The sequence below is a fragment of the Streptomyces sp. NPDC007971 genome (assembly GCF_042958635.1).
In the GTDB taxonomy this organism is placed as follows: domain Bacteria; phylum Actinomycetota; class Actinomycetes; order Streptomycetales; family Streptomycetaceae; genus Streptomyces.
In genome coordinates this window covers 1-56,582 of the sequence record NZ_JBIBJK010000031.1, presented here as the reverse complement: position 1 = coordinate 56,582, position 56,582 = coordinate 1, and the positions used below count along the sequence as shown (strand labels likewise).

General features: G+C 69.3%; 52 protein-coding genes and 3 pseudogenes (1 of these 55 running past the window's edge). 18 read left to right on the top strand and 37 right to left on the bottom strand.

Annotated elements, in window-relative coordinates:
• Positions 1-363, top strand: the 3' portion of a protein-coding gene (locus tag ACFZCP_RS41690) for a cytochrome P450 (protein ID WP_391441537.1). 825 nt of this gene lie to the left of the window's left edge; 363 of the gene's 1,188 nt are visible here — the last part of the coding sequence; the start codon falls outside the window, past its left edge; the stop codon is at positions 361-363.
• Between the two features lie 71 nt (positions 364-434).
• Entirely contained in the window at positions 435-941 is a 507-nt protein-coding gene (locus ACFZCP_RS41685; RefSeq protein WP_391441531.1) for a pyridoxamine 5'-phosphate oxidase family protein, read from the top strand.
• Positions 942-1,056: 115 nt separating this feature from the next.
• On the opposite strand, the gene ACFZCP_RS41680 is transcribed toward ACFZCP_RS41685, so the two are convergent.
• Complete coding sequence (locus ACFZCP_RS41680) at positions 1,057-2,082, bottom strand: LLM class flavin-dependent oxidoreductase (RefSeq protein WP_391441528.1); 1,026 nt, start codon at positions 2,080-2,082, stop codon at positions 1,057-1,059.
• A 204-nt stretch (positions 2,083-2,286) separates the two neighbouring features.
• Between ACFZCP_RS41680 and ACFZCP_RS41675 the strand changes: the two genes are divergently transcribed.
• The 6 genes from ACFZCP_RS41675 (at position 2,287) to ACFZCP_RS41650 (ending at position 8,416) form a co-directional block, all read left to right on the top strand.
• Positions 2,287-3,504, top strand: a complete 1,218-nt coding sequence (locus ACFZCP_RS41675; protein WP_391441525.1) for a nucleotide disphospho-sugar-binding domain-containing protein — start codon at positions 2,287-2,289, stop codon at positions 3,502-3,504.
• Positions 3,505-3,516: 12 nt separating this feature from the next.
• Positions 3,517-4,725, top strand: a complete 1,209-nt coding sequence (locus ACFZCP_RS41670; protein ID WP_391441522.1) for a nucleotide disphospho-sugar-binding domain-containing protein — start codon at positions 3,517-3,519, stop codon at positions 4,723-4,725.
• 55 nt (positions 4,726-4,780) lie between these two features.
• Positions 4,781-5,845, top strand: coding sequence for a 3-oxoacyl-[acyl-carrier-protein] synthase III C-terminal domain-containing protein (locus ACFZCP_RS41665; protein ID WP_391441518.1), 1,065 nt, complete (start codon positions 4,781-4,783; stop codon positions 5,843-5,845).
• On the top strand, positions 5,845-6,297 hold the full coding sequence (locus tag ACFZCP_RS41660) for an anthrone oxygenase family protein (protein ID WP_391441516.1): 453 nt from the start codon (positions 5,845-5,847) through the stop codon (positions 6,295-6,297). Before ACFZCP_RS41665 ends, ACFZCP_RS41660 begins: the two co-directional genes overlap by 1 nt.
• A gap of 62 nt (positions 6,298-6,359) precedes the next feature.
• Complete coding sequence (locus ACFZCP_RS41655) at positions 6,360-7,394, top strand: methyltransferase (RefSeq protein ID WP_391441510.1); 1,035 nt, start codon at positions 6,360-6,362, stop codon at positions 7,392-7,394.
• Between the two features lie 32 nt (positions 7,395-7,426).
• Positions 7,427-8,416, top strand: coding sequence for a zinc-binding dehydrogenase (locus tag ACFZCP_RS41650; RefSeq protein WP_391441506.1), 990 nt, complete (start codon positions 7,427-7,429; stop codon positions 8,414-8,416).
• A gap of 36 nt (positions 8,417-8,452) precedes the next feature.
• Here ACFZCP_RS41650 and ACFZCP_RS41645 read toward each other — a convergent pair whose 3' ends face one another.
• The 7 genes from ACFZCP_RS41645 to ACFZCP_RS41615 form a co-directional block, all read right to left on the bottom strand.
• Positions 8,453-9,661, bottom strand: a complete 1,209-nt coding sequence (locus ACFZCP_RS41645) for an FAD-dependent monooxygenase (RefSeq protein WP_391441503.1) — start codon at positions 9,659-9,661, stop codon at positions 8,453-8,455.
• A 101-nt stretch (positions 9,662-9,762) separates the two neighbouring features.
• Positions 9,763-12,228, bottom strand: a complete 2,466-nt coding sequence (locus ACFZCP_RS41640) for a PEP/pyruvate-binding domain-containing protein (RefSeq protein WP_391441500.1) — start codon at positions 12,226-12,228, stop codon at positions 9,763-9,765.
• A gap of 22 nt (positions 12,229-12,250) precedes the next feature.
• Positions 12,251-12,436: a hypothetical protein gene (locus ACFZCP_RS41635; protein WP_391441497.1), complete on the bottom strand. Its 186-nt coding sequence runs from the start codon at positions 12,434-12,436 to the stop codon at positions 12,251-12,253.
• 333 nt (positions 12,437-12,769) lie between these two features.
• Positions 12,770-14,563 (bottom strand): BTAD domain-containing putative transcriptional regulator, encoded by a 1,794-nt coding sequence (locus tag ACFZCP_RS41630; protein WP_391441493.1) that lies wholly within the window; start codon positions 14,561-14,563, stop codon positions 12,770-12,772.
• Positions 14,564-15,397: 834 nt separating this feature from the next.
• Positions 15,398-16,708, bottom strand: a complete 1,311-nt coding sequence (locus ACFZCP_RS41625; RefSeq protein WP_391441490.1) for a condensation domain-containing protein — start codon at positions 16,706-16,708, stop codon at positions 15,398-15,400.
• Positions 16,705-17,832 (bottom strand): serine hydrolase, encoded by a 1,128-nt coding sequence (locus ACFZCP_RS41620; protein WP_391441488.1) that lies wholly within the window; start codon positions 17,830-17,832, stop codon positions 16,705-16,707. The genes ACFZCP_RS41625 and ACFZCP_RS41620 overlap by 4 nt, the downstream gene beginning before the upstream one ends.
• A gap of 35 nt (positions 17,833-17,867) precedes the next feature.
• Positions 17,868-18,860: an aldo/keto reductase gene (locus ACFZCP_RS41615; RefSeq protein WP_391441485.1), complete on the bottom strand. Its 993-nt coding sequence runs from the start codon at positions 18,858-18,860 to the stop codon at positions 17,868-17,870.
• Between the two features lie 149 nt (positions 18,861-19,009).
• Between ACFZCP_RS41615 and ACFZCP_RS41610 the strand changes: the two genes are divergently transcribed.
• Together ACFZCP_RS41610 and ACFZCP_RS41605 are read left to right on the top strand one after the other, a co-directional pair.
• On the top strand, positions 19,010-20,260 hold the full coding sequence (locus ACFZCP_RS41610) for a cytochrome P450 (protein WP_391441482.1): 1,251 nt from the start codon (positions 19,010-19,012) through the stop codon (positions 20,258-20,260).
• The gene (locus tag ACFZCP_RS41605) at positions 20,254-23,724 is read left to right on the top strand and encodes an SDR family NAD(P)-dependent oxidoreductase (RefSeq protein WP_391441476.1); all 3,471 of its coding nucleotides are present in this window, start codon (positions 20,254-20,256) and stop codon (positions 23,722-23,724) included. The genes ACFZCP_RS41610 and ACFZCP_RS41605 overlap by 7 nt, the downstream gene beginning before the upstream one ends.
• Positions 23,725-23,794: 70 nt before the next feature.
• Here ACFZCP_RS41605 and ACFZCP_RS41600 read toward each other — a convergent pair whose 3' ends face one another.
• From ACFZCP_RS41600 to ACFZCP_RS41560, 9 genes are all read right to left on the bottom strand, one after another.
• Positions 23,795-24,730, bottom strand: coding sequence for an NAD-dependent epimerase/dehydratase family protein (locus ACFZCP_RS41600; protein ID WP_391441473.1), 936 nt, complete (start codon positions 24,728-24,730; stop codon positions 23,795-23,797).
• Between the two features lie 193 nt (positions 24,731-24,923).
• On the bottom strand, positions 24,924-26,111 hold the full coding sequence (locus tag ACFZCP_RS41595) for a DegT/DnrJ/EryC1/StrS family aminotransferase (protein ID WP_391441471.1): 1,188 nt from the start codon (positions 26,109-26,111) through the stop codon (positions 24,924-24,926).
• A gap of 173 nt (positions 26,112-26,284) precedes the next feature.
• Positions 26,285-26,881 carry a response regulator gene (locus ACFZCP_RS41590; RefSeq protein WP_391441633.1) on the bottom strand — a complete coding sequence of 199 codons (597 nt, stop codon included), beginning with the start codon at positions 26,879-26,881 and terminating at the stop codon, positions 26,285-26,287.
• A gap of 50 nt (positions 26,882-26,931) precedes the next feature.
• Positions 26,932-27,297 (bottom strand): DUF6059 family protein, encoded by a 366-nt coding sequence (locus ACFZCP_RS41585; protein ID WP_391441468.1) that lies wholly within the window; start codon positions 27,295-27,297, stop codon positions 26,932-26,934.
• Between the two features lie 64 nt (positions 27,298-27,361).
• Positions 27,362-28,429 (bottom strand): glucose-1-phosphate thymidylyltransferase, encoded by a 1,068-nt coding sequence (locus ACFZCP_RS41580; protein ID WP_391441631.1) that lies wholly within the window; start codon positions 28,427-28,429, stop codon positions 27,362-27,364.
• A 174-nt stretch (positions 28,430-28,603) separates the two neighbouring features.
• Positions 28,604-29,602, bottom strand: a complete 999-nt coding sequence (locus tag ACFZCP_RS41575; RefSeq protein WP_391441466.1) for an NAD-dependent epimerase/dehydratase family protein — start codon at positions 29,600-29,602, stop codon at positions 28,604-28,606.
• Positions 29,599-30,204 carry a dTDP-4-dehydrorhamnose 3,5-epimerase family protein gene (locus ACFZCP_RS41570; protein WP_391441461.1) on the bottom strand — a complete coding sequence of 202 codons (606 nt, stop codon included), beginning with the start codon at positions 30,202-30,204 and terminating at the stop codon, positions 29,599-29,601. The genes ACFZCP_RS41575 and ACFZCP_RS41570 overlap by 4 nt, the downstream gene beginning before the upstream one ends.
• 24 nt (positions 30,205-30,228) lie before the next feature.
• Complete coding sequence (locus ACFZCP_RS41565; protein WP_391441458.1) at positions 30,229-31,434, bottom strand: nucleotide disphospho-sugar-binding domain-containing protein; 1,206 nt, start codon at positions 31,432-31,434, stop codon at positions 30,229-30,231.
• Positions 31,434-32,708 carry a nucleotide disphospho-sugar-binding domain-containing protein gene (locus ACFZCP_RS41560; RefSeq protein ID WP_391441456.1) on the bottom strand — a complete coding sequence of 425 codons (1,275 nt, stop codon included), beginning with the start codon at positions 32,706-32,708 and terminating at the stop codon, positions 31,434-31,436. The genes ACFZCP_RS41565 and ACFZCP_RS41560 overlap by 1 nt, the downstream gene beginning before the upstream one ends.
• 140 nt (positions 32,709-32,848) lie before the next feature.
• On the opposite strand from ACFZCP_RS41560, the gene ACFZCP_RS41555 reads away from it, so the two are divergent.
• A complete protein-coding gene (locus tag ACFZCP_RS41555; protein WP_391441454.1) occupies positions 32,849-33,655 on the top strand; it encodes a methyltransferase domain-containing protein in 807 nt (268 codons plus the stop codon).
• Between the two features lie 110 nt (positions 33,656-33,765).
• Here the strand turns inward: ACFZCP_RS41555 and ACFZCP_RS41550 are convergent, their stop codons facing one another.
• The 7 genes from ACFZCP_RS41550 to ACFZCP_RS41520 form a co-directional block, all read right to left on the bottom strand.
• Positions 33,766-34,902 carry a nucleotide disphospho-sugar-binding domain-containing protein gene (locus ACFZCP_RS41550; protein ID WP_391441450.1) on the bottom strand — a complete coding sequence of 379 codons (1,137 nt, stop codon included), beginning with the start codon at positions 34,900-34,902 and terminating at the stop codon, positions 33,766-33,768.
• 143 nt (positions 34,903-35,045) lie between these two features.
• The gene (locus tag ACFZCP_RS41545) at positions 35,046-35,738 is read right to left on the bottom strand and encodes a VC0807 family protein (RefSeq protein WP_391441445.1); all 693 of its coding nucleotides are present in this window, start codon (positions 35,736-35,738) and stop codon (positions 35,046-35,048) included.
• A gap of 150 nt (positions 35,739-35,888) precedes the next feature.
• Positions 35,889-36,971, bottom strand: coding sequence for a histidine kinase (locus tag ACFZCP_RS41540; protein ID WP_391441443.1), 1,083 nt, complete (start codon positions 36,969-36,971; stop codon positions 35,889-35,891).
• A gap of 66 nt (positions 36,972-37,037) precedes the next feature.
• Positions 37,038-37,421 (bottom strand): hypothetical protein, encoded by a 384-nt coding sequence (locus tag ACFZCP_RS41535; protein ID WP_391441436.1) that lies wholly within the window; start codon positions 37,419-37,421, stop codon positions 37,038-37,040.
• Positions 37,414-37,623 carry a helix-turn-helix domain-containing protein gene (locus ACFZCP_RS41530; RefSeq protein WP_391441433.1) on the bottom strand — a complete coding sequence of 70 codons (210 nt, stop codon included), beginning with the start codon at positions 37,621-37,623 and terminating at the stop codon, positions 37,414-37,416. The genes ACFZCP_RS41535 and ACFZCP_RS41530 overlap by 8 nt, the downstream gene beginning before the upstream one ends.
• A 31-nt stretch (positions 37,624-37,654) precedes the next feature.
• Complete coding sequence (locus ACFZCP_RS41525; RefSeq protein WP_391441431.1) at positions 37,655-38,863, bottom strand: cytochrome P450; 1,209 nt, start codon at positions 38,861-38,863, stop codon at positions 37,655-37,657.
• Positions 38,802-40,082, bottom strand: coding sequence for a nucleotide disphospho-sugar-binding domain-containing protein (locus ACFZCP_RS41520; protein WP_391441424.1), 1,281 nt, complete (start codon positions 40,080-40,082; stop codon positions 38,802-38,804). The genes ACFZCP_RS41525 and ACFZCP_RS41520 overlap by 62 nt, the downstream gene beginning before the upstream one ends.
• 162 nt (positions 40,083-40,244) lie before the next feature.
• Between ACFZCP_RS41520 and ACFZCP_RS41515 the strand changes: the two genes are divergently transcribed.
• Positions 40,245-40,679, top strand: a complete 435-nt coding sequence (locus ACFZCP_RS41515; protein WP_391441420.1) for a cupin domain-containing protein — start codon at positions 40,245-40,247, stop codon at positions 40,677-40,679.
• A 63-nt stretch (positions 40,680-40,742) separates the two neighbouring features.
• Here the strand turns inward: ACFZCP_RS41515 and ACFZCP_RS41510 are convergent, their stop codons facing one another.
• The 10 genes from ACFZCP_RS41510 to ACFZCP_RS41465 all read right to left on the bottom strand — a co-directional run bounded on the left by ACFZCP_RS41510 (position 40,743) and on the right by ACFZCP_RS41465 (position 49,105).
• Positions 40,743-41,762: a Gfo/Idh/MocA family oxidoreductase gene (locus ACFZCP_RS41510; protein ID WP_391441416.1), complete on the bottom strand. Its 1,020-nt coding sequence runs from the start codon at positions 41,760-41,762 to the stop codon at positions 40,743-40,745.
• Positions 41,759-43,060, bottom strand: coding sequence for an NDP-hexose 2,3-dehydratase family protein (locus ACFZCP_RS41505; RefSeq protein WP_391441412.1), 1,302 nt, complete (start codon positions 43,058-43,060; stop codon positions 41,759-41,761). Before ACFZCP_RS41505 ends, ACFZCP_RS41510 begins: the two co-directional genes overlap by 4 nt.
• A 259-nt stretch (positions 43,061-43,319) precedes the next feature.
• Positions 43,320-43,649, bottom strand: a complete 330-nt coding sequence (locus tag ACFZCP_RS41500) for a helix-turn-helix domain-containing protein (RefSeq protein WP_391441410.1) — start codon at positions 43,647-43,649, stop codon at positions 43,320-43,322.
• Positions 43,646-43,990, bottom strand: coding sequence for a tyrosine-type recombinase/integrase (locus ACFZCP_RS41495; RefSeq protein ID WP_391441408.1), 345 nt, complete (start codon positions 43,988-43,990; stop codon positions 43,646-43,648). Before ACFZCP_RS41495 ends, ACFZCP_RS41500 begins: the two co-directional genes overlap by 4 nt.
• A 119-nt stretch (positions 43,991-44,109) precedes the next feature.
• Positions 44,110-45,033 (bottom strand): GNAT family N-acetyltransferase, encoded by a 924-nt coding sequence (locus ACFZCP_RS41490; protein ID WP_391441629.1) that lies wholly within the window; start codon positions 45,031-45,033, stop codon positions 44,110-44,112.
• A gap of 257 nt (positions 45,034-45,290) precedes the next feature.
• Positions 45,291-45,752, bottom strand: coding sequence for a hypothetical protein (locus ACFZCP_RS41485; RefSeq protein ID WP_391441405.1), 462 nt, complete (start codon positions 45,750-45,752; stop codon positions 45,291-45,293).
• Positions 45,749-47,446 carry a site-specific integrase gene (locus ACFZCP_RS41480; RefSeq protein WP_391441403.1) on the bottom strand — a complete coding sequence of 566 codons (1,698 nt, stop codon included), beginning with the start codon at positions 47,444-47,446 and terminating at the stop codon, positions 45,749-45,751. The genes ACFZCP_RS41485 and ACFZCP_RS41480 overlap by 4 nt, the downstream gene beginning before the upstream one ends.
• Before the next feature lie 502 nt (positions 47,447-47,948).
• On the bottom strand, positions 47,949-48,107 hold the full coding sequence (locus ACFZCP_RS41475; protein ID WP_391441400.1) for a hypothetical protein: 159 nt from the start codon (positions 48,105-48,107) through the stop codon (positions 47,949-47,951).
• A gap of 6 nt (positions 48,108-48,113) precedes the next feature.
• On the bottom strand, positions 48,114-48,974 hold the full coding sequence (locus tag ACFZCP_RS41470; RefSeq protein WP_391441397.1) for a hypothetical protein: 861 nt from the start codon (positions 48,972-48,974) through the stop codon (positions 48,114-48,116).
• 2 nt (positions 48,975-48,976) lie between these two features.
• Complete coding sequence (locus tag ACFZCP_RS41465; RefSeq protein ID WP_391441643.1) at positions 48,977-49,105, bottom strand: hypothetical protein; 129 nt, start codon at positions 49,103-49,105, stop codon at positions 48,977-48,979.
• Between the two features lie 66 nt (positions 49,106-49,171).
• Between ACFZCP_RS41465 and ACFZCP_RS41460 the strand changes: the two genes are divergently transcribed.
• From ACFZCP_RS41460 to ACFZCP_RS41445, 4 genes are all read left to right on the top strand, one after another.
• Positions 49,172-49,417 (top strand): hypothetical protein, encoded by a 246-nt coding sequence (locus ACFZCP_RS41460; protein WP_391441395.1) that lies wholly within the window; start codon positions 49,172-49,174, stop codon positions 49,415-49,417.
• Between the two features lie 460 nt (positions 49,418-49,877).
• Positions 49,878-50,303, top strand: a complete 426-nt coding sequence (locus tag ACFZCP_RS41455; RefSeq protein WP_391441393.1) for a hypothetical protein — start codon at positions 49,878-49,880, stop codon at positions 50,301-50,303.
• A gap of 755 nt (positions 50,304-51,058) precedes the next feature.
• The gene (locus tag ACFZCP_RS41450; RefSeq protein WP_391441390.1) at positions 51,059-51,508 is read left to right on the top strand and encodes a hypothetical protein; all 450 of its coding nucleotides are present in this window, start codon (positions 51,059-51,061) and stop codon (positions 51,506-51,508) included.
• Between the two features lie 1,589 nt (positions 51,509-53,097).
• A complete protein-coding gene (locus tag ACFZCP_RS41445; protein WP_391441388.1) occupies positions 53,098-53,493 on the top strand; it encodes a trypco2 family protein in 396 nt (131 codons plus the stop codon).
• A gap of 499 nt (positions 53,494-53,992) precedes the next feature.
• On the opposite strand, the gene ACFZCP_RS41440 is transcribed toward ACFZCP_RS41445, so the two are convergent.
• On the bottom strand, positions 53,993-54,472 hold the full coding sequence (locus ACFZCP_RS41440; protein WP_386341258.1) for a hypothetical protein: 480 nt from the start codon (positions 54,470-54,472) through the stop codon (positions 53,993-53,995).
• A gap of 107 nt (positions 54,473-54,579) precedes the next feature.
• Here ACFZCP_RS41440 and ACFZCP_RS41435 point away from each other — a divergent pair.
• Both ACFZCP_RS41435 and ACFZCP_RS41430 read left to right on the top strand, forming a co-directional pair.
• Positions 54,580-54,852 (top strand): annotated as a pseudogene (locus ACFZCP_RS41435) (transposase); the annotation flags it as partial.
• 226 nt (positions 54,853-55,078) lie between these two features.
• Complete coding sequence (locus ACFZCP_RS41430) at positions 55,079-55,879, top strand: DUF5707 domain-containing protein (protein ID WP_391441382.1); 801 nt, start codon at positions 55,079-55,081, stop codon at positions 55,877-55,879.
• 265 nt (positions 55,880-56,144) lie between these two features.
• On the opposite strand, the pseudogene ACFZCP_RS41425 reads toward ACFZCP_RS41430, so the two are convergent.
• Both ACFZCP_RS41425 and ACFZCP_RS41420 read right to left on the bottom strand, forming a co-directional pair.
• A pseudogene (locus ACFZCP_RS41425) lies at positions 56,145-56,426 on the bottom strand (IS5/IS1182 family transposase); the annotation flags it as partial.
• A 13-nt stretch (positions 56,427-56,439) separates the two neighbouring features.
• Positions 56,440-56,582: pseudogene (locus ACFZCP_RS41420) on the bottom strand (IS5/IS1182 family transposase); the annotation flags it as partial.

The following is a 56,582-nucleotide window of genomic DNA, read 5'->3' as shown; positions in this document are numbered from 1 at the left end:
AAGCTCGTCGGCTCCTCCGTGTCGATGCTGCGGTACGCGACCGACGACATCGAGCTCGAAGACTGCGTGATCGAGAAGGGCACGAGCATCATCCCTGCAGCTGACTGCGCCAACCAGGACCCTGACCGCTTCTTCGATCCCCGGACCTTCGACATCACCCGCTCCGACAACCCTCACCTCACCTTCAGCCTCGGCCCCCACTTCTGCATCGGCGCCTCTCTCGCCCGAGCGGAGCTCCGCATCGCCACACAGGCTCTGCTGACCCGTTTCCCGAACCTGCGGCTGGCGGTACCGGCCGAGGAGTTGAAGAGGCAGGAGGGAGCGTTGCTGGAGGGATTCACCGAGATTCCCGTGACCTGGTAGCGCCCCGGCCGTCACCCCATCCCGGCCGGGACGGTGCCCCCGGCTCGGCCGGCCAACACAGCGGAGGTCCTATGTCCCCGTCCGAAGCAACCTCCCCGGCAGCGCGGCACGCTCCGGCCGGTCCCCCCGGCGCCACCGGTCTTCCCGCACCGAGGTCGATCGCGCAACGCCGCGCCGACACCGAGCGGCTGCTGGCGGAGGAACGGCACCTCTGGCTTGCCAGCGAGGGGCCCCGCCCGCACGTGGTCCCGCTCTCCTACGTCTTCGACGGCGGTGTGATCACCATGCTCACCCGGCGGTCGGGCCGCACCGGCCGCAACCTGGCGGCCAACGCCAGGGTCCGGGCAGCGTTCGGTTCGGCGACCGACGTGGTGCTGATCGACGGCACCGTGGAACTGACCGATCCGGCTGACGCCCCAGCCCCGGTCCGGGCTCGCCACGCCCGTCTCCCGCTTGATCCCGGCCGCGTGCCAGACACCGTGAGCGTGTGCCTGACGCCGCGCCGCGTCCAGGCCTGGCGGAACTTCGGGGAGATGCGGGACCGCGTCATCATGAACGACTGCGTCTGGCTCGCCTGACCGCGCGGACGTCCCGTGCCGCGGGTGCGCAGGAGCGCCCTGCGACTCCCCCGCACGCACCCGCCGCTGCCTCGTCGCCCCGGGCCGTCACCAGGCCCGTCCCCGCGCCCGCAGTTCAGCCCAGGCCGCTGCCCACGGCCTCCACGCCCGCCATCGCCTCCGCCGCCCCCCGCACCACCGCAAGCTGCCCCGCCAGTGTGCGGCTGAGCACGGTCAGCCCCAGCGTCGTGACGCCTGCCGCAGCGTACTCGGCGATCCGTGGCGCGATGCGGGCCACCGGGCCGATCAGGGCGGTGCGGTCCATGAAGGCGAAGGGAACGGCCTTGGCCGCGCCCGCCCGGTCGCCCGCCGCGCAGCGGGCGTGGATCTCCTCGGCGGCTTCACCGAAGCCCATCTCGGTGGCGAGAGCGAAGTAGACACCGCGTTCCTTGCTGGCGAGGCCGATGAAGTTCGCGTAGTAGCCGCGCAGGGTGTCGGCGGCCTGTTCCGGGTCGTCGGCGATGGCGACCGGGACCGAGGGCACGACCTCGAAACCGTCCAGAGTGCCCCGCACCTTGCGCACAAGCTCCAGGGATTCTGCGATGCGCCTGGGCGAACTGAAGACGCCGACCCAGCCGTCCGCGAGCTCGGCGGCGAGTCGCAGACTGCCGGGGCGGACGCCGGCCAGATAGAGGGGAAGGTCGGCCCGGACGGGCGCGGCGACAAGGTGGGCCGCCTCGTCGGTCCCGTCGGGCGGCAGCTGATAGTGGCGGCCTCGATGGCGGACCGGCTCGCCGCGCAGCGCCATCCGTACCACCGTCACGTACTCGCGCAGGCGACTCAGCGGCTCGGGGAACGGGACGCCGTACCAGCCCAGGGACACATCGGGGTTGGACACCCCGAGACCGAGCCGGAACCGCCCGCCGGACACGCTGTCGAGCGTGGCCGCGGTGAGCGCGGTCAGCACGGGGGTGCGGGCAGGCACCTGCATCACTCCTGACGCCAGTGCGATCCGCCGCGTGCGCGCCGCCACGGCACCCAGCACCGTGGGAGCATCCGAGCGGAACCCCTCCGGTACGAGGGCCATGCCGTATCCCAGCCGCTCGGCCTCCTCCGCTACGTCGCAGGCGGTCTCGTGGGACAGGAAGACTCCCAGCTCCATGGCTGAACTCCTTGATCGGGTGCCGGCATCCTCACCGCGCGCGCTGGAGGACGGGCGGAGCCGTGGTCGATGCGGCAGGGCGGCGCCGCGTCCGTTCCAGGCGCGCTTCACCGCGGCGCGAACGATCCCCGAGCAGCGGGCCGCAGGATCAGGCCTCGGGTCGACACGGCCCAGGGAAGGGCCCGATCAGAGGAAGGTGCTGCCGTGCGCGTGCTGTTCGCCAGTTGGGCCTGGGCCTCGCACTACATGCCGCTCGCACCGCTGGTCTGGGCGCTCCAGGCGGCGGGCCACGAGGTCCGCGTCGCGAGCCAGCCGGCGCTGACCGGAGTGATCAACGACTCGGGCGCGACCGCCGTGCCCGTCGGCCCGGATCTGGACCACGGCGAGGTGCGGCGCCGGCAGATGGCGGGGATGACGTTCTCCGATGTTCCCCGGGTGCCGACCGCCGGGTCCTCCATGGCGAACTGGCCGCCCGAGCGGCTGCGCCGGGTGCAGCAGGTGTTCGGGACCTTCGCGGCGTACTCCGATGCGATGCTGGACGACCTCGCCGTGTTCGCCCGTGCCTGGCGGCCCGACCTGGTGGTGTACGACCCGACCACGTACGCGGGCCCGCTCGTCGCGGCGGGGCTCGGGGTGCCCGCGGTCCGGCACGTGCACGGCATCGACGTCACCTACCAGGCCCGGAACATCGTCCCGGATCTGATCAGGGCGATGGCCGGGCGGCTGGGGGTGGGCGAGGTGGACATCCTCGGGCACGCGACCGTCGACCCGTGCCCGCCGAGCCTGCAGATCCCCGCAGACGTGCGCCGTATCGCCATGCGCTATGTCCCCTACAACGGCCCTGCGGCGCTTCCGCGTTGGTTGCGAACACCGCCCGCGCGGCCCCGGGTCTGCGTGACGTGGGGGACCTCGACCAGCCGTATCACGGGACCGGACACGTTCATGCCGGCGCGGCTCGTCAAGGCGCTGGCGGGGATGGACGTCGATGTCGTGATGGCCCTGGTCGGCAAGGACGCGGACCGTCTCGGGGACGTCCCGGAACAGGTGCGGGTGGTGGACTCGCTCGCACTGCACCTGGTGCTGCCCGAATGCGCCGCGATCATCCACCAGGGCGGCAACGGCACCGCCCTGACGGCCGCGGTGCACGGAGTGCCGCAACTGGTCCTCCCGCAGATTCCGGACCAGATATTCCAGGCGGAGCGGGTGCTGGCGGCGGGAGCCGGGGACGTGCTGCGGCCCGAAGAGTTCGGCGAGGCCGAGACGGCCAAGCGGCTCGACGCGGTCCTCACGGGTGCCGCGTACCGCAGCCGTGCGCAGGCGCTGCGCGAGGAGATGCGGGGCCAACCCGCACCGGCCGAGGCGGTCGCCCGGCTTGAAGAGCTGGCTGCCGGGCGGTGCTCGCCGGCTGCCCTGGGGGCTTGAGGAGGCAGACTGATGCGTGCGTTGTTCATCACCTGGGCCTGGAGGTCGCACTACTACCCCATGGTGCCGTTCGCCTGGGCGCTGCGCGCCGCGGGCCACGAGGTCATGGTCGCCAGCCAACCTTCGTTCGCCGAGGTCATCACCGAGGCCGGGCTGCCCGCGCTGCCGGTCGGCGAGGACATCGACCTGAAGAACCGCGTCATCGTGCCCGGAAGGCAGCGCCCGGCGAGCCTGGACGACAGCGACGAGGGCGAGGCGGGGTATGCCTCGGCAGCCGAGCGCGGACTGCGGGACATCGCCTGGACGGCGGCGCCCGCCGAGAGCGCGGCGGCGATGGCGGTCGACACCTACCGGTTCGCCGAGCACTGGAAGCCCGATGTCGTCGTGTACGAGCCGATGGCCTACCTCGGCCCCGGCCTCGCTCGCGATCTGGGCGTGCCCGCGGTACGCCTGTTGTGGGCCACCGACTTCGCCGCCTCCATCGTGCAGCGCAACCCAGACATGTTCGACCAGCTCGGCGGGCAGCTCGGCCAGGACGTGGCAAAGTCGTTCGGCGATGTGACGCTGGATCCGTCCCCGCCGTCGCTGCAGATCTCCCACGACGACGTGGTGCGCCGACCGATGCGGTACGTGCCCTACAACGGCCCTGCCGTGCTGCCCACCCACCTGCGCACGCCACCCGCCCGGCCACGGATCGCCGTCACCTGGGGCGGCTCGCTCTTCGACCTGGGCTGGCACGACGGCATCCTCGGCCCCCACGTCGTCCGCGCCCTCGCCGGACACGACGTCGAGATCGTGATCGCCACCAGCGACGCCCAGCGGCACCTCTACACCGACTTGCCCGGCAACGTCACCCACATCGGCCCCGTCGCCCTGCACCTTCTCCTGCCCTCCTGCGACGCCATCATCCACCAAGGCGGAGCGGGCACCACCATGACCGCCATGACCACCGCCACCCCCCAACTCATCATGCCGTGGGCTCCCGACGCCGCCGTCAACGCCCGGCAGATCGAGAAGACCGGCGCCGGACGGCACCATTCCACCCAGGGCCTCGACGCCGCCGCACTGCGCGTCACCGTGGACGCCTTCCTCACCGATCTGCCCGACCACCGCAAAGCCGCCGATCTCCTGTACGCCGAACACCTCGACATGCCCGCCCCCGGCGATGTCGCCCGCCACATCGAGCAGCTCGTCCCGGTGGACGGCCCTGCCCGCCCCTGACGGGCGTACCGCCGAACCATCCGCAGTGAGTCCTCGGTACGAAAGGCAGCGAGCCATGTGGTGGAAGGACATCTACGTCAGTGCCAGCGCGGCGTGGCTCGGGCGCCGGGAAGACGTCTGGGACGCGGTCGCCGAAGGCCGCTACGACGCGGCGGAGGCGGCCCGGGACGAGTACCACGCCGTCCGGGTCGCGGACGACGTCCACCCGCCGGACATGGCGGTGGCGGCGGCCCGGCTGGCCGTGGAACGGTCTGCCGTCCCTACGGGCGACTTTGCCCTCGTCGCGCACGCGAGCGTCGGTTTCCAGGGGCGGGACCACTGGGTCCCCGCGTCGTACATCCAGGCGCGTACGGTCGCCGGAAGCGCGACGGCCCTGGACATCCGGCAGGCCTCCAACGGCGGCCTGGCCGCCCTCGACCTGGCCGCGTCCTGGCTGGCGGCACGCTCTGAGTCCAGGGCGGCGCTGGTCACCACGGCGGACCGGTACGGCCTCCCGGAGTTCGACCGCTACCGGTCCGACAACGGCCTGCCGCGGGGCGACGGCGCCGCAGCGATGGTCCTGTCCCGGGGCGAGGGTGCGGGCACGACGGCGGTCGCCCGGCTGCTGTCCACCGTGTTGTCCGGTGACTCCACGCACGAGGGCGCGTACCGGGGCACCAGTCCTTGGGGCGAGCCCCGCGCAGGCCGCACCGTACCGGTCGACCTGCGTGCGCGGACCCGGGAGTACCTGGCGACGGGGGCCACCGGCGATGCTGTCGTGGCGGCGCTCACCGCGGGGCAACAGCGCGCCTTGAAGCAGGCGCTGGCCGAGGCGGAGGTCAAGGCCGACGAGGTGGCCCGGTACGTGTTCCCCAACGGCCGGTGGTGGAACAGCGACCTCGACCTGGACCGCACCACCTGGGAATGGGGCCGCCAGGTCGGCCACATGGGCGCGGGCGATCAGGCGGCTGCCTTCACCCACCTCGTGGAGACGCGAGCGGTGCGGGCCGGCGACCGCGTGGTCCTGTCCGGCGCGGGGGTCGGCATGAACTTCGGCTGTGCCGTCCTGGAGATGCTGCGGATCCCGGACTGGGAGACGCCCGAGAACGCTCCGGGCACGTGGGTGGAGGAGAGTCTGTGATGGCCGTCCTGAGCGCGTTCGTGCTGGCCGCCAGCGGAGTGCTGGCCGGCGTGCTGGTCGCGGTGGCCCTGGGGGTCGTGCCCGCGTTCCGGGGGCTGCCTGCGGACCAGTACATCCGCGTGCACCGGCTCGTCGGACAGTACTACGACCATGTCATGCCGCCGCTGGTGATCTGCTCCACCGGGGTCGACATCGCCCTGGCAGTCCTGGCCGACGACGGTGGCCGCGTCGTCCTGTTCACGGCCGGCGCCGTCGCCCAGGCGGGGGTGAGTGTGGTGTCCCAGCTGGCCAACGTGCCCATCAACCGGACGGTCAAGAGCACCGATCCGCTGTGCGTCGGCCCTGACTGGGACGATCCGCGGGCCCGCTGGGCGCACTGGCATCTGGTGCGCACCGTGCTGGCGCTGTGCGCCGTGCTGGCCAACGCCGCCGCCCTGGCGATCCACCGATGACGGGTTGACGAGATGACGACCCGTGTACGTGTACGTGTCCCACCGACTGTGAGGTTTCGACGATGACCGAGCTCGCCGAGTCCATGCCCGATGCTGCCTCCGCTGCGGTCAAACGCCTGGCGAACGGGTTCTGCCACGCGAAACTGCTGCTGGCCGCCGAGGAACTCGGCGTCTTCGCCCACCTGCACCGTTACGGTCCATCGGCAGGAGAGGACCTGGTGGAAGGGCTGCCGCTGCATCCTCGCGGCGCCCGTGACCTCCTGCACGGGCTGGTCCTGTTGGGGCTCCTGGAGCAGCGGGACGGCCGCTACGCCAACAGCGCCGCGGCCACGGCGGCCTTGGTGCCGGGCGGGGCGGACTACGTCGGCGGGTTCCTGCGGCGCGCCGACCGGATGCTGTACCCGGCGTGGCAGCACCTCGCCGAGGCCTTGGTCTCCGGCAAGCCGCAGACGCCCGGCGCCGGACCCGAGGCGTTCCGGGCCATGCTGGGCGATCCGCGTCAGCGTGAGCAGTACCTGAGGATGATGGACTCGGCCAACGGGCGCGTGGCGGGCCACCTCGCAGGCGCCTTCGACTGGGCCGCCCACGGGCACGTCGCCGACATAGGCGGTTGCCGCGGCAACCTCGTGGGTCAGTTGCTGAGGCTTCATTCCACCTTGCGCGCCACGGTGTTCGACCTGCCGGAGCTTGCGGAGTCGTTCGCGGAGCACGCCACCGCGCTCGGCGTCGCCGACCGCGCCGACTTCCGGGCCGGGGACTTCTTCACCGATCCGTTGCCCGAAGCCGATGTGCTGATCCTCGGCCACGTCCTGCACAACTGGTCGGTGGAACAACGAAAGTTCCTCGTCGCCAAGGCGTACGGGGCGGTCAGACCGGGTGGCGCGTTGCTGATCTATGACGCGATGCTCGACGAGGAACCCACCGACCTGGCTCGCGTCCTGGTGAGTCTCAACATGCTGCTGGTCACCGAGGAGGGCTCCGAGTACACGGCCGGCGAGGCCACCGCGTGGCTGGGGGCCGCGGGCTGCGGCGACGTGCGGGTCGCTCCGCTCGGTCCGGCCGACACCCTGGTCGTCGGCCGCAAGCCCGCCGCTTGAGGGCACGGCACGGAAGGGGGGTTGGAAGCGTCATGCTCGCGGTCTACTGTTCCCGGCCCGACTCCGCCGACCCGCTGCGAGCCGCGGTGGTCGGTGACTATCACCGGCAACCGGTGCCCGAGGGGTGGAGGGTCGTCCGGATGCTCACCACGTCGCTGAACATGCGGGAGATCAACGTACTCGGCGGCCGTGCGGGCGCCGGGCAGCGCTATCCGGTCATCCTCGGCAGCGACGGCTGCGGTGTGCTCGACGACGGCACCGAGGTGGTCGTGCACGCGTCCGTGGGTTCCCCCGGCTGGACGGGGCCGGAGAGTCTGGACCCGGGGCGCACCGTACTCTCCGAGCGGCACGAGGGGACCTTTGCGGAGTTCGCGGTGGTGCCGTGCCGCAACGCGCTGCCGAAACCGCCCGAACTGTCGGCCGTCGACGCGGCGTGCCTGCCCACCGCGTGGCTGACCGCGTACCGCATGCTGTTCGTCACCGCGGGCGCCGCGCCCGGTCAGACGGTGCTGGTCCGGGGCCGTCGGCGGCTGGGCACCATCGCCTCGGCGGCGATCGTGCTCGCGAGCGCGGCGGGCGTGCACGTGTGGGTCGCCGGGGAACCGGACGACCGGGAGCTGGCGTCGGGGCTCGGTGCGGAGGTCTTCGTCACCGACTCCCGCCTGCTCCCCGCGCCCGTGGACGCCGTACTGGACGCCTCCGTCAGCGGAATGGGCTGGCTGGACGACGTGGCCGCCGTACATCCGCACGGGGCGATAGTCTGCGCGGGCTACCGGGCCGGTGGCGGAACGCTCCCGCAGGGCGCGGCGGATGCCATGCGCAACCTGGTGTTCCGGGAGATCCGGGTACTGGGCTCGGGCATGGGAACGGCCGAGGACCTCCGTGATCTGATGGAATTCCTCGTCGCCACTGGCGTGCGGCCCACGGTGGCCGACGTACTCGACATCCGTGAGGTGGGCCGCGGTATGCGCGCCATGCTCACCGGGGCGACGACCGGCAAGCTCGTCTTCCGGCTCCCTTGAGCCTGCCGGTCTGCGCCGGGGGATGGTGCGGGGTGGTCAGCCGGGTTGTCCGGTGTCGAGGAGGCGCTTGCTGCGCAGGATGCGTTCGGCGCCGGCCAGGGAGTCGCTGACGGCTTGGTAGCCGTATTCCCGCATGGCGGTTTCGTACTGGGCGATGGCCGGTTGGACGAGGTCAGGGAAGTCCGCGACCTCGGCGAGGTTGCGCGCCAGGGCGGCGGCGTCGCGCAGGGCGACGTTGGCGCCGACCCCGCCCACGGGGGTGGTGGCGTGGATGGCGTCGCCGAGCAGCGTGACCCGGCCGGCCGGCCAGGTCGCCCCGGGGCGGCAGGCCTGTATCGCCAGGGGGAAGGTCACCGCCGCGAGTGACTCGGCCAGCATCCGCTGCACGATCGGGCTCCATTGAGCGGTCATGTCGCGGGCCTTCGCGTGCAGCCATTCCGGGGAGCTGCCGAAGAACTCCGCCGCGTCGACCCCGAACTGCTCGGCGGGGGCGATGAGGTTCCACTTGAGGTAGTCGTCGACGGGGGTGACCTCGGCCGGCGGGGCGAACTGGGCGATCGCCTCGTCGATGGGCATCTGGGGCTGGAAGGACCCGAGTGCCAGGGTGCGGCCCTGCGGGCCGAGGACCGGCCGGGAGCCGCCGAAGACGTTGTCCGGCAGCCACTTGCGGTTCTGTTCGTCGAGCATCAACTGGCCGTAGATCGACCACAGCCCGGTATCGATCACCTCGGCGTCCGGCACGAGTTGGCCGCGCACCGTCGAATTGATCCCGTCAGCGCCCACCAGGACATCCGCGAACCAGATGCTGCCGTCCCGGCAGTAGGCCACGACCCGGTCGTCGACAAGCTCGTAACGCTCGAATTCCTTGTCGAAGAAGACGTGTCCGCTCATCTCGGACATCAGGATCTGGCGGAGCGTGTGGCGGTTGACGACGATGCTCGCCGTCGCCTCGTCCACGGGCCGGGCGGGGACGGCGAAGTGCAGTTCGTTGAGGTTCTCGTCCAGCGTCACGCCGCGGGACTGGTAAGGCTTGTTCGCCGTCGCGGTGACCAGCTGGTAGTAGTCCTCGTCCAGGCAGTCCGCGAGCGCGGCCCGGCCGTGTGCGTCTATCTTGAGCCGGAGGCCCTGCGCCCGGGCGTCCGGGGCGGCGTCCCGTTCCAGGACCACGACTCCGATCCCTCGTTTGCGCAGCCCCTGCGCGAGGCACAGCCCTCCCACGCCGGCACCGGCTATCAGTACGTGCATCTCATCCTCCAGAGGTCGAACCTGTCGACGCGGTCGGCGATTTCTCTCTCCTGCACGCGCTCGGTGACGGCACCCGCCCGCCGCCGGGCCCGGCTGCGCCATCAGCCATGGCGCTGCTCGGTGCGCCGGGCGGTGAGGGAGGCGTTCAGCCGAACGGTGCCGGCGGTTCCGTCCACCTCGACCAGGTCCCCGTCGCGCAGGACGGCGGTGGCGTTGCCCGTGGCGACCACTGCCGGGATCCCGTACTCGCGGGCGAGGATCGCCGGATGGGACAGCAGGCTGCCGCCATCGGCGACGAGGCCCGCGAGGCTGGGGAAGAGCACCGCCCACTGCGCGGTGGTCTCGGGGCAGACGAGCACGTCACCCTTGCGCACCCGGCCGAAGTCGCCCGGGCCGCGGACGATGCGGGCAAGGCCGGTGGTCCGGCCGGCGGAGGCGCCGAGCCCGCCGAGCCCGCCGAGTCCGTCCGTCTGTGGTGTCTGCGGCGGTGCCATCTGCATCTGGCGGGTCGTCCAGCTGGCTACGTCCCTCACGTGCCGGACGTCTGCGGGGAGTTCGGACGGGTCCGGGTCCTGGGCGGGTCCGGCGGTCGGGGTGCCGTAGAAGCGCGGCCCGGGATGGGCGAGGGCCCACTGGTGCCGTGCCCGGCCGAGCCGTACCTCCTGGTGGAGGTCGGCCGAGTTGCCGAGTGCGGCCAGGGCCTGGTCGAGCGGGACGTGGAAGACGTCCTCCTGCCGGTCCAACCGTCCCGCGGCGGCCAGGCGGCCACCGATCTCCAGGGCGGCGTAGCGCAGCAACGCCCAGGCGGAGACAGCCAGATGGGATTTTTCGTCGCGGATGGGCGCGCTGAGCTCGGCGGCGGCGAGCGCCGCGGCGAAGGCCTGGCGTTCGGTGGCCGGCCGGGAGGCGAGCCGGCGTTCCAGCTCGGCGCGGAGCGGGTGGACACGGCGGGCCAGGGCGGCGCGGCGCTCCTCGGGGTCGAAGTGTTCGTCGAGTTGCGCGGTCACCATGGCGAGTACTACGGCGGGCCGTTCGGCGAACGTCGGCTCGGTGAGGTCGAAGCCCGGGCTGCGGTGGCCGTGCTCGTCGAGGTACGTCTCGAACGCCTCGGCGAAGTGCGGGTTGAGCGAGTGAAGGCGTTCGAGGGCGCCCGCCGTGTCGCGTTCCAGCTCCGCACGGAGGACGGGGTCGGCGGCGGCCTGCCTGGCCAGGTCACCCAGTCCGATGACGGCGCCCATGTGTGCGCCGGCCAGCCCGCCGCGCAGGGGCAGGAGGTCGCCGGGCGGCCAGTCGAGGTACTGGTGGGCCAGCATGCCGAGTCGTGCACTGAGGAACATGGCGGCTCCGGCGAGCCGGAAGTAGACGTCGTGGAATTCCGCGAAGAACGCGGCGGCCTCCTCGGTGTGGGCGGCCAGCGCCGGCTCGGGCAGGGCCCGGATGTCCCGTTGGCGTAACTGCCCGATGCGCACAGCGTAGGCCGGTTTCCACTCGGACTCCCAGCGTTCGACGAGGGCGAGGGGCTCGCCTTCCGCGACCTGTTCGGCGATGCGCCGCATGCTCCCGGCGTCCGCAGGCCCGGAGTTGAGGTACACCCAGCCGCCGATGTCCGTCGCGGTCAGCGCGACTTTCGTGGTGAAGGCGAACAGGCGCCGCGCGGACGCCGACAGCACGGGCAGGTACACGGTGGACTCCAGGCGCGGCCTCGGGGCCGGGGACCTTGGGTCCCTGACGTGGAAACCCGGGGGCACCTCCACGGCGGGGGGCGCCGGATCGTCCGCGAGCGTGGTGATGGGCCGGGCCTGCAAGAGCCACAACGTGCCGTCGCTGCACGCCCATTCCACGTCCTGGGGCGTGCCGAACTGCTCGGCGACCCGGTCGGCGAGCTGGGCCACCTCGCCTGCCTGCGCCGCGGTGAGGGCCTTGCCGGGACCGGACACCAGTCGGGCCGTGCCGTCCCGGACGGACCACTCGTCGGCGTCGCTCTCGCCCGCCATCAGCCGGTCGCCGAGACCTGTCACGGCGCTCACCAGAGTCTCGTCGCGGTCGCCGGTGACCGGGTTCGCGCTGAAGGCCACGCCCGCCGCGGTGGCGGGGACCATGGCCTGGATGAGGACGCCGACCTGTGCGGGGGTGTCCACGCCGCTGCGGTAGGCGGCGAGGTGGTCGGAGAACGCCGAGGCCCAGCACTGCCGGAGCGCCTTGATCACGGCGTCGACGCCGACCACCTTGAGTACCGAGTCGTATTGTCCGGCGAACGACCGTCCCGCCAGATCCTCCTCGACTCCGGACGACCGGACCGCGACGGGCACGCCGCCGAGTGCGTCGAGCGCCGCCGACAGCTCCTTGCGCAGCGCCGATGACAGGGGGGCGGTGCGGATGCGCTGCACGGCGGCGCGCGGGTCGTCGCCGGCGCCGTCGAGTACGTCCGCGAGAACCTGCCAGGGCACCGCGAACCCGTCGGGCACGCGGAAACCGGCGTGGAGTGCCTCGCCGAGTACCGCGGCTTTCCTTCCGACCCGGTCCCAGTCGTCGAAGCGGAGTCGGGCGAGTTGAATGAGGTCGGCCATCGGCTCTGTGACTCTTCCGTCGCTAGGTGTCCCGCGCGGGGCGGGAGTTGGCGTGTCTGTGACTGTGGGGATGGTCGGTAAGGACGAGCTTCTTCGAGACCGGGCCGGTGATCACGAACAGCGTGATCCCGGCGTCGTCGCACGGGAGCAGGAAAGCCGATATCAGTCCCATGGCCGCGGCGAGTTCGACGAATTGGGCGCCCACCACCACATCGAGTTTGCGCCAGTGAATCGTGCTCGCGCCGTGAACGCCCCGATCAAGATGCCGGGGACCGTGAGCGCCGGTATCACGCGGACGTCGAACGCGCTCAAGGCCTGTGAACCGCCGATCGGCAAAGAGCGAGGAGTGCGGTTGCGATGCCGCCGAGCTGCGGTCGTTTCCGCGTCATAGGTTTCCCTGCGCTCCTCGCCTTGCGTGCTCGGTTCGTCAGCAGTCTTTCCGTCGGCCCCCGGACCTTGTTGTGGATTACCTACGGACTTCGCCGGGAGTTTTCTCCTGGGTGCCGTGTTCCGGGCCCGGCGCGACTATCCTTTCGCCGGTTCAGGTTCCGACCGCGCGCATCATGGCGAGTTCGCCGTTCATCAGGGCGTCCATGAAGGAGTGGACCAGCGGAGGCATGACGTAGCTGCCCGGTCCGATGCCGGCGGCGACCGAGCGCAGAAACCGTAGATCTTTCAGCTGGGTGAGGACGCGTTCGGCGTGGAGGCGGTCCCAGCCGCACAGTTCAGCGATCCGCACCGACGTCATGGAGGTGAGCTCGGAGACCGCCATCATGGTCAGGGCCTTGCGTCCCTGGCCGTCGAGCAGGCGGTACCCGGCGGCGTAGGTGTCGCGGATGTCCCATTCCCCGAAGCGAAGTTCCTCCAGCCGGGCCTCGGGGTCGGTCAGCCGCTGGGCGGCTGCCGTCAGCGAGGTGTATGCGCCGGTGGCGAGTTTTGCGGCCACGATGCGCAGCGCCACCGGAAGCTGGTCGCACAGCCGGGCGATGTCATGGGCGACGTCCTCCTCGCCCGCCATGCGTTCCGCGCCGACCATCGAGCTCAGGATCGCCACGCACTCGTCCAGCGCGGGGGCGTCCAGCCGGAACGACCGCGACCCCTCTAAGCCGCCGATGGCCAGTTGCGTTCCGGTGATGAGGACCGTACTGCCCGGTCGCGACGTCAGCAGCGGGCGTACCTGGACGCGGGAGGCCGCGTTGTCCAGCAGGATGAGGACCTCGTGCTGCCCGGTCCAGCTCCGGAACAGCTGGGAACGCTCGTCGAGGTCGGCCGGGATCTCCTCGCCCTTGAACCCGGCACCGCGCAGGAACCGGCCGAGCACCTGGTACGGCTCGACGGTGCCGCCGCCCAGGTCGGCGTAGAGCTGGCCGTCACAGAAACGGTCCCTGATTTCGTGGCAGACACGGACCGCGAGCGCGGACTTCCCCGTACCCGGGCTGCCCGTCAGGGTCACGACGGTCGGCGCCAGGGTGTTCTGGTTCGTCGTCAGGATACGGTCCAGCTGCTCTATCTCGGCAGCCCGACCAGTGAATTCCGCGATATTGCCGGGCAGTTGTGCCGGGGCGATCGTCTCCCGCGCCTGCCACGATGACTCGATTTCGCTGACGGTGCTGGAGTCAGCGCTCAGAATCTTGTTCTGGAGTTCCTGCAGACTGGCTGAGGGGTCGATGCCGAGTTCGTCTTGCAGATTCCTCCGGATCATCTGGTAGACGACCAGCGCATCTGAGCGCCTTCCCATTCTCTGCAGGCTTATCATGAGTTTCGCGTGCAGGTTCTCGTGATACGGGTGCTCGGCGCACAGCAATTTCAGCTCCGCGACGAGTTCCTGATGATATCCGAGCCGCAGCCTGGCCTCGATCCCCAGTTCCACTGCCTGCAGCACGGATTCACCGATCTGGCCTATGTAGGAAGCAATTATCTCACCTCCGATCACATCGTGCAGCGGTGCCGCCGGGCACATATCGAGTGCCTTGGTGACGATCGCGAGTGCGGATTCGTCGGCTCCTTCCTGAAGGTGCTCCCGGGCCTGCTCCACCAGGTTACGAAAAATGTCCAGGTCCAGTTCTGTCGACCTGAGCCGCAGTTCGTAGCCGATCGGCTTGGTGAGGAGGATTTCCTTGCCGTTGAGGCCGTTCTGGGTGAGGATCTGCCGCAACTGGTACATGTACGTCTGCAGGGTCGCCGTGGCGCTCACCGGCGGCTCCTGCCCCCAGAGTTCGCTGATCAGCGACTCGATCGCCACCACCCTATTGTTGCGGAGCGCCAGATAGGCGATGATCGTCCGCAGTTTCGGAGCTGTCGGCGTGACGTCGACGCCGCCGATGGTGAGACTCAAGGGACTGAGCACCGAAATCATCAACGATGACGCGCCCGCTCTTCCGGTGCCGCGGTTTACCCGATGACGGTCCGATTCACTCCCGTTGCCATCTGCGACGCATCGGTCACCCGCCGCATCTTTATACTGCCACATACCGAACAGATCTCCCCTGTTGCCACGCTTCCCGCTGTTAGTCATCCATGACGGGTTCAAATGTCATGGACAGCGGTGTGATTCGGCCATACACGTTCGATAATTGCTCCCGATCACCATTAAAAACTAGGTGCCTCACGCACACAAGGCGCTATTCGCATATGGCCCGATAGCTTCCCCGCGCCTGACGGCCGACGAGCCGGTCGGCGGCCCGTGGAGGGCAACGGCCCGTCACCTGTGCGTTGCGAACAGTGCGCTTAAGTCAGAGGAATCGGGAACAATCCGGCAAGTCTCGGTACTTCTCGTAGCCGAGCACCGCCCGCCGGCTCGCAGATTTCTGCACCATTTCCTTGCCAGATCATTGCCTTGGGGTTCAGTATCGGCCTTCTTGTGTGCAGATCCGGTTGCGTACCCGAGGAGTTCGTTTCACTGAATGGCTCCGGGATATACGGGAAAGGCGGGAGCGTCATGAATCAAGCCCTGTCACGTAATCGGTGGTACCGAGGTATGCCGGACATCGTTGACATCGCGCACCGATCGGCCGTCCCGTGACCTGGGTCGGTTGATGTCAGCGGCGGATCCCGGAAGCAGGCGAACACGGCGCCGCAGTCCGGCAACGGAATTTCGCCCCGGTGCGCGATGACAGCCGCAGGCCACGACTGGTCGCCGCGGCGGCGGAGTGGTACCGGCGGGGGCGAGTCATCGCGGCGAGTCGGCAAACACCTTCACAACCGTGTCCACTTCCGTGCGCCACAGGCCGGCGAGGCGTGCCGCGCGCCGCTGGTCGAGGACGTCGACGCGGTGTTTGATCCGCGCCGTGGTCCTGGTGGCGAACCACACCTCCAGCGTCACCTCGAACGCGGACTCCGGCTTGAGCCGAGGCACGTACACACTCTCGGCGCCATCGAGGCGCAGGGTGAGATCAGTCTGTTCCTGCGATACGAACGCCGCCTGGCACAACGGTGTGCGGTGTGCGTCGTGGGCGACGGCTTCGCCGACGATCCTTTCCAGCGGAGAGAATTGGAAGCGCAGGGCCTTGGCCAGTCCCGCCACGGTTTGCCCCAGGTCGCGCTCGACGTCCCGCTCGCCGTCGCCCTCGACGTCTGCGGGGGCCCGGAACCTCAACGGCACCACCGAGACAAAACATCCGATCGCGGTCATGCTCGCCAGCGAGGTGCGCCCGCTGACCGGCAGCCCGACGGCAAAGTCGCTGCCGCCGGTGAGGGCGCGCAAGGCCCTCACCCAGGCGGTGAGCAGAAGGGCGTTGGGCGTGGTGGCCGCGTTCCTCGCGGCCACTTCGAGCAGACCGGTGTGGCGGGGCGACAGGACGACCAGCTGTTCGCCGAGGGCGCCGGGTGAGTCGGGCACGGGGCTCAGCGGCAACGGCAGGTCAGGCACGCCGACGAGGTCCTGGGCCCACTCCATCAGGTCGCTGCGGTCCCGTTCCGTCTCCGCCTCGCTCTGCGCACGCCAGATCCGCTCGTAGTGGCTGGGCGGATCGCCGGGCGGGAGTTCGCCGTGCCTCAACGCGCGGTAGGCGGCGCCGAGTTCGGAGAAGAACACCGTCGCCGACCATCCGTCGAACGCGACGTGGTGCACGGAGACGATGAGGTGTGAAGGCCCGTGGTCCGTCGTGCCGCAGGTCACCAGCAGCGCCCGCACCGGCAGGTCGCGGTCCAGGTGGAAGGGGCGGTGGGCGAACGCGCGCAGAGCCTGCTCGTGCTCAGCCGGCGCGGCGTGGCGGATCTCCAGCACCTCGCCCACGGCGTCAGGTTCCAGGACCGTGGTGAGGAGCCGGTGGGACTGCCTGGTGATGAGGGTGCGCAGGGCGGTGTGCCGGCCGATGACGGTGCGCAGGGCCCCCCGCAGCGCCGCCTCGTCGACCGGGCCGGTGATCCGGAACGTGAAGGAGTCCATCGCGTCCGGCGATCCGGGGCTCTCCTTCTCGCCGAACCAGTACCGGGCCTGCGGTGCGGGCAGGCCGGCGAGCCACCGCACGTCCTTGGTCACGACGGCAGAGCCAACGACGTGAAGCAGGCGACGAGCGCGCGGTCCATGGCGGTCAGGAACGCCGAGAAGGCGGCCGGGTCGAATCGGTCGACGGCGCCCTTGGTCGCCGACATTACGAGCCGGGCCGCACCGTCGACGGTGCTGTAGGCGTTGCAGAGGTAGCCGGGGACGCTGCCGAAGTGGCCGATACCGGTGCGGCCGGGGGCGAACTCCCGGCGGAACAGGCCAGGGCTGACGCCGGGGCTGGGGGGTGGCGGGATGAACGAGGTGACTTCGGCGAGCGCGGGCGGAGGCAGCAGCCGGCCGTCGAGCAGCGCGGCGAGAAACACGTCGAGGTCCCGGGCGCTGGAGATGATCTCGCCGGCGGCCCCGTACCAGGACGGGCTGGAGTGCGTGACGTCGGCCACCATCGGCCGCCCGTCGTGCCGGTAGCCGAGGTAGCCGTGGGCGTGCGGGCCGGGGATGGCCATGTCGCACCCCGGCACGGTGGTGTCGGCCAGGCCCAGCGGCTGCACGATCCGCCGGTCCACCTGCTGTGCGTACGGTTCTCCGGTGATTTCCTCGATGAGCAGTCCGACCAGGACGTAGTTGGTGTTGGAGTACGCGAAGCCCTCTCCGGGCGCGAAGTAGGCGGGCCTGTCCAGCGCGAAGCGCACCAGCTCGTCGGGGGTGTAGGAGGTCGCAAGCTGCCGTACGTACAGGTCGCCGCTGGTGGCGAAGAGCCCGGTCTGCGCCTTGCTGTCGCGCTCGTTCTCCCCCGAGTAGCTGTACAGGCCGCTGACGTGGGTGAGGAGCATCCGTATGGTGATGCGGCCATCGAGGCCGAAGCGCGGAAGGTACCGGTCGACTGGATCGTCGAGATCCAGCTCGCCCTCGGCCATGAGCAGCAGCACGACGGCCGCCACGAACGTCTTGGTGACGCTGCCGATGCGGAAGCGGGCATCCTCGGGGACGGGACCCGGCCGGCCGCGTCGGGCGACGCCCGCCGTGGCGGTCCACACGCCGAGCCGGTCGTGCACCCGTACCAGGACTCCGGTGGCCCCGGCGGCGACCATGTCGTCCATGGCTCTGGTCAGCGCCGTACGAGCGCCGCTGTGCAGCGGGGCCGACTGCGTGTCGTTCAACTCCTCGTCTCCCGTCCGTCGAAGGGCGCTGTCCGTCATCCGCTGCCGGCGGAGATCCAGTGCGGGTCCCGGGACCGGGCCCCCGCCACCGCGCCGGCCACGGCGTCCAGTCGCCGGATGTGGTCCTCGCCGAGCACGGCGCCGGCCGATGCGAGGTTGTCGGCCAGATACCGCCGTCGCCGGGTGCCGGGGATCGGCACCACCGGCAGGCCGAACTTGCGGCCCTTGGCCTTCAGCCAGGCAAGGCTGACTTGCGCCTGGGTCAGTCCGGTCTCCTCGGCGACCGAGGCGATGGTCCGGGTCGCGGAGACGTTCACCGCGAGGTTGTCCTCGCTGTAGCGCGGCATCAAGGCCCGTCGCAGGTCGTCGGCCGACAGCGAGCCTTCGCTGACCGTGCCGGCGAGCATGCCGCGGCCGAGCGGCGAGTACGGTACGAACCCGGCGCCGAGCTCGGCCGCCGCCGGGACCACCGTGGCCTCGACGTCGCGGCTCCACACGCTCCACTCGGACTGCACGGCCGCTATCGGGTGGACGGCGTGGGCGCGGCGCAGTTGGGCCGCGGTGACTTCGCACAGACCCAGGTGGCGCACCTTCCCGGCGGTGACGAGTTCGGCCATCGCGCCGACGGTCTCCTCGATCGGCACGTTCGGGTCCACCCGGTGCAGGTAGTACAGGTCGATGGTGTCGGTGCCCAGCCGCCTAAGGCTGGCTTCGGCGCAGCGCGCCACATAGGACCGGTCGCCGCGGGCGCACCTGGCCCCCTGGAGATCGCCGGTGATGCCGAACTTCGTCGCCACCGTCACTTCGGCGCGCCGGTCGGCCAGCAGTTGGCCGACGAGTTCCTCGTTCGCGCCGTTACCGTACACATCGGCGGTGTCGAGGAAGGTGACACCGATGTCGACGGCGTGCCGCAGGAGCGCGAGTGCCTCGTGCGGGCTGACGGGTTCGGCAGCCGGGCTGAAGACCGACATGGTCGTGCCGAGGCCGACGGGGCTGAGCCGCAAGTCGTCGCGGAGAAGAACAGTCATGGTGGATGCAGCATGCCGGGGACGGCTCGGATACCGATCCAGCATCGCTGTCCTGCCCCTCGATCAGCAACTCGATGCGGGCACGAATCCGCTCCGACGGCCGCGTACCAGGGTCGGCAGCGCCACCTGAGGAGAACGGAGGTCGGCGCATGGACGCCCCCGATGGACGCGGAGAAAGCCCCGCGGCCGGTGGCAGGTGCCCGGTGGAGGCCGTGCCCGGAGGCGTGCCGCTGTTCCCGATGCGCCGGCCCTGCCCGTTCGGGCTGCCGGCCGCCTACGCCGAGATGCGCGAGCACGCGCCGGTACGGCGGGCGCGTCTGGCCGGCGGCTCCCTGGTGTGGCTGGTGTCCCGCTACGAGGACATCCGGACTCTGCTGGGCGATGCCCGGCTCAGTTCGGACCGGTCGCGGCCTGGTTTTCCCTCCCTCGACAGCGAGACCGCCCAGCTCGCCACCGTGCCGGTGTTTCTCGGCATGGACGCGCCGGACCATCTGGCGCACCGCCGCATGTTCCTGTCGGAGTTCCTGCCCAGGCGGGTCGATGAGCTGCGGCCGTTCGTGCAGAGTTGCGTCGATGAGCACCTGGACCGGATGGTCGCGCAAGGGCCGCCGGCCGACCTGGTGACATCGCTGGCGATGCCCGTGCCCGCGCTCACGATCGGCCGGATCCTCGGCGCGCCGGAGGGCGAACTGCCCCGGCTGGAGCAGTTGTCGGTGGCCGCGCTCACCCATCGTGGCACCGAGGCGTTCGAGGAGCTGTTCAACTTCGTCAGGGAGATCGCCGACGACGCAGCCGCATCGCCCGCTTCGGCCGGCGCCGGCATGATCGGCAGAGTGCTCCGGGAGTACGTCGCGGCCGGTCAGCTCGAAGTGTGGTCCATGCTGGCCACGGTGTTCGTCATCCTGCTGGCGGGCTACGAGACGACCGCGCACATGATCTCGCTGGGTGTCCTGACACTGCTGCACCATCCGCAGCAGCTCACCGCGGTACGCCGGCATCCGGAGTTGGTACCCCAGGCGGTCGAGGAACTGCTGAGGTTTCTGTCGGTCGGTGAGCTCGCCGCCGTGCGGATCGCGGCCGAGGACGTCGAACTGCGCGGGACGACGATCCGGGCCGGCGACGGCGTGGTGCTGCTGGGCGCCGCGGGCAACAGGGACCCGAGGGTGTTCGAGAACCCGGAGCGCTTCGACGTCCACCGCTCCCCCGGTCGGCACCTGGCCTTCGGTCATGGACCCCATGCCTGCATCGGGGCGCGGGTGGCGCGGCTGGAGCTGACCCTCGTCCTGACCACCTTGCTGGAGCGCCTGCCCGGTCTGCGGCTCGCGCAACGCATCACCGACGACGCGGTCGACTACGAGGCCGTGCTCTTCGGGCTGAAGAGGCTGGAGGTCACGTGGTAAGCGCACCACCGCAGGCGGTCCTGAGCGGGGAAGCGGCCGGGCCGCCCTCCGACTGGCCGGCCACTCTGAGCGCCGCGCTGCTGCGTGCGGCGGACGGTGGCCGCACCGTCACCACCGTCGACGCGGGCGGCGAGGAACTGGCAGTCACCTACGGTGATTTGGCCCGTGCCGCGGGCCCGGCGCGGTCGGCACTGCGCGCGGCGGGCGTCGGTCCCGGTGAGCCGGTCGTGCTCGCGGTCCGCGACAGCATGCGATTCCTCACCGCGTTCTGGGCGTGTGTGCTCGAAGGAGCGGTACCGACCCCGATCGCGCCGCCGGCGGCGGGACCCTCCGGGGAGGCCGACCGGGGCCGACTGGGGGGCGTGTGCGAGCTGTTCCGCGGGCCGTTGGTCGTCGTCGACGAGGACTGGGCGGACGAGGACTGGGCCGACCAGGACGCCGCCACCCGCCGCCTCGACCTGCGAGCGCTGCCCCCGTCCGGCAGCCAGGCGGCCGAGCCGCAGCCCGGTGGGGCCGTGCAGCGGTGCCCGGACGACGTCGCGGTGCACTTGCTGACGTCGGGCAGCACAGGCGTGGCGAAATGCGTGCCGCTGACCCACCGGGCGCTGGCCCACCGTGCCTGGGCCGCGGCCCGGCACAACGGGTTCGGGCCCGACGAGGTCGCGCTGAACTGGATGCCGCTGGACCACATCGGCGGTCTGGTCATGTGGAGCCTGCAGTCCGCGTTCTTGGGGTGTGACTACGTCGACGTGGACACCCGCCTCATCCTCGGGGACCCGCTCGCCTGGCTCGACCTGCTCAGCGCGCACCGCGCCACGATGACCTGGGCGCCCAACTTCGCGTACGGCCTCGTCAACAGCGAGCTGCGCCGGGACGCCGGACGCAGCTGGGACCTGCGCGCACTGCGGCACATGCTGAACGGGGGCGAGGCCGTCGTCGGCGCGACCGCCCAGGAGTTCGCCGCCCGGCTGGCCGGGCACGGTCTTCGCACGGACGCCGTGCACCCGAGCTGGGGCATGTCGGAGACGGGTTCCGGGGTGGTCTACTCGCGCCTGGACGCCGCCGACACCGCCGTGGGCATGGTGCATGTGGACGCGGCCTCCCTCGACGGTGCACTGGCCTTCGTCCGCCCCGGCCTGCCGAGGTCGCTTCCCCTCACCGTCACGGGCGTCCCCCTGCCGGGCGTCACGGTCCGCATCACCGGCGAGGACGGCCGGGTGCTGCCGTGCGACCGGGTGGGCGACCTGGAGATCAGCGGGTCCACGCTGTTTCGCGGTTACGTGGGCAACGTGGAGGCGAACCGGCAGGCGTTCACCGCCGACGGCTGGTTCCGCACCGGGGACCGGGCGTTCGTCCACGAGGGCGAGCTGACCCTCGTGGGGCGGGGAACCGACGCCATCGTCGTCAACGGTGTCAACGTCCCCGTCCACGACATCGAGGCGGCGCTGGAGTCGGTCCCCGACCTCAGGCCCGGCTTCGTCGCGGTGTGCGGGGTGCACACCCACCGCGGACAGCGCCGCACCGTCGTCTTCGCGGCCCGCACCACCGCCGCCACCGCGACGTCGGAGGAACTCGTCGCTTGCGTACGTGAGGTGACCGCACGTCGGTTCGGTTTCGTACCCGACGATGTGGTGTTGATCCCGGCGCAGTCCTTCCCGAAGACGGCGATCGGCAAGATCCAGCGGAAGCGGCTCGCCAAGGAGTACGCCCGTTCCGAGGACCCGGCATCCTGGATGTGCACGGAGATCTGGGACCCCACCCCGGCGCCACCGACTCAGGGGACGGAGCCAGGGGCGCTGCTGCTGTTCGGCGACGCGGAGGACGCGCGAATCGCGCCGCCCGGCAGCGTCGTCGTCTCACGCGGCCCCGCCTTTCGCGAACTGACCCCGCTGCGCTACGAGATCGACCCGGACGACCCCGCCTCCCACGCGGCTGTGCACACCGCCCTGGACCGTCACGGCCTGCGTCCCCGGACGCAGGTCTACACCTGGCTGCCCGGCCCGGACACCACGCTGCCCGGGACACCGGGGCCCGAGGTCCTCGACGGAGGCGGGCCCGCCTCGCTGCTGGTCGCCCTCCAGTCCGCGCAGCGTGCCCCGGCACCTCCTGAACGGCTTCTCATCGTGACGCGCCACGCATGCGCGGTCCGCGCGGACGAACCGGTGAACCCGCTGGCGGCGACCGTGACGGGACTGGTCAGGACGGCACGGACGGAGGGCGTCCGGCTTGACGTGCGGCAGGTGGACTTCGGCACAGCCGAGACCTCCGCCACCGTCCTGGACACCCTGGCCGGCGAGGCTCGTAGCGCCGACGGCGAGGCCGTCGCCGCCTATCGGGACGGCACCCGGTACGTGCCCCGCAAGGTCCCCGTGCAGGCGCCGGCTCCGGCTGACCGGGGCGCCCCGTCCGCGTTGCGCACCGGCGCGACGGCACTGATCACCGGCGGCTTGAGCGATGTGGGGTACGAGCTCGCGCGGCACCTCCAGGACCGGTACGGCATGGACCTGGTGCTGGTGGGACGCACCCCGGTGTGCGTGGGCGGCGCCGGAGAGCGCGCGCAGCGCCTGACCGCGCTGGCGGAGCGGGGCCGCGTGCACTATGTGTGCTGCGACGCCGGTGACGAGGCGGCCCTCGACAAGGCCGTCACCGAGACGGAGTCCCGGTGGGGCGGCACGGTGGGGCTGGTGCTGCACCTCGCGTCGCAGGACGTGGGCAGCAACTGGCTGGAGCCGGAGGGGCATGTGGTGGCGAACGAGGCGGTGGACACGTTCCGCTCCGTCCTGCGGAACAAGTTCCTGACCGCCTGGGCCGCCGCGCGACTCGCGGCCCGGCGCCCCTCGTGCACGCTGGTGCTGTTCTCCTCGCTCAACGGCGCCTTCGGTGCCTCCCCGTTCGGCTCCTACGCGGCGGCCTGCACAGGCGTCGACGCCTTCGCCCGCGGCCCGCGCCGGCCTGGGTCCGCATCGGCGCACGCCCAGGCGTGGAGCGTGTGGTCGGGCCTCGGTATGAGCCGGAAGGCCGCCGAGCTCGACGTGGCGGTCCGCCGCCGGGGCTTTCGGACCATGAACCGGGACGAGGCAGTCGACCTGTTCGAGCTCGCGCTCGACGCGGGCGAACCCTACCTGCTGCTGGGTTACGTCCCAGGCCGGGGCACCGGGACGCGGGACGCGGACCGGCCTGGCCCGCGATCCGCGCAGGCAGCCACCGGGGACGTCCGCCCGCTGACACCGTGGCAGGACGCTGTCGTCCGGGTGTGGTCGCAGGTGCTGGAGCGGCAGGACGTAGGGGTCGACGACAACTTCTTCTCCCTGGGCGGGACTTCGGTCATGGCGATCCGAGCAGCCGCTCTCCTGTCCGACGACTGCGGCGTCCGCGTCCCGGTCGTCGAGATCTACGACAACCCGACGGTGCGCGCGCTCGCCACCGTCGCCGAGCGCGCTGCCGAGCAGCCTGCACCGTCATGAGCGCCCGGGGGGGGCGGGGCGACGTGACGGCGCCCCGGCCCCCGGCTGGAGCGTCGTCAACGGTTCCTGATCACCCCGCAGCCGCGAGGACGGCCGCACGCCACGCCTCCCTGACGCCGTCGGTCAGGGACGTCCGCGCCTGCCAGCCGATCGCGGTACGGGCCCGCCGCACGTCCAGCCAGACATGAGCGCGGTCGAGGCCGCGGGACGGTAGGTGTTCGAAAACCAGGGGACGGTCCACCACGGTCCGTACGACGTCGGCCAGTTCGGCGAGGGAGGTGGGCCGTCCTGAGCCGACGTTGAGGACCAGTGGTTTTCCCCAGGTGGCCAGGAGCCCGCTCCGGTCGACGTGCAGAAGCCGGTGCATGCAGTCGACGACGTCGTCGATGTACACGTAGTCCCGGGTGCTTGCCGGGTCGCCGATGATCCTCAGCGGTGTGCCCTCGTGCAGCGCGCGCAGCCAGTGGGCCAGGACGCCCTGCCCGGCCGTCGCGCGCTGTCCGGGACCGTAGACGTTCGACAGGCGCAGGATGATGCCCGGGATGGTGCCGCGATACGCGGACAGCTCCTCCTCCAACGCGAGTTTGGCGGCGCCGTAGGAGGCCGTGGCGCGGGTCGGCGAGGCTTCCGAGAACGGCGGGCGGACGTCCGGGTCATACACCGTGCCGCCGGAACTGGTCAGCATCACCGTTGGCGGATCCTGCATCTGGGCCAGTCGGCAGAGCAGTTCCGCGAACAGCCGGTGGTCCGCCTGGGCCCTTTCGGGGTGCTGTTCCCCGAGCAGCGGGTTGATGCTGCTGGCGAGGTAGAAGACGACGTCCGCGGTGAGCAGGCAGTGCGCGAGCCCGACGGGCGGTATGAAGGCGGCCTTCCTGGTGAAACACGCGGTGTCGATGCCCGTCTGGTGCAGCACCGCGCTGAGCTCCCTGCCGATGAATCCACCCGCTCCGATCACCACTGCCCGGCGTATGGTGATGGGCTCCCCGCGGGATGCGAGTCCGGGCATCTGGTGCGCCCCCTTTTCCCCTTGGCTTTCCCTTGGCGCGAGCTCGGCCATACCGGAAGGCCAGTACAGTGCCCGGGGCTCCAGAGCCGCTGGACATGTGTCGGCGTCGGCTCCTGCACGCGGCTTCTACCGGTTCCCGAGACGTCCTGGTTACCGTCCGGGCCGACTCAGCGTGCCGTACGCGCCGGAGTCGTCAGGCGGCCCGGCGCAGGCACCGGGTGACCTCGTGGCCCCGCTCCACCGCGAGCCGGATGATCGCGCACACCGCGGTGATGTCGTCGGCGGTGACGCATTCCCCGGTGGGCAGCACCATGACGCGGGCGGCGATGCTGTCGGTACCCGGGAACGGGCGGTGGGTGCGGTAGGGGTCCATGCGGTGGCAGCCCGGGTAGAAGTAGCGGCGGGCGAAGACGTTTTCAGCCGCCAGGACCGCCAACAGGTCGTCGCGGTCCAGTCCGGTGCGTGCGGCGTCCACGTCGAGCACGACGTACTGGTAGTTGCTGGCTTCGCGCTCGTCGACCTCCAGCAGCCGCAGTCCCGGCGTGCCGGCGAGCTCGTCCCGGTAGCGCCGGTAGTTCTCCCGGTTGCTGCGTACGAAGTGGTCCATGTCGTCCAGGGACGTGAGGCCCATGGCGGCGCTGGCCTCGTGCAGCTTGGCGTTGGTGCCCACCGAGACGACGTCGTCGTGCCTGGCGATGCCGAAGTTCCGCATCTGGCGGGCCCGGCGGGCCAGTTCCCCGTCGGCTGTGACCAGCGCACCGCCCTCGAAGGAATTGATGAACTTCGTGGCGTGGAAGCTGAACACCTCGGCGTCGCCGAAGCCGCCTATGCGCCGCCCGTTCCAGCCGCATCCGAAGGCGTGCGCGGAGTCGAAGATCAGGGCGAGAGCGTGGCGCTGGGCCAGCGAGGTCAGCTCGTCCAGCCGACTGGGCCGACCCCAGATGTGGACGCCCAGGATGGCCGTGGTGTCCGGGCCGATGAGGGCTTCGGCCTCCGACAGCAGCAGCGAGCCGTCGTCGGGGTCGACGTCGCACAGGACGGGGGTCAGCCCGATCCATGACAGGGCGTGTGCGGTCGCGGCGAAGGTGAATGCCGGCATGATCACCTCACCTGTCACGCCCCGGGCCCGCAAGGCGAGTTGAAGGGCGCACGTGGCGTTGCACGTGGCGATGCAGTACGGGGTGCCAGCCGCCTGGGCGACGCGCCGTTCGAACTCCTCGCACAGGACGCCGCCGTTGGAGAGCCATCTGCTGTCGAGAACCTTGTCCAGCCGGTCGTAGAACGCCTTGCGTGAACCGATGTTGGGCCGCCCGAAGACCACGGGAGTGTCGAACGCCGGCGCGCCGCCCAGGACGGCCAGGCTCCCCAGAGTCCGTTTCACCGCCGCTCCCCGGCCTCGACGAGGCGCAGTTCGCGCGCCCGGCCGCCAGGGCGGGCGGTGCGCATGGGGCGGGTGACAGCGGGCACACGCATGTGAGGAACCCCTTCTCTCGGGTCCCTCACGATGGACCGCACCGGTCGAGGACTGGTGAAGGACAGCGCGAGTGCCGCTCGCTACAACCAGCCGCGGTCGCGCGCGATCCTGATGGCCTGGCCCCGGTTGCGGGAGGCGGTCTTCGCGATCGCCGCGGTGATGTAGTTACTGACGGTGCTCACCGACAGATGCAGATACTCCGCGATGTCGGCCAGGGTGTCGTGGAACTGGGCGGCACGCAGCACGTCACATTCCCGCTTGCTCAGCGGGCTGTCGCCCGACTCCATGGCCAGCCGCACCTGCTGGCCGGAGAAGAGGAGTTCGCCTGCGGCCACCCGTCGGATGGCGGCGGCGATCTCTCCCACCGGCGAGTCCTTCGTGATGTAGGCGCGCGCTCCCGCCTCCAGCGCCCGCCGCACGTACCCGGGCCGCTGGAATGTCGTCAGCATCATCACCAGCGGTGGGTGGGGATGCTGCTTGAGCGCCTCGGCGACGTCCAGACCGCTGACACCGGGCATCTCGACGTCCAGCAGGAGAACGTCGCATCCGGCACCCGCGAGGGTCTCCACCGCCGTGTCCCCCCGGCCGAGCTGGGCCACGACCCTGATATCGGGCTCCAGTTCCAGCAGAGCCACGATAGCCGAACGTAACATCGCCTGGTCCTCGACGATCGCCACATTGATCACGAACGTCCGCTCTCCCTCACGCCTGTCCCCTACCGTCCAGGCTACCGGGCGGACCTGCCCCGGCGCTGCGACCGCCGGGGTGGCTGGGTCCGGTGCGGGCGCTGCGCTGACCAGACCTCAAGGTCGAGCAGCCGTTCCCGCTCCGTCAGCGGCACGTCGGGCCTCACTCGTTCGGGATGGCCGGCCAGCGGCCCGGCCAGCGGCCCGGCCAGCCTCGCGGGCGGATGCTGGGCGTAACGGACCGGGGCGGGCCAAGAAGTGGTGAAGTACACGAACTGTTCGATGATGGAGAAATCGAACGGGTCGGGGGGGACAGGTGCGACGTGGAGTGATCCGTACGTCATCAGGCAGCGCCACAGTGGCCGCAGGAAGTAGCCGCTCACCAGACCGCGCACGGTGCGCAGCATCCCCCTCACGCCGCACCGCCATCAGTGCCGACGGCACCGCCGCTCATCGCCTTCCTCCGTCTGCTCATGGAGAGATCTGCACCTCGCTGTGATCGCCGAGGATCAGCCGGTTGCTGAACGGCTTCCGCGCGGCGGGGGTCACGCTCGCGTTGCGGCCGATGAGGGATGCCCGGAGCCGGCCCACACCGTCCAGGCGGGCCTCGCGCAGCACGATGGAGTACTCGATCTCGGTGTCCTGCACCCGGCAGTCCTCCGCTATGGAGGTGTAGGGGCCGACGTACGAATTGCTGATGACCGTGTTGCAGCCGATCACGGCCGGGCCGACCACGCGGGAGCCGCGCACCTGTGCGCCGGCCTCGATTCTGACCCGGCCGATCACCTCGCTGTCCGCGTCCACCGTGCCCTCGGTCCGCGGCTCGACGTTCTCCAGCACCGACCGGTTGGCCTCCAGTACGCCGGGGGCGTCGCCGGTGTCCTTCCAGTAGCCGTGAAAGCGCGTCGAGCGGACCTCATGCCGGGTGTCGATCAGCCGCTGGATGGCGTCGGTGATCTCCAGCTCGCCGCGCCAGGACGGCTCGACGGCTCGCACCGCCTCGTGCACGACCGGCGTGAAGAGGTACACGCCGACCACGGCCATGTCGCTCTTGGGCCGCGCCGGCTTCTCCTCCAGGCCCAGGATCCGCCCGTCGTCGGCCACTTCGGCCACGCCGAAGACGGTCGGGTCCGGCACCTGGGTGAGCAGGACCCGCGCGTCGGTCGGGTCGGCGCGGAACTCACGCACCAGGCAGGCGGCCCCGCCGACAGCGAAACTGTCACCCAGATACATGACGAAGTCGTCGTCGCCGAGGTATTCCCGGGCGATGAGGACCGCGTGCGCGAGTCCCAGCGGCTTTTCCTGCGGCAGGTAGGTCACCTGCAGACCGAACTTGGAACCGTCGCCCACCGCTTCCTGGATCTCGAAGGCGGTCTCCCCGACCACGATCCCCACCTCGGTGATCCCAGCTCGTGCGACGTCCTCAAGGGCATAGTAGAGAACCGGTTTATTGGCCACCGGTACCAGTTGTTTGGGCGAGGTGTGAGTCAGGGGCCACAGACGCGTGCCCGAGCCACCGGACAAAACGAGAGCCTTCATGCAACGAACGTTAGGACGGCCTTCTCGAATACCGCTGAGGGACTGGTCGATAGGCATGCTGGTATCCCAGAGTGAGCGTCAAAGGTCATGACGGAGCAGGCACAGCCGGTTCCCGACAGGCAGACGCGCTCAGGCCACGGTGGCCCGCGGCGGGGCAAGTGCCGGACTTGGCGCCTACTTGGAATGCGTCGGCCGACGGTCCGCGGAGTCGGGGGCGACGTCGGCGTCGGCGTCGGCGTCGGCGTCGCGCTGAGGATTCACCGCGGACCACACCTCGGTGAGCGCGTCGCGCAGTTGTTGCCGAGGCGTCCAGCCGAGCAACTCGGCGGCCGTCGAGATGTCGAGGCGCTGCCATTCGGTCCGGTCGGTTCCCGACGGCGGCGCATCGTCGCGGATCTCCGTCGGCCAACCGCTGACAGCCACGAGCGTCTCGACCAGTGATCGCACGGAGATCGCCTCCCCGTAGCCGAGGTTGATGATCCGGCCCACCGCCTGCCTGCTCTGCGCCGCCGCCAGGACCCCACGGGCCAGATCGTCCAGCGCCAGGAAGTCCTGATGGGCCGTCAGCCGGAACAGCCGCAGCACCGCGGGCCGGTTCTCCCGCACCGCAGCGGCCAGTGCCGCACAAACCGTACCGAGCAGGCTCACCTGGGGGCTGCCCGGCCCGATCGTGGTCGGCAGACGCAGGATCACACCGTCCAGCTCGCCTCGCCGCGTGGCCGCAAGCACCGCTCGGGTCGCCGACAACTTGCTTCTGCCGTAGGTGCTCACGGGCCGTGCGACGGCGTCTTCGGCGATCGCCACGCCGGCCGGTCCGGTGCCGTATTCCTTGGCCGAACCCAGCTGAATGAGACGCACCGCTCGGGGATGTTTCGCGAGCGCGGCCACCAGCCGGTCGACCAGCACGGCATTCGAATCGATCAGTTCGGGTTCGCTCAGTTGCCATACCCCACCAGCGGCGTTGACCACCAGGCTCGGCTGCGCCTCGGCCAGCACGTCAGAGATGTCCGCACTGGTGAGATCCGCCACCAGCAACCGGGCTGCGGTGAGCGGTACTGAGCGGCGCCCTACGGCGAGCACCGACCAGCCTTCGGCGTCCAGTGCCGTACACAGCCGACGACCCAGGTAGCCGGTGCCACCCAGCACGAGCGCGCGCGGCTGCGGTGCGGTCATGTCAGCCGGCCCGGGTGCGCCTGGGCAAGAGCGCGGCATTCGTCATAGGTCGGCAGGAGCTGTTCATCCAGACAGTCGCGCAGCCCGCGGCCCTGGGCCGCGATGTCCGACGGGATCGGATCGGCGACCGGCCAGGTGATGCCGAGTTCGGGATCCAGCGGGTTCAGCACGTACTCGATCTCCGGAGCGTACGAGGTGGAACACAGGTAGGAGACGGTGGCGCCCTCGGTGAGGGCGCAGAACCCGTGCCCGAAACCCTCGGGCACATACACGCTGTGCTGTTCCGTCGCGTCCAGTCGAACACTTTCGTGCTGTCCGAACGTCGGCGAGCCGAGCCGCAGGTCCACCAGGACATCGACGATCGCGCCGCTCATGCAGGAGACGTACTTGGCCTGTCCCGGTGGCGTCCTGGTCAGGTGCAGGCCGCGGATCGCACCCAGTGTGGAGACCGACAGGTTGACCTGGGCTACGTTCAACGTGTGTCCCGTGGCCTCACGCAGCCAGTCGGCGCGGAACCATTCGAGGAAGACACCCCGCTTGTCGCGATGCCGGTCGGGTATCACCTCGAACGCACCCGGTAGGGTCAGCGGACGAGCCTTCATCTGAACTCCCTCGCGCCCTCTGGATTACGCCGGTTTCCTGGCCGCCCACAGGCCCGTGCCTGCCGCTGAGTCCCGCTCGATCTGGGTGACGACCTCGGCCGGCGTAGGCAGAGCGAGATGCTCGTCCTGTAGTCGCGTGGCGGCGTTCTGGTAGCCGGGCAGATCGGCGACGAACTGGCAGAGCGCCTCTTTCAGGGTGGCGTCCTCAAGGTCGACCGGCCACAGGTGGCGTCCGCTGCCGGTGGCTTCGACCTGCCTGGCGTTGACGATGGCGTCGGGCCACCAGGGCACGACGAACTGCGGCGTACCGGAGCTCACGGCCGTCATCGTGGTGCCCGCGCCGCCCTGGTGCACGATGGCGGCGCAGCTGGGCAGCAGCAGATGCAGCGCGACCGGGCCGACGTGCACGACGTTCGCGGGCAGGTCGGTGAACATCTCGCGGTACTCCCCGTGCACCGCGACGACGACCTCCACGTCCTGGTCCGCGAGGGCACGCACGACGCGAGGAGCGAGAATGCCCTCGTTCCAGCCGTACTGGAACAACGACCCGCCCCAGGTGACGAGGATGCGCGGCCGGCTGGGCGGGGTGCGCAACCACAGCGGCAGCTCAGCGGGGCCGTTGTAGGGGATGTAACGCATGGACGTGCCGGTCACCCTGGGGTCGACCCGGCGCAGCCGCGGTGGGCACGGGTCCAGCGTCAGGTCGCCGACCAGGTTCACCCGGTCCGCCTCGATCCGCTGGGCGAGCCCGCCCAACATCTCGTCCTGGATGCGCGCGATTTTCGCGGACGAGTCGGTGGCCCACAGCAGGCGCATCGAGGGAACCCCGAGCGCACTGGCGAGAACCGGCCCCAGGAAGGCCATCGGCTCGAAGACGACGAAGTCCGGCCGCCACTGCCGGGCGAATTCCATTGCCTCCTGTGCCATTGCCTCCGCGGACTCCGCGATCCGGTACAGCGAGACGATGCCGTTCTTTCGGTGTGGGCTGTTCTCTACGACGGCCCGGTCATTCTCCGGGCGCCAGCCACGGTACATTTCCGACAGCTGACCGACGATGTCGAGGTCGGGGCCCACGGGCAGCGCGGGCAGCCCGGCTCCGGTGATCGTGGGCGCGAAGGACGGCTGGCTGGCAACCATCACATCGTGCCCCGCGGCGCGCAGTGCCCAGCCCAGCGGTGCCATCGGATAGAAATGAGAATTCCACGGCCAAGTGATGAACAGTGCGCGCATCAGCGTGTGCCTCCACTTATTCGGTCCATGGTCATGTTCCGGCAGCGAGCTGGGGAACGACTCGTGCATGGCTGGGAACGGACGTGGGCCCAAGGACCTGTGCGGCCGCTGAGCCGGCCGGCGAGCAGGGTGGCGACCTCGGAGGGGGTGGGCAGGGCCCGGTTCTCCCTGCCCAGTCGGCCGGCGTGGTCCTGGTAGGTGGGCAGGTCGGCGAGGAATGCGTCGAGTGCGTCGGTGAGTGCGGTGTCGTCGAGGTCCTGCGGTTGGAGGTGACGTCCGCTGCCGGTGGCCTGGAGTTGCCGGGCGGTGACCACACCGTCGGGGATCCAGGGGAAGAGCAGTTGGGGGACGCCGTGACTCATCGCGGTCATGGTGGTACCTCCGCCGCCGTGGTGGATGATGGCGGCGCAACCGGGCAGAAGGAGGTCCAGCGGGACGGGCCCGACATGGCTCACGTTGTCGGGCAGCGCGGTGTAGTGCTGACGTTGGTCGGCGGAGGTGGCGACGACGACGTCGACGTCATGGCGGCCGAGTGCGCGGACGATACGGGGGCCGAGGGTGGCGTCGTGCAGGCCGATGGGAAGCAGGGTCTTGCCCCAGGTGACGGCGATGCGTGGTCGGTCGGGCCGACGGTGCAGCACAGCGGGCAGCCGGGCTGGGCCGTTGTAGGGGACGTAGCGCAGCGGCTGACGGGTGACGTCATCGGCGGGGACCTGCAGCCGGGGTGGGCACGAATCCAGCGTCACATCCCCGAGCGGGGCGAACTCGTCCACGCCCAGCCGTTCGGCCAGGCCGCCGAAGAGCTCGTCGCCGAGCAGGGTGATCGCGCGCGAGAAGTCTATTCCCCACAGCAGCCGCATTGCGGGGACGCCCAGGTGGGCGGCCATCAGCGGCCCCAACAGCGCCATCGGCTCGTACACGACGACATCCGGTTGCCATGAGTGCGCGAAGTCCATCGCCTCGTCGGCCATCGCCTCGGCACAGTCCGCGGCGAGTTGGTAGGTTCTCCGGCCGCGTGGGGCCTTGGATGTGCCCTGCGCACCATGGGCAGGCGCGGTCGGGCGCCAATTGCGGTACGCCGCTGTTATGCGGCCCTGCATGTCGATGTCGGGGCCGACCGGCAGGGCGGGCAAGCCCGCGTCGGTGATCGTGCTGGTGAACGAGGGCTGACTGGCGACCATGACCTCGTGGCCTGCCGCCCGCAGTGCGTGGCCGAGCGGGACCATGGGGTAGAAGTGAGTGTTCCAGGCCCAGGTGATGAACAAGGCGCGCATCGCCCCATGGTCGGCCGGACTGCTCGCAAACACCTGGGAGAACCGCTGGCCCCCTTGCCGGAGCCCCGCCCCACCGCATTCCCACCGGTCCTTGAGGCAGCGGGGCAATGCTGACTCGAACGGCACGAGAGGAATCCGGCATGCTCGCGAAGAAGGACATCCCGCCCGAATACCGGGAGTGGAACAAGCGCTGGGGGGCACCCTACGGTTTCCACGTCGATCACTCGCAGGTGAGTCTGCAGAGGTTCAGCGCCAAGAACCCGGAACGTTATGGTGCCTTCGGTTTCCAGCCGACCAGCCACACCAGGACCATGGAGTATCCCTGGGCTTACTTCACCGCCGATCCGCAGCCGGGAATGCGGGTGCTGGACGTCGGCGGATGGCTCAGCGGGTTCCAGGTCGTTCTGGCAAAGCAAGGGTGCAAGGTCGTCAACGTCGATCCGTCGGAGGACGAGAAGTGGTCGGTCGGGGTCGAGAAGACCAACGACGCGCATGCGGAGATCCACAGTTGGTTCACGTCGATGTTCGACGTGGACGTCACGCTGGTCAGCGAACGCTTGCAGGACGCTGACTTCGAGGCGAACTCCTTCGACCGGATCTTCTCCCTCTCGGTTCTCGAACACGTGGATCAGGACGAGGCCGAGCTGATGGTCGACACCATGTGCCACCTACTGGCACCGGGCGGGCTGATCGTGCTGAGCATCGACCTGTTCCTCGACGTCAAGCCTTTCGGGATGCTTGACAAGAACGCCTGGGGACGAAACACCGACGTGCATGCCCTGTTGTCGCGAAACAACCTGACGGTCGAATGCGGCGACCCCGCCGAGCTGTGCGGATTCCCGGAGTTCGACCCGCAGCGCATCGCGGACCGGATCGACGAGTTCTTTCCCAGCTGGAACTATCCCGTCCTCAGCCAGTTCGTCACGTTGCGCAAACCGCTTGGCTGACAGACGGAAAGGCGGAAGGCGGAAGGTGGACTGTCCCGAACCGGGACAGTCCGTCGTTCGGACTCACTGGTGAAGCGTTCGCCACTCACCGGTGAAGCCGAGCCGGTCCGTTACCCGACGCCCCGCTCCGCCACGAGACGCTCAAGCGAGTCCACCACCTGGGCCGCGGACGGCTGGGCCGCCATCTCTTCCCGCAACCGCAGTGCCTGCTCGCGCGGGCCCCGCTCCTCCAGCAGCCGCTCGACGTGGTCGCGGACGGCCTCCGCGGTGACCGATTCCGCGGACAGCCAGTTTCCCGCACCGCTGCGGGTGAGCCGCCCGGCGTTCCAGACGTGGTCGACCGACATCGGCAGCAGTAATTGCGGCACACCGTAGGCCAGCGAGGTCATCACGGTCCCGCCGCCACCCTGATGGATCACCAGGTCACACGTCGACAGCAGCAGATGCAGGGGGGTCGGGTCGATCACCCGCACGTTGGCCGGCAGCGATTCGAGGAATGCGTCCGTCCGGCTCCCCGCGATCGCCAGTACCTCGACGTTCAGCCCGGCCAGGCCCCGCAGCACCGCGGCGAACAGTCCCTCGGCCGAGTCCGTTTCGCGGTAGAGCTCGGCGATGCTGCTGGCCAGCAGGACGATGCGCGGTCGCGTGGGCGTGTCCAGGTGCCATGGCTGGAGGACGCCCGGACCGTTGTACGGCACGAAACGCATCGGCAACCGGGCTACGTCCAGTTCGGTCTGCAACGACGGTGGACAGGGATCCAGGGTGACCGTGCCCAGGGTGTCCATGGGGGCAACCCCGATGCGCGAGCACAGTTTCCCGAGTGCTTCCGGCTCGAATGCCCTGGTCACCGAGGTGTAGTCCATCCCCCAAATGTGGCGTGCCGCAGGCACGTTCACGGCGGCGGCGGTCAGCGGCCCGACGAAGGTGGTGGGATCGTAGACCACCAGATCAGGCCGCCAGGTCCGAGCGAATCGCAACGTGTCGTCGATCGTCGCTTCGGCCATCGCCACGTACATCGCCACGGCATGGGGGCCCAGCTTCCGGACGTCCTCGACCCTCGCGGGCCCCGGCAACGACGCGAGCCAGTCGAAATAGAATCCGGTCATCTGTCGCGTCACATCCGGGCGCTCCTGCCCGAGCACCACGGCGGGCAGCCCGGCGTCCCGGATGGCCGGCACAAGACCCTCGGTGCTTGCGACGATCACTTCGTGCCCGGCTGCCCGCAGCGCCCAACTCAGCGGAACCATGGGCTGCAGATGCGAGGGCCAAGCCCATGTGACAACGAGAACGCGCACCAGCGGTTGCCTCCGTCCATGAGTAGTTCCCTCGACCATGGACCGAACCGGTCGAGGACCACTCAAGAAGCACCCGGCACTGTGAGGGGTGGTCGCTACGTCTGAGCGGCTTCGGCTTCGGCTTCGGCTTTGAGACGGTCGACGTAGTCGAGCACGATCCGCCGCGCCGGCATGACCATGGCCCTTGCAACGAAACCGATCAGCACGAACATCACGATGCCGGCGCCGTTGGACAGCAGCAGCGAGAGATCGATCCGCGAGGCGGGAAAGAGGTAGATCACCAGCACCCGTAACACGGAGTCGATGACCATGATGGAGCCGACCGCGGACGTCATGGCTCGTTGCGCACGCCGGTAGTCGGGGCTCTCCTGCCACGCCAGCTCGAAGGCCTTGGCCCGCACGGGATCTCCGAAGGTCGCCGCCGACCCGATGAAGGTCGCCGTCAGAGGCCGGGCCGCGAGCAGGGTGCACAGACAGAACACTCCGCCGAGCAGCACGTACAACGGCTGGCGGCAGGCCGCGATCCGCACATCACCTGTGCTGAGCGACAGCGCCAGTGTCGCCGCCAGTTCGAGCAGTACGAGTATCCCCGTCGCATCGAGCTTCCTGCGGCGAATCGTGCTGCCCAGCGCGATGAGGCCGACCACGATGCCGGGAATCGCCAGCGACCAGATCACGCCGATGCCGAATGCTCGCAGGCAGTAGTACCCCGCGACGGACACGACCAGTTCCAGGATGATCGTCAGCAGACCGCCGGCTTGCGGCCGAGACTGCGTGGTGTTTGCCATGTGCCCTTCCCCGTGCCGTTCTCTCGCGCCGGGCCGTTGTGCCGCCTGCCCGTCATCGATCGTTTCAGTCGCACCGAGAGCCGGACAGAGGCGGAACTACGGAGTTGTTCAGGAGCTTTCTCCTGTGCCGTGCCGGTCGGCGGACCCGGATCAGGACGGCTCGTCCGCAGCGATCGGCAGTTCCATGGTCAGCCGGAATCCGCCGTCCTGCCGGCCTTCCGCCGTCAGGTCGCCACCGAGTTTCCGCGCGCGTTCCCGCAGGCCGGTCAGCCCATGGCCACCCGAGCGGCCGGTCTCGACCGTTCGGCCGCCCAGGTCGTCGTTGACGACGTCCAGCCGGACCGATCGTCCGGTCGACTCGACGGTGATCGCGCATTCGCTGGCATCGGCATGCCGGAGAACGTTCGTCACCGCTTCCCGTACGCCCCAAGCCAGTACCGAATCGACCTGGGCCGGCCATCGCCGGTCGGGCACGGTCACGACGACGCTGTTGAACAGGGGATCGAGACTCCGGTGCGCCTGGTCGATCTCGTCAGCCAACGACGTCGACCGGTAGCCGGTGATTGCCTGCTGCACTTCGAGCATGGCGGTCCGTCCCACTTCGTGGACATCCTTGGCAGCCGCCGCTGACGCTGCCGGATCCACGCCTGCCAGCCGTTCCGCCAGTTCCGCCTTCGCCATCATGGTGACCAGGCTGTGCCCCAGCAGATCGTGCAGATCCCTGGCGAACCGCAGCCGCTCGTTCTCGACCGCCGCTGTGGCGTAAGCCTTTCTGCTGGCCCGGGACCGGGCGACCTCCAGCAGGAGGCGGCCACGCAGGACGGCGATGGCGCCGGAGGCCGCGACCAGCGCTGCCGCTGACAGCGCAGCACCCGAGAGCAGGCTCAGCAGTGTGACGGCAGCTATGCCAAGGACCGCCTCACGCGTGCGGACGAGGAGATTCGCGCACGCGACCGCCGTCAGCACGGCGGTCGCCCACCACCCCGGTGCCAGCGCCCACTGTCCCCAGGCCGTCAGTGCGGTCAGTCCCGCGTAGCACGACAACCGAAGAACGAGCGGATACGTGGGGGTGATCCACTGGCTCACGGCGAACAGTGCCGCAAAGAGGCCGAGGGCACCGGAGTTGAGCACCGCGAGCCCGGCTGGAAGGCCCATCGCCGTACAAGCCGGGCCGATCAATGTGATGAGCAGGATGAAGAGTCCGCCGGGGTAAGGATCGTCGGCATGGATCATCGGCCCGTACCAAGGCCTTGGACGTCCCGAGGGGATCACCACCTCAGTGTGCGGCTGACACGGTGCTCAACTGGTCCGGCGGAAGAGCAGGATGAGCACGATGTAGCCGATCCCGGCCACCATCACCATCCAGTAGTAGGGATTGCCGCTGCGGCCGGATGCGAGTTCGCCGACGAAGGCGCTCAGGTTTCCCACCGTGAGGATCACGCCCACGCCGGCCCAGGCGCGCAGGCTGATCGAGTGGGAGCGTTCGTCCGGATGAGCAACGGCCTCGCGGTAGCCCTGACTGCGGTGTGCCAGCACGAGCAACGTCAGGCTGCACAACGCCATGACGCCGAACACCACGAGCCCGATGCCGACATGGCCGCCAACGGACGCAGTCACCAGGCAGACCACGCCGATACCGAGGAAGAATGCCGGTACGGACCACGTGGCCGGGGTCCTAGTCATGGGCTTTGTCCCCGTCGGCATAGAACATCTCCTCTACGTTGCTCTGGAAGAACCTGGCCAAGGACAAGGCAAGCGGCAAGGACGGCGTGTACCGCTCGGCCTCGATGGAGTTGATGGTCTGTCGTGAGACCCCGACGGCGGCCCCAAGCTGCGCTTGGGAGAGCCCGCGTGCCGAGCGCAGCTCCTTGACCTTGTTCCGCATATGGAAAGCGTACTTGTCACCCCATCGGGTGTCAAGCTTGCTTTCCATCTCGCCACGTCACATCCAGTGCGTGCAGCCCGAACACCAGGGCCTCGTTGTCCAGCAGGTCATCGGTGATGGCGCCGGCCAGCCGCAGCTCGGGCAGGCGCGCTATCAGCGTGGAGAAGATGATGTTCAGCTCCAGCCGGGCCAGCCGCCAGCCGATGCACTTGTGCGGCCCGTGGCCGAAGGCCAGGTGCCGACGTGCGTCCCGATGGATATCGAAGGTGTCCGGGTCCGGATAGGCTCTCGGGTCGCGATTGCCTGCCGCGCCCAACGCCACGATGCCCTCGCCCGCTTGGATGTGCACACCGCGCAGGGTGAGGTCCTCGCCCGCGATCCGTACCGACGCGAGCTCGCCGACGGAGAGGTAGCGCAACAGCTCGTCGACTGCTCCGTCCATGAGGGCCGGATCGGCACGCAGCTCGGCCAGTTCATCCGGATGCTGCAACAGCGTCGCGATGCCCAGCGACACGAGGCCCGCTGTTGTCTCGATGCCCGCCGTCATGATCATGAAGATGGTGTGCAGCACATCCTGGGTGGAAATGCTTCCACCCTTCACATGCTTTCGCAGAACCCGGCTGGTCAGGTCGTTTCCGGGCACACTTCCCCGATAGTCGACGAAGTCACGCATGTACGCGAACAGCGCGGCGAAGTGCGACTCGTCGCGCTTGGTCATCGTCGCCGTCGCGATCTGCTCGAACTCGTCGTAGTCGGATTCCGGGAGGCCAAGAACCCGGGCGACCGCCAGCGTGGGTATCGGATAGGCCAGGGCGCGCACCACGTCCGCGGGAGGTCCGGCCGCGACCAGGCGGTCGACGCGCTCGTCGACACAGTGCTGCAGGAACGGCCGCATCGCTTCGGACCGTTGCGCGGTGAACTCCGTCTGATACATGTGCCGTGCCGGTCCGTGCTCGGGCGAGTCCATGCCGAAGAAGACCCGTACCTGGCGCAGATGGGTGGTTTCCGCGTTGAGAAAGGGAAACCCCGGAGCGGACCGGTCGGCGCGAACCCTGGGATCGGTCAGGGCCGCGCGGATGTCCTCGTAGCGGGAAATCAGCCACACGGGGGTGTCATTGGCCAGCCTGGCCCGCCGGACCGGACGGTGTTCCAGCATCCGGGCGTACTCGGCCGGCAGTTCAAACGGCCCCGGCCTGCTCATCGGAAACAACGGAATGTCGGCGTCTAGCTTCTCCGTCATGGCCGCCACTCTCCCGTCGGTTCGAGGCTGTTCGCCTCCCGAAGTTCGTCCATACGCCGGTGGCGTGCTGGAAGTCGTGCGCGAGCCGGGTGGTGACCGCGGCCGGTGTGGGCAGCGCCAGGTGTGCCCGGAGCAAGTCGTCCGCGCACTCCTGGTGCCCGGCCAGACCGCCGAGGAACTCGTCGAGTGCGTCGGCCAGGGCGGCATCATCCAGGTCGTCAGGCCACAACCGGCGCCCGCTTCCGGTGGCTTCCACCTGTCTCGCGTTGACGATGGCATCGGCCGCCCAGGCCAGGATCAGCTGCGGGACGCCGTAGCTCACCGCGGTCATGGTGGTGCCCGCACCGCCCTGATGGATGATCGCCGCGCAGCCCGGCAGCAGCAGGTTCAGCGCGACGGGGCCGACGTGGATGACATTGTCGGGCAGGGAAGTGAAGCTGTCGCGTTGCTCGTCGAGTACCGCGACGACCACCTCGATGTCGCGGCCGGCCAGCGCCGCCACGATGCGGGGTGCCACAAACGCCCGCTGCCAGCCGAGTTGGTGCAGCGAGCCGCCCCAGGTGACGACGACACGCGGCCGCTGCGGCGGCGTGCGCAGTCGATGCGGCAGCTGAGCGGGGCCGTTGTAGGGGACGTACCGCATGCCCTGCCGGGGCAGGTCGGCGGCGACCTGCAGCTGCGGCGGGCAGGGGTCCAGCGTCAGGTCGCCGAACGCGTTGGACTCCTGCAGCTCCCGCCGGGTCGTCAGCCCGCCGAGGAACTCTTCCTCGGTCGGGCCAAAGTCCGTGACCGAGGCGAGGAAGTCCGTCGCCCAGAGCAGGCGCAGTGCGGGGATGGCCAGGTCTCGCGCGATACCGGGACCGAGGTATGCCATCGGCTCGTAGACGACGAAGTCCGGGCGCCAGTGTGCCGCGAACCGATAGGTGTCCTCGGCTATGGCGATCGCGCTGTCGGTTGCCGCCTGCACGGCAGCCGCGCCCCGATGCTCGATCGCCGTCCGGTCCAGGGAGTCGTGCTGGTGTGCTCGGCGGAGCTGCCCCTTGACGTCGACGTCCTCGCCGACCGGGAGCGCGATGAGACCAGCCTGGGTGATCGTCGAGGCGAAGGCGGGCTGCGCGGCGACGACCACGTCGTGTCCCGCCGCACGCATCGCCCACCCGAAGGGTGTCATCGGATACAGATGCGAGCCCCAGGGCCAAGTGATGAACAACGCGCGCATCGTTGCTGCCTCCGTCGGTGCCGTTCGCGGTATCTTCCGCCGCCGGACTCCGGAACCACTGGTGTCCGGCTGGTCGGCAAGGCCCCCAGTCCGATCCCAGCGATGTTCGACCGAGCCGTCCGACGCTGAGCCGTCAGAGCGACTCGACCGGAAGGAGCTGCGGTGTCACAGGCCAACCGTGCCACGGTGGAGAAGGTCCGATTCAGCGATGTGCCGCCGAATCGTCACCGGGGCGGTGAGATCAGGGTCGGACTGAGTCCGAGCACTGTCGGCTCGGTATCGGGGTTCATGGGGGCGGTGACGCTCGAACCGGGCGAGTACGTTTCCGAGCACTATCACCCGTATTCCGAAGAGTTCCTCTACGTGGTCCGGGGCCATATGGTCGCGACCGTGGACGGTACGGACATCGAACTCGCCGCCGACGAAGCGATCATGGTGCCGATCGGTGCGAGGCACCGGCTGGTCAACCACGGTAGCGAGTCGGCGCTTGCCGTGTTCCACCTCAGCCCGCTGGCACCGGAGCCCAGGCTGGGCCACGTTGACACCGAGCCACTGCCCAACGCGGACGAACCGCCTCCGCACGTGGCTGGAAGTTAGTACGCCGGCAGCGTCGTGGGCCGCTACCACGGCCCAGCGACGGCGCGCCGCGGTGCGGCGCGCTCACGACGTCACACACGTCCGCCCCTTGATGGCACGAACCAGTGCCCTGTCACGAACGTCGTCGACGAGCCGGGCCTGTTCCAGAAAGTCGCTCTCGCCGTACCACTGGATCTGCGAATTCCGGGTCTGTGCGACGAATTCCGAGATCGTCGTCAAGAACTGGTCTTCGGCAGGGACGACGACCTCGCGCCCGTGATCCCCGCGTGCCAGACGAATCACCGGACTGAACTCCGGTGGCGGCGTGTACGCGCGGTCGACCGACACCACACCCTCGCTGCCCCACAACCGATAGCTGCACCGATAGGCATGCTCGAAACCGAAGGTGACGTGAGCGGCTGGGCCGGACGGTGAACAGAGCAGAGCATGTCCCGCGACATCGACGCCCCGGACCGGATCTGTCTTCAACACGGCACCCGCAACGGTCAGCCCGGCGCCCAGGAACCGGGTTGCGGCGTACAGCGGGTACACACCTACGTCCAACAGCGCACCGCCGCCCAGGTCACTGGCGTACCGCACATCCGTTGCGGGCAGCGGCGGAATACCGAAACACGCCTCGATACCACGCAACTCACCGATTTCTCCCGCCGCGACCAGCTCAGAGACGGCTGCGTGCAGCCGGTGCCGGGCAGCGGTGAGATTCTCTTGCAGGGTGAGCCCGAGCCTGCCCGCCAGCGCAGCGAGGGCGAGGGTGTCCGGGTGACAGGTGGTCAGCGGCTTTTCCGCCAGCACGTGTTTGCCCGCGACCAGTGCCGCCTCGACCCATTCGGCGTGCAGGCCGGTCGGCAGTGGAACGTAGACGGCATCGATGTCATCGCGTCGGAGCAGATCGTGATAGTCACAGGCAACGACTCCCCCGAAGTGGTCCGCATAGTGTTCGGCCTTGCCCGGTGTGCGGGAGGCCAGCGCGACCAGCCGCGCGGTGGGGGCGGCGAGGATAGCCGGAATCGTTCTGCGCACGGCGATATCAGCGCACCCGAGCACGCCGAACCGCAGTGGCGGCTGCTCGGCGTCGTCGGTCATGCGCCGCACCTGACGGCCTGGAGGCAGGCCAGCAGGCTGCGCGCCTCGACATTGACGTAATAGCCATGGCGCAACAGGGCTTCGAACTCGTGGACGCTTGCCCAGCAGAACTCCGGCGGAAGTGCCACCGGAAAGTCCTCATCGGCCTCGACGAGCATGTACCGGTTTTCGGAGTGGTAGAAACGACCGCCCTCCTCGGTGAGGACAGTGTCGAACAGAACGCGGTCCGCACTGGCGCCGAGAACGTAGTCCAGGAAACGCGGCGGGTGCTGCGGGTAGTTCGCGGGAGTGCACTGCACGGTCGGGCCCAGTTCCGCGACGTCCAGCACTCCTGCCTGGAACCGGGCCCGCACTGCCAGGTGCGCGACACCGTCGAAGTTCTTGACGACGAAGGCCACGACGCCCTGCCCATGGGGAGAGAGCATCGGCTGATCCCACTCAAGGACCTCCCGGTCGGCCGCGGTGACGCAGACACCGACGATGTCGAAGTACAGCCCCGAATCGTGTGTGATCCGCTCCGGCCCGTACCGCCATCCCTCGATGCCTCGCAGAGGAACTCGCCGGGTCGCGACTTCGTACCTGCTCTTGACCCCGGTGAACCACCGCAGGAGGTGGGTCGTGTCGGGCTCGCCACGGTCCCCGTCAGGCAGACACGACAGCACCGACCGCATGTCCATGTTGACCAACTGCTCGACCCTCAGCAGCCGACGCAGAACGCGGACATCCATCCAGCGATAGCCGTCATCGACCGCAAAGTCCTCCTCGACCAGGACAATCATGTTGCGATTGCGCTTGCGCAGGAACCACGAACCTTGTTCGGACTGCAGAACATCGACCAGGACCCTGTGATCCTGCGGATCGGTGAAATACTCAAGATAGCGGGTGGCGCTCCCGTTGTGCGCCCGGGTGTAGTTGCTGCGAGTCGCCTGGACGGTCGGCGACAACTGCATCATCTTCGCGTTGCCGGGTTCCATCTTCGCCTGAATCAGGCATTGCAGGGTGCCGTTGTATTTCCGGACCAGAAGTCCGAGAATACCGATCTCGGGCTGGCTGACGATCGGCTGGCTCCACTCCGCAACGGTGCCGTGGGTCGTACGGGTATGCAGTCCCTCGATCGTGAAGAACCGGCCGCTGCTGTGCCTGATGTTCCCGGTCGATGCATCCAGCTGCCAGGACCGCATCTCCGCCAGCGGAATTCGGTCGACCGAGCACGACATCCTGCGCACCCGCCTCTCGAACCAGGCCAGGAACTCCCGGTCGACCCCGGAGTCAGCCAGTCGCGGCCACCGTTCGAGCATGCCCCTATCCCAGCCCTGCAGCGTCGCCGAGCTGTCTTCGCGAAATCGACGCACCGGTATGCCTCCGCTCCCTCACATCAAGGCCCTCGCCAGTCCACGGTCCGCAACCCTGCTCGTGGATGGCTGGGGCGCGCTTGGAGGGACAGCGTCACGAAGAGCTTCGGCAACAGCCGGGCCGGTGACAAAGCAGCGGATCCCACACCCCGCGGAGGCAGGCCCCTGCGGTGCGGGATCGAGCAGTCCGGTCAGTCACGGTCGGTTACACCCCCCACCAACCGAGTGTGTTTGATGAAGCAGGCCGCGCCTCCTCGGCGACCAGGTCCTCGAACCGGCAGTCGAGGATCTTGCACAGCGCCACCACGAGTTCCAGGGGGATCTTGGGCGGTTGCTCCGCGGACACCAGGCGGTAGACGGTGCTGCGGTCGAAGTCGAACCCGTAGCGGTGCAGTTCGGGAACCAGCTTGGTGGTGGTGTACCAACTACGGCGTACCGCCATCAGCTCGCGCAGCCGCCACACGCACCGGGGCTGCAACACCTCCGGCCCGGACAGCCCGCGGTCCTCTGCCTGCCCTCCGGGCACGGCCTTCATCGCGATCCCCCTCGGCCGCCGACCGGGGTGGGCTCGCCGTCCCCGGTGTCGAACTCGTCGTCCATGTCGGCCTCGGCCTCCGCCCGGGCGAACACGCTGCGCAGAGCCTCCTGCTCCGCGGCGTCAAGGAACTCGCGCACCTGGGAGTTCTTGTAGTCGCTGGACAGGGCGGTATAGATCGCCGTGGTCGCGGCATGGGAATGACCGACCTGCTCGGTGACGAACGAAGCGTCGTAACCGGCCTCGATCAGCCTGGTGACATACGTGTGGCTTGTGTCCGCAGAGACCGTGTGAGGTCGGAACCGTGTGGCGATTGAGCAGGCGTGTTTTGGTGGTGCCACGTTCGCGACGATGAGGGCGGCGTGTGTTGCATTCCGGCCTTGCCGGTGTGATGCATTTCACTTCACTGATCGACGGGCGAGTGGGCGGGGGCGCCGTTGTGGGAGCCCCCGCGTCTCGGTCAGTTCCAGGTCATATTGATCTCGCGTGCGAAGTTGGCGTATCCAGCGCGCCGGAAGGCATTCGCCATCGGGACGTTGCCCAGGTCCGTGGACGCGCGGATGCGAGGGACGTCCTGCTCGGCAAGGACACGGGTGCCCTCGGCGAGAAGGTCGTCGATGTAGCCGTTGCCCCGGTGCGCAGGGAGGACCGCGATGTAGGCGATGATCGCGTTGTAGCCGTTGTGGGCCGGGATGACGAACCCAACTGGTTCTCCATGAGGCAGCGTTGCGATCCGCCACCAGTCTCGTGGGCTGGTGTAGCGCGCGAGTTCGTCCTCGTAATGCTTGACGGCCGCTTCTTGGGCGGACATTCGGGTCAGGTCGTCACGGCCGTGTGCGTCCAGTGTCCCGTCCATAACCGAGGCCATCAGCGCCACGAGTTCCTTGGCATCGTGGACCGGCCGGAACGCGAGGCGCCCGCTGGGCTCAGGAACTGGCGATTCCGGACGCCATTCCAGACGCAGTCGTTCGACGAACAGCCGGGCACCAGTTTGTTCCAGTACCGTCATGCGATCCTCGATGACTTGCCTGGTTACCGCGTTGTCACGCCAGTCTGGCGGGACGAAACGGCTGTACTCAGGCGGACGCGAACCGTTCGGGAGGGTCACGGCCATCGCGGTGTGCAGAAGTCGCACCCCGGTGTCCACCCGATCGGGAGCCGAGGCGCTGTCGTCGATGTCGAGGACATCCAGGATGAGCGGCGCGTCATTGCCCGGCCGGCACCACCAGGCTGCCCTGGCCAGCAGGCGGTCACCGCGCAGGGCAACCCACATCCATTCCGGACGTCGACGGGCGTTGGCCAGATCGTCGGCCAGTTCCTCGTTGAGGACGTAAGGCAGTTGGGAGAAGAGGTCGAGTTCTTCGCGTCCGGTGATCGGACGCATGGTCAGGTCGTTCGTTTTCACGGTCAAGGCACGCTCCGTTGAAGGCGCCCGTCCGCACCGGGGTCAGACGCGGTCCGAGCCCCGGGAGGACACAAGCGCGGTGATCATGGGGATCATGGGCTTATCCCTCCTCTCGCTGTCGTGGTCCCTCACCCTCGTGGCGGGGGTTCCGCCGTAACGTCTATCCAAGCGCAGCCCCGTGCGCAATCCGTTTTCGATCACCTTGCTTGCAACGGTGTCCCGTGCGTCCGGGTGGGTCAGCTGCACGTTCCGATCACTGTGGTTCGAGGTGTGGGAGGACGGCTCACGCGGCTTGTGCCGAGGGCGGCTTCGCGGAGTCGGACGGTTTCCTCATGCTGGGCGGCGAGTCGGGCCAGGGCCTGGGTGCGGAAGTCCGTGAGCTCGTCGATGGTCTGTTCGGACTTTGCCAGCCTGTCCTTGAGCTTGGCGTTCTCTGCCTTGAGCCGGGCGATCTGGGCTTCGTGGGGGTCGGGGATGTCTCCCGCCTGCTGCAGGGCCTGGAGGCGGCGCTCGAATTCGGCGCGGAGGTGCGCGTAGGTGCGAGTGCCGTAGAACGCGGTGCGGTCGACGGCTGCCTCGTTGGCGAGGGTCTTGATGTCGCACTTTCCGCCGGGCGGCATCTCGCCTCGAAGGAGCCGGTCCATGGCGGCCCGGATGCGGTTCTCGTTCTCCGTCTTCTGGGCTGCGGAGATTCTCATACGGGCTCCTCGCTCATGCTGGTGCTGGCGGCGTCGATCTCCGCGACGACGCGGAAGGCTCGGTCGAAGTCGGCTTGGAGCCGGGTGCGTTCGGTCTTGCGGGTGGTGCCGAGCTGGCCGATGAAGATCTTTGTCTTGTCGGCTTGCTCGGCCCAGACAGGCCGGTGGCAGGGGTGGTGGGTGGCCTGCGGGCAGCGGGCGGAGTCACACATCCCGATCAGCGGACGGTCGGCGGTGGGGGTGCCGGCAAGTTTGAGGCAGAGTGCCCGGGACGGGTCGGTGAACCAGCAGTAGTTCGCCGGGCCGAGGTGGAGGACCTTGGCGCGTTTGGTCAGCAGGTTGAGCACGTCGCGGTCGTTGCGCTGGATCTTCGGTGCCGATGCTGCCGTGGGTTCGAGTTTCTCGGCGATGCTGGCGAAGAACTCGGTCAGGCTGCGAGCTCCCGGCCCGGCGGGCAGAATGCCCTGCTGATACTTGCGGAACTCCTCCAGGACCAGTTGGAGATTGCGCTCGCTCTCGTGCTTGTTGACCTCGGACAACAGCTCGGCCTGGGCCCCGCCGGGGCGTGAGGCATAGCCCTCCGTTGTGGCCACGGCGATGTGCTTCAGGTGGATCTTGGAGGCCAGGAGACCGCCCGGTCGGTAGGCCATCTCCAGGGACAAAGTCCGCCGCAGCATCCTCATGTTGACCGGCCCGTCGGGAACGGGTGCGAGCCCGAGCCGCTGCCCGGCCTCGGAGTTGACCCAGTTCTTGAACCACTGGTAGCGGACGTTGAAGGCGAACCGGCCCAGTAGCAGGGCTCCGTCGACGGGGTCTTCGTGTAGTTGTTCCAGGAGGCCGATCGCCCGGTGGACTGGTTCGACGACGACCCATTCGTCGTCGGTGCCGCCCAGCGGCTGGCCTTTGACGACCTTGCTCGCGATGCGGTAGCGGATCAGGCCCGGAACGGGTTCCTCGGTCGGGCGTCGGCAGCCGATTCGCAGTTCCATCAGCTCACTCGAGCGCATCCCGGAGATCGCGGCCGTGGTGATGATGGCCGCGGTGCGGACGATCCCGACCAGGGCGACGGCTTCGAGCCGGTGCAGCGACAGAGTCCACGGCAGCTCGGATTGCCCATCGGCCGTGGGGATGTGGGACGCGTCTTGCCCAAAGGGCTTGTCGACTCCGACCTGGGCAAGGGTGTCCTCGAGCGGCCTGCGGAGGGCGGTCAGCCAGGGGGTGGCGAACTGGCTGAGGCTGGCCTGCCGGGCCAGGGTGCCCGTCGCGACGTGCAGGAGGGGATCGTGCGGGTCCCAGCCGTCAGCGAGTCGTCGGGTGACGTACCAGTCTTCGAGCATGGGCAGGGGTGTGCACGTATCCGTGTACTCACCGAGCACCCGTCCGATCTCATGGGCCGGGACCTTGCTCTTCGCGCCCACTTTCCATAGGCCCCTGAGCCCTCGTGCCGAGTACTGGTCTGCCTCGCGGACCGCATGCACCAGTTGGACGGCGTGCGGGCCGAGCGTGTCGGCGAGGTAGAGAGCGGCCGCGAGCATGGGCTGCAGGACGGCGTCCTCGACGGGCTGGGTCTTGTTCTCCGTGCGGCCGGAGGGCATCTCGGCGATCGCCGAGGCGGTGGCGCCGCCCCAGGGCCGAAGGGTCGCCGAGACCCGGTCCGCGGTGAACAGATCGCGGTAGTTGACCAGGTCGACCACGGCCTGCGCCGCGCGACGGCGGGTTCCCGGGCTCTGTTCACCCAGATGGTGCCGTGCTCGTCGAGCGCGTAGCGGCGGTGCGCCAGGTATGCCTCGCAGAGGTGTGTATCGAGCGTCTCCAGGCTCGTAATGGACCGCTCGTCCAACCACTGGAAGAGGCGGGTGGGCTCTTCCAGACGGCCCACGCAGCTGCGCAGGTGGAGTGCTGTGCGGAGGGCCCGAGGCAGCGGAGCGACGGCCGGGTGCCGCGGGGCGAGCATGGCCAGGCTGAGTTCCTTGGCGACCAGCCGCCAGCGCAGATCACAGATGCCGGTGACGTCGAGATGCCGGTGGCAGATCGGCAGCTGAACCGGCAGGCCGATGACCTCGTTGAAGTCCCAGACGTCGTCCTCGAACAACGGGCGGCGACAGCCGTCAGGAAGAGGCAGACCGGCCTCGCGGCAGACGTCGGCGCCGGCGAAGACGGCGGAAGGGCCGTCGAAGGGGATCGTGAGGGCGGTGGTCACGCGGTCATCTCCTCGGGCCGCAGCGGCAGCCCCTCGTCCATGTCGTCGACCTCGCCGGTTGCCGCCGCGAGGACGCCCGGGTCGAACCGGTCCAGGACCTGCTGGATGCGGGCGGCATAGGGGCCGAAGACGGCCATGAAGTGGGCGGCCGGCATCTGCTGTCACTGCCGGGAGAAGAACGCCTTGAGCCGCAGCAGGTTGACCGCGTGCCGGGGAGCGAACACCGCCAGGGGACACAGCAGGCAAACCCAGGGACGAGCCGGACAGGGCTTGCCCTTCGGGCCGTGCGGTCCGGACAGCTGGTCCCCGCAGGCGGCGGTGAACACATCGCGCTGTCCGCCGACGAGTTCGGCGATTGCCGTTTCGTCCAAATCCAGGGCCGCCAGCAGTTGCAAATAGCTCTCGGCCAGCGCGGCCGCCTCCTCCTCGGTGATCACCGTGGGCGGGTGGGCCCGCCGGAGCATGTCGTGCTGGGCGTCCTCGACGACCGCCTCGACGGCCTGCCGCTGGACCGGCGTCGTGGCCGTCAGATAGCGGTCTCCCTCGACCTCGGGGGTGTGGTTCGGATCGATCGTTGCCCGTCCCCGACCTGCCCACGTGCTCTTGTCCCGCATCGCGTGATGCGTGGTGCGGATCCGTGCGCGGTGGATCTTCATCGGCTGGCCGTCCTGGGCGAACACCTCGTGCCGCACCACCCACCGCTGGACGGCCGCCCGGGCGCCGGACCCGGCGAACACGGTGAACTGCCCGGGCCGGCTGAGCGACAACCACAAACGCCCTCGCTCTTCCGGGCCGGACATGCTCCGCAGCAGAGCCGAATGGGCCAGCCACTGCTCCAGCAGCCGCACCGCCCGACGCGGCAGGTTCACGCTCTCTCCCGCGGTCGGGCCCTTGATGTAGGAGAGGAGGACGGTGGAGTCACCGGCCCAGTCGACATCGCCGGTGACCAGGTCGTCGATCCCGTCGGGCACGATGCCGGAGTAGCCAGGGCCCGCAAGCTCATCACCGCTCTGGTCGGCCACGACTAGTCCGCCTCGCCCCCGGCGTCGTCCTCGTCCAGCTCCGGCGCGTCCGGGTCGCGCAGCGGGCGCGGGGGCCGGGCCCTCGGCTGAGGAGCGGCGCGCGCCCGGACGAGCATCCGCGAACGCTCCACCCGCGGCGCACCCGTCTGCGATCATCGACCCGTCTCTGAGTGAGCGACACGAACTGAGGTAGCACCATGGCGTGGGCCTATGCGGAACTGGCCAAGGAAGCAGCCAAGCGCGGCGGTCCCGTCGCGCTGCGGTACTTCTACCGCGGCCAGGGCGCCATCATCGGCGGCGCCCTCACCGGCGGCGCCATCGCCGGGACCGTGGCCTATGACAAGTGGAGCAAGCGCCGTGCTGCTACCGCTGCTGAGCCGGTGGGCGAGAGCACCACAGAGGCGCCGGCCCGCGGCGACGCCCAGGAGACCAGGCACAGCTGAACCCGCCCGGGTCAGGCCGTTCTTACTGTCCCAGGGGATCCCGGGCCCCCGGGGTCGTTTCCGCAGGTCGGCATACGACGGTCGGGCGTCACGCCCGATTCGCCCTTACGGCCGCCGCGTCCGTGCCGCTGGCCATTGCTCAGGTCCGGGGGCTCTGCCTCGCGCCGGAGGCGACCACGGATGCCGCCGCCGGGGTCGTGACCACGGCGCGGGCGGAGAGGTCGGAACGCTCGGGCTTGCGCTAACGTCCCCTCCAACGCACGATGAGGGGGGCACGTGCAACGACCGAACACCCGGACGCGCCGCTGGTGGAATGAGACGCCACGGATGACCCGGCTCCTCACCTACATGGCTGATTCCGAGCGGCGTCGCCCTATTCTTCGGCGGCCTATGGCTCGACCACATCGACGGGTGGACGGGACACGACTATCTCCTCAATATCTACTCCGGCCTGACCGGCGTGTGCTTCGGCGTCCCCCTCGCCCTGCTCCTGCTCAACCAGCTGGGAAGCGCTCAGGACGAAGCCCGAAGGACCGCACATGCCCGGGAAGAGGCCAGCGCGAGGCCGCGTTTGAGGCGGCCCTGCTCTCTCTTCGACACACCCGACCTCGCCGACCTGACGACAAGGGTGGCAGCCCTGCAGAGCCAGATCACCGGCATCAGGGGCCTGCCCACCGGTGACACACGGGATCAGGCCGTCGCCGCCTTCCTCTCCGCTTTCGACGGGCTGCTGCCAAGCCCGTCCGGACGTTCTCGCCGCAGCCTCGGCTCGCTTCACCGCTACAGCGACGAAAAGATGCAGGTGCGCGAGTGGCGGACCCGAGTCGTGGACCAGTGGGAAATTCTCCACAGGGAAGTACGCCCCAACCTGCCCCGCGGCGGCTGAATGGCCGAAGGTCCGGAAACCGCCGCCCGACAGGCCACGCGAGACCTGCTGGTGATGGGCCGGAACCCACTGGAAGCGGGTCAACGAGCAGGGTGCCGAGGTCGTGATGAGGAACTTCCTGCAAGACGTGAACGCGCTGTGTCAGACCGCGGCGGCCCTTGAGATGTACAAGTGACCGTCCGCCACCTAGGAATTAGGTGTCCCCCCGAAGCCGCGGCAGCAGCGGGCCTGCCCGTTCTGGCATCGAAGGCCCGTGCGTCGACACTGGCGCTGACCGCTGCAACGGCCGAGCTACCGCGAAGTGACAAGTAGCGCCATCACCGACCGGCTGGCCAAGGTGCGTATCTCCGAGCCCTGGCCGCCCTTACTGACCGCCCGATCGCTGGCCCGGTCCGTGTACGGGGCGATGGAGCCAACGCACTTGCAGCTCGTGGCGGTCAGGCGAGCGTCGTGACGGCTTCGCCAACCCGCTCGGCCTGCCGAGCCGGGCAAGTAGCCTGCCGATACTCGGCACCGCAGTAGAGCGCATCGCGACGGTGACCGTACCCGAGGGCAAGGCGGCGGTCTCACACGGGACACACAGACGAGGGAAGAGCCGCCACAGGCCGGGTCTGCGGTGGCTCTCCCCATTGACCTGCAATTGGCGTCTGCTTCGTGAACGGAGGGTGTGCTTCCTCTGGTGCGCGGATCACCTCTGTTGGAAGACTCCGGCGCGGCTGCCTGAAGTGGGCGGCCTCAATGGGAAGGATTCTGCCTTGACGCTGAGCCACTTAGCGCGTACTGCGGCGGTCGCCGCACTCGCCGCCTGTTCCATCGCGATCGGCACCGGCGCCGCGCACGCCAACCCTCCGGGGACTCAGGGCAACTGCCGCGCGGACTGGACCGGGCCCGGCCAGGTCAGGCTGTCGGCGTGCGGCTACAACAACGGCAGCGGTGGCCTGGTCCCGTCGGTGGGCGTGTACGACGGCCAGATCGGCACGGACGTCTGTGCGCAGCTCCTGCGCGTGAACGGCAACGGCTCCACCACGCAGGTCCACGACTACGGCTGCCACGGCTGGGAGCCACTGGGCTACTACGCGGCGGACTGGAGCGCGTACTACCCGGGTGGCGGAACCTACGTCTTCCAGTATGGGTACTGGGGCACGCCTCCCGGCGGCTCATACGGCTACTACGGCGGCGTCCAGTCGCCGCGCGTCTCCGTCTGACGGTTCTGCCGAGACACCCGCAGGCGTCGTGCCGGACCGGCTGATGCGCGCGTGGTGAGGCCGGCCAGCCCCACCACATGGCGCCAACTCCTCAACCCCGGGAAGTAGAACCGCCCCAGGCCAGCCCTGGGGCGGTTCTCTCGGCCGAGCGCGTCGGGCGATACACCGTCATCGACGATGCATCTCCCGCGTGGTGGTGCGACCCGGGTAGAGGCGTTCCAGGCGCTCGAGTTCGGGTGCTGCGGTCTCGATCCGGTCCAAGGCGTCGGTCGGCGCCGACCGGGTGCTGCCGGCAGTCGCGCGAAGCGGGACCGGGGGTCTACCCGGTCGAGCCCCTTGCCGCGCAAGGCGACCGCCCGGTCTATCTAGGCACAAGAGCGGGATACCTGCAGATCAGACACACTTGAAAGGACGTAAGCAGGTAGGGCACGTTCATGGACGTGGTCCGGCCGAACCACATCATGGACGATCTTTCGAGTACTACCTGTTCTGCGCCACTGCGAGATGCCGACGGCTACCTCGGGGGCCACCACCTGAAGCAGGGGCTTGGGGGCCAGTTCAGCAGCACGGCCGTGATCCCCGCGGCAAGGTAGGCCAAAGAGAGAAGAAGGCTTCCCGCCCGGATGCATCCTGGCGCCCGGAGCTGGTTGTCGTAGGACTCAGCGATCGTGTGCAAGAAGACCATCCCCAGGGCCATCAACAGCATGCCGATACCGATGGCGCCGGGGACGCCAGCGAACCAGCCCACGCAGGTGGAAGGCCCAACGGCTCCAGCAGCGGTGAGCAGCGCTGCAACCTCCAGGAACGCCAGGACAGTCAGGACGAAAGCCTGGAAAAGAAGGTCCGCAGTGAAACGAAAGCGCTTCGGCGACTGTGCTCCTTGGCCACCACCTGGGCTGGTACGGCAGGGGCACCCTGTCCACCACTGGCTGGTGCGCCGACAGAGATCCGCTGCTGGTGCTCATACAGGTGAGGTCGGGGAACAGGCGAGGGCGGGAGCAAGGTGCAGAAGCCTCCTTCCGCCGGAGTCGAGCGGTGGGTGAGGTCGACGAGCATAGCCTCGGCTTCCTGGCGGCTCATGGGTTCGCCGCCGGACAGGACGATGCTCGGTTCGAGGGCGCCTGGTCCGCTGACCCAGACGGTTTGCAGGGCGTCGCTGAGGCGCGGATCGGTGTTGGCGATGTGTAATGGTGGAGTCGGGCATCGCAACTCTCCGAATAGCCCCCGTGATCACGCTCGCAGAAACTGGAGCACCTTCGCGGCAGTCTGCTCTTGGTCTAGGAGCGCCCTGCCGCCGCGGGCCCGGGGCGCGCCGCCCGCGCGGGAAGTTCACCGTGGCGGGGGGGGGGAGCGCGGCGCTTTCTCCCGGTGCGCCAGGGTCGGGCGCCGCCGGACCGGCGGGGGTGGACAGTTGGCCGTTCCCGGGACGAGCGCCCCCGTCCGCCAGCAGACTGCTATACGTCGACGGCCTGGTGGGCTCTTCTCCCTTGAGCGGTTGGTCTGTTGGGGCTGTCGTGGGCGGGCTGTATCGGTTGTGCGCCGCGGTCACCACGGTGTGGGGCGGGCACGGATGGGTGGGGACGGCACGGATGGACGAGATCAGTCTCAGTGAAGCGCTGTGGCAGTTGCGGTCGGAGTTGTACCAGGCGCAGACCGACGGCGCGGGGCAGCAGTTGAGGTTCGAAGTGGAGAAGGCGGAGCTGGAGCTGGAGGTCGAGTTCCGGCGGGACGGCAACGGCAAGGTGAAGGTGTCCGTCGGCGCGCTCGGCGCGAAGGGCGAGGCCGAGGCCGGAGGGGTGCGCGGGGCCGTCCGGCGGGAACGGCTCACCCTCACCTTGAACGTCCTGGACGAGGCCATCGGCCCCGATCGACGCTTCCGGGTCGAGCGCGGTGCCTCGGTCCGCGGTGCGTACGCCGAGGCGCCGGACCCCGCCTACGGCGCTCAGCCGTCCGAGCCGCTGCAGCCCGAGCCTTGGGACGAGTGACATGGATCCGAAGAGACTGGTACTGATCCGCGTCGGGGGCGCACCGAACGGCACCAGCTACCTGATCGGGCCCCAGCTGGTCCTGACGAGCCTCCACGTCGTGCGCGACCCCAGGCGGCGGTTGAGCGTGCGCGTCGGGCATCCGGTCCTGAGCCCAGAGCTGCACCGGCGCGGCGTCCGCGTGTGCTGGCCCACCCCCCGCGACCACGTTCCCGACACGGTGGACGTGGCGCTGCTGTGGCTGGACGAGCCCGTCGACGTGGGCGGTTCCGCGCCCGTACGGTGGGGCCGGCCGGCCGGGGCCGCGTTGCTGTCGTACGAGGGCCTGGGCTTCCCGTCGTTCGCCGACGACGGCGGGGAACCGCAGGTGGAGCACCTGCGGGGCGACCTGCCCCCGGCCGGCACCTCCAGGACCGGCGGGGGATGGGTCCTGGACACCCCGATCTGGCCCGAGCACCGGAGGGGACGAGGCTGGGACGAGCTCAGGGCTGGTGACACATCACTCGATTCCGAGTGGTCCGATGCCCAGGTCCTCACGCATGAGGCGACGCATCTGCGCCATAGCCTTGCGCCGCCGCTCTATCAGGGGCGCGTCGTCGGCGGAGCCGACAGCCACTCCACGGGCATAGGCGTCGCGGATCGCGCGCAGGCGGTGGAACGCCTCATTCCCCGCCTCCACGACCTGCGGGGGGCCCACGAGCCAGAGGCGTTCGCTCGCCGTGTAGATGCCGGTGCCGCGCACGGCTTCCCGCACCGCCGCGTCGCGTGCCGACTCGGACATGTGGTCGCCCAAGGCGACGGCCCGTATCTCCTCACCCGCGGCTTTGAGGGCGGAAACATACTCCGTGTAGACCTCGCGCCGTACTTCCAGAGCGTGCCTGGCTTCCTCCCGCCGCCACCGGTTGCGATCGGCGATCAGAGTGGCTGCGATGCCGATGACGGCACCGGTCAGTGTGGAGAGCAGGGGCGTCCAGTCCATGTGTCGTAGCTTGTCGAAACCGGTGCGCTGGCACCAGTGATTTCGCTACGCATGGCTGGGGTCTGTACGGTCTTCGGTGTAACTCCTGATCATGGAAGTAGCACCTGATGAGCGACGTGACTGTCTCTGCCGAGGCGGTTGAAGAGGTCCGGCCGGTGAAGTTGCCGACGGACGCACTGGACGATCAGTTGATCGGGCAGTTGGTCGACCGGGCCCGCGCGAGCGGCCTCCAACTGACCGGCGAGGGCGGGCTGCTGCAGCAGCTGACCGAACGCGTGCTGGAGTCCGCCCTCGAAGGAGAAATCACCGACCACCTCGGCTACGAGAAGCACGCCCCGGCCGGTGCCGGCAGCGGCAACAGCCGCAATGGGGCCCGGTCCGTGTCGGCGTAGGCGTAGGCGTAGGCGTAGGCGTAGGCGTGCCAACGGCGTTGGCAGAGGCGGGCGTGGTGTTGGGGAGGGGAACGCGGGCGCGAGTCTCCGGGGAGGGATCGAGGGATCCCCGCATCTCGTCGTGACTCGAAAGAATCTGTACGATGCGTGCGCCCATGGGCTCTTGTCGGGAGACGCCCCGCCGGGGGCCCTTCTTCTCACCGTGGGGATGCACATGCGCATACGCGCTTCGGTTGCCGCTCTGTCCGGCACCCTGGTTCTCGCTTCGGCTCTGGTGTTTCCCGCCGCCGCGCAGGCGCACGCGGGACCGATGGACAGTGACGACACGACGATCACGAAGGTCGTCGTCAACGGCGGCAAGGACATCGTCCTCGGTACCTCCGCCAAGCAGTCGTTCACCGCCACGGTGACCGCGGCCGACCCGGACGGCGTCACCGGCGGCTGGGTCGCCCTGTGGCACGGCACCTCCTTCGACGACCAGGGCAGGGACGGCGCCCTGTTCCCCGCCGAGCAGGGATCGGGCTCCTGCGTGGCGACCAGTGCCCAGACCTCGACGTGCACGGTCCACTTCACCGTGGACCCGACGGCCGACATGACCAAGAACGCCTATGCCGGCACCTGGCACGCGTACGCCATCGCGTACGGCCGCCCGAGCGGTTCCACCAGCGACGGATACGCCGGCTCCGTGCACATCAAGCGCAACACCACGCTCACCGCGAACGCCTCGCCCGAGCCGGTGGTCCATGGCCGGACCATCACGGTCAAGGGCGCGCTCACCCGCGCCAACTGGGAGACCCATGCGTACGCGGGCCTGAGCAACGTGTCGGTGAAGCTCCAGTTCCGCAAGTCGGGCACCAGCACGTACACCACCCTCAAGACCGTCACCAGCGGCTCCGGCGGAGCGGTGACGGCCACCACCACGGCGACGAGCGACGGGTACTACCGCTTCTCCTACGCGGGTACCACGACCACCGACGCCGCGACGTCGGCCAGCGACTTCGTCGACGTCCAGTAGGAACCCGGGACCCCCTTCCGGGACCAGGGAGAGGGGAGCGGGGAACACCCCGCCGTCGAGATGAGTCTCGGGCTCCCGGATGCGGGGTTCCCGTCACGTACGGGTTCTCCTCGCCCTCCTTGAGGATGCCCACCGGTCGTCCCCTGAAGACAGATCGCGTTGACCTGCAATGGCGTCTGAGAATCGCGATCGATCCGCGTGCGATTCGTCGACAATTCGCGTTCGTTTCGCGCGCGACAGCCCGATCTAGGGACCGTCCGGGGAGTCACCGACGAAGCCAGAGACGCACGGCGGCAACGGTCACCGTGCCGTGAAAGATGTACGCTCGTTTGTCGAAGCGGCAGGCCACAGCGCGGAAGCCCTTGAGGGCATGGATCGTTCGCTCCACCTCGTTCCGGCGTTTGTACACCGCTTGGTCGAAGCCGGTAGGCCGACCGCCTGCGCTGTCTCGGCGCTGGCGGTTGGCCCGCTGGTCTTTGCGTTCGGGGATGGTGTGCCTGATCTGGCGACGTCGTAGGTAGCGTCGATTCCGGCGGGAACTGTACGCCTAAGACCGTGTCCTACGTGGTGAGGCGGACGTATCGCTTGTAGCAGCAGAGTGCGGCTGGGAGTCCCAGAAAGCCCAGGTAGTTGCGGGGGTTTCGTTCGCAGCGGGGGCTGAGTCGGCGGTAGCCGGACAGCCACGATATCGTGCGCTCGATCA

Coding starts and splice junctions, on each gene's coding strand:
- ACFZCP_RS41685 (WP_391441531.1), top strand. CDS start 435: ATGTCCCCGTCCGAAGCAACCTCCCCGGCAGCGCGGCACGCTCCGGCC.
- ACFZCP_RS41680 (WP_391441528.1), bottom strand. CDS start 2,082: ATGGAGCTGGGAGTCTTCCTGTCCCACGAGACCGCCTGCGACGTAGCG.
- ACFZCP_RS41670 (WP_391441522.1), top strand. CDS start 3,517: ATGCGTGCGTTGTTCATCACCTGGGCCTGGAGGTCGCACTACTACCCC.
- ACFZCP_RS41665 (WP_391441518.1), top strand. CDS start 4,781: ATGTGGTGGAAGGACATCTACGTCAGTGCCAGCGCGGCGTGGCTCGGG.
- ACFZCP_RS41660 (WP_391441516.1), top strand. CDS start 5,845: ATGGCCGTCCTGAGCGCGTTCGTGCTGGCCGCCAGCGGAGTGCTGGCC.
- ACFZCP_RS41655 (WP_391441510.1), top strand. CDS start 6,360: ATGACCGAGCTCGCCGAGTCCATGCCCGATGCTGCCTCCGCTGCGGTC.
- ACFZCP_RS41650 (WP_391441506.1), top strand. CDS start 7,427: ATGCTCGCGGTCTACTGTTCCCGGCCCGACTCCGCCGACCCGCTGCGA.
- ACFZCP_RS41645 (WP_391441503.1), bottom strand. CDS start 9,661: ATGCACGTACTGATAGCCGGTGCCGGCGTGGGAGGGCTGTGCCTCGCG.
- ACFZCP_RS41640 (WP_391441500.1), bottom strand. CDS start 12,228: ATGGCCGACCTCATTCAACTCGCCCGACTCCGCTTCGACGACTGGGAC.
- ACFZCP_RS41615 (WP_391441485.1), bottom strand. CDS start 18,860: ATGACTGTTCTTCTCCGCGACGACTTGCGGCTCAGCCCCGTCGGCCTC.
- ACFZCP_RS41610 (WP_391441482.1), top strand. CDS start 19,010: ATGGACGCCCCCGATGGACGCGGAGAAAGCCCCGCGGCCGGTGGCAGG.
- ACFZCP_RS41600 (WP_391441473.1), bottom strand. CDS start 24,730: ATGCCCGGACTCGCATCCCGCGGGGAGCCCATCACCATACGCCGGGCA.
- ACFZCP_RS41585 (WP_391441468.1), bottom strand. CDS start 27,297: ATGCTGCGCACCGTGCGCGGTCTGGTGAGCGGCTACTTCCTGCGGCCA.
- ACFZCP_RS41580 (WP_391441631.1), bottom strand. CDS start 28,429: ATGAAGGCTCTCGTTTTGTCCGGTGGCTCGGGCACGCGTCTGTGGCCC.
- ACFZCP_RS41575 (WP_391441466.1), bottom strand. CDS start 29,602: ATGACCGCACCGCAGCCGCGCGCGCTCGTGCTGGGTGGCACCGGCTAC.
- ACFZCP_RS41570 (WP_391441461.1), bottom strand. CDS start 30,204: ATGAAGGCTCGTCCGCTGACCCTACCGGGTGCGTTCGAGGTGATACCC.
- ACFZCP_RS41565 (WP_391441458.1), bottom strand. CDS start 31,434: ATGCGCGCACTGTTCATCACTTGGCCGTGGAATTCTCATTTCTATCCG.
- ACFZCP_RS41560 (WP_391441456.1), bottom strand. CDS start 32,708: ATGCGCGCCTTGTTCATCACCTGGGCCTGGAACACTCACTTCTACCCC.
- ACFZCP_RS41555 (WP_391441454.1), top strand. CDS start 32,849: ATGCTCGCGAAGAAGGACATCCCGCCCGAATACCGGGAGTGGAACAAG.
- ACFZCP_RS41550 (WP_391441450.1), bottom strand. CDS start 34,902: ATGGTTCCGCTGAGTTGGGCGCTGCGGGCAGCCGGGCACGAAGTGATC.
- ACFZCP_RS41545 (WP_391441445.1), bottom strand. CDS start 35,738: ATGGCAAACACCACGCAGTCTCGGCCGCAAGCCGGCGGTCTGCTGACG.
- ACFZCP_RS41540 (WP_391441443.1), bottom strand. CDS start 36,971: ATGATCCATGCCGACGATCCTTACCCCGGCGGACTCTTCATCCTGCTC.
- ACFZCP_RS41535 (WP_391441436.1), bottom strand. CDS start 37,421: ATGACTAGGACCCCGGCCACGTGGTCCGTACCGGCATTCTTCCTCGGT.
- ACFZCP_RS41530 (WP_391441433.1), bottom strand. CDS start 37,623: ATGCGGAACAAGGTCAAGGAGCTGCGCTCGGCACGCGGGCTCTCCCAA.
- ACFZCP_RS41525 (WP_391441431.1), bottom strand. CDS start 38,863: ATGACGGAGAAGCTAGACGCCGACATTCCGTTGTTTCCGATGAGCAGG.
- ACFZCP_RS41520 (WP_391441424.1), bottom strand. CDS start 40,082: ATGCGCGCGTTGTTCATCACTTGGCCCTGGGGCTCGCATCTGTATCCG.
- ACFZCP_RS41510 (WP_391441416.1), bottom strand. CDS start 41,762: ATGACCGACGACGCCGAGCAGCCGCCACTGCGGTTCGGCGTGCTCGGG.
- ACFZCP_RS41505 (WP_391441412.1), bottom strand. CDS start 43,060: ATGCTCGAACGGTGGCCGCGACTGGCTGACTCCGGGGTCGACCGGGAG.
- ACFZCP_RS41500 (WP_391441410.1), bottom strand. CDS start 43,649: ATGAAGGCCGTGCCCGGAGGGCAGGCAGAGGACCGCGGGCTGTCCGGG.
- ACFZCP_RS41490 (WP_391441629.1), bottom strand. CDS start 45,033: ATGCGTCCGATCACCGGACGCGAAGAACTCGACCTCTTCTCCCAACTG.
- ACFZCP_RS41485 (WP_391441405.1), bottom strand. CDS start 45,752: ATGAGAATCTCCGCAGCCCAGAAGACGGAGAACGAGAACCGCATCCGG.
- ACFZCP_RS41475 (WP_391441400.1), bottom strand. CDS start 48,107: ATGCCGGCCGCCCACTTCATGGCCGTCTTCGGCCCCTATGCCGCCCGC.
- ACFZCP_RS41460 (WP_391441395.1), top strand. CDS start 49,172: ATGGCGTGGGCCTATGCGGAACTGGCCAAGGAAGCAGCCAAGCGCGGC.
- ACFZCP_RS41445 (WP_391441388.1), top strand. CDS start 53,098: ATGGACGAGATCAGTCTCAGTGAAGCGCTGTGGCAGTTGCGGTCGGAG.
- ACFZCP_RS41440 (WP_386341258.1), bottom strand. CDS start 54,472: ATGGACTGGACGCCCCTGCTCTCCACACTGACCGGTGCCGTCATCGGC.
- ACFZCP_RS41430 (WP_391441382.1), top strand. CDS start 55,079: ATGCGCATACGCGCTTCGGTTGCCGCTCTGTCCGGCACCCTGGTTCTC.